Raw genomic sequence first — 53,843 nt, forward strand, 5'->3', positions numbered from 1 at the left:
GCACGGCTTTATAGAGGCCATCGGTCACTCCCTCAAGCACCAGTTGTCCCTGGGCGCCGACATCATCTGGCCTCGGGACCCGCATTCCCACGACCAGGCTTCCATAGGCCAGTCCTGAGAGATACGGATCCAGATCTGCCGGCCAGCGAACGCGCTTCTCTTCGCTGAGACCTGCGATCGATTTGGCGATCTTCTGAATCTGGGTGCGCAGCTTTGAGAAGGCACCGGTGACAAGGGAGATGGGCGGCTCGTGGGTCATCACACCTGGCCCAGTGAATCGAGCGACCAGATCGGCCTGATCAGCCAGTGATGCGTAGGGGAATTCGTCGCGATAGAGCCTGGCGAGCAGCTCGAAATACGGTGTGCTGACCATCTCAGGGTCTTTGCCCAGCTGCACGGCCAGTTCTCGCGCTGCCAGGAGCTCTCGGTGGATGATGCGGGCTTTGCCCTCGACGATGCCGATCCAGCTGCTCATGACATCAACCTCAGCAGCCCTTTCTTGACGAGCTGGCAATCAAGTTCCTTTTCAAGCGCCTTTTTGGGATCCCAGGAGCGGAAATAGCTGACAAAGTCCTGGCCAAGCCTCTCCAGACTGGGTCGCATGTCAATGTTGTAGGTGCCAAAGAGCTCGGCGTTGCGCACGTACAGCATTTGCCCCTCCCATTGCTGCTCACTTGGCAGGCCCTGCAGCTCAATCACGAGGTTGATATTTGCTGGGTGCTCTTCTGAGGTGACATAGCTGCCATCGAGCACAAGTGGCGGAATCGTTGTGAAGCGATCCAGGAGCTCATCTCTGATGAACGCCTGCAGCGAATCAGTCAGCCTGCGGCGTTGCTCATTCCATGCCAGTGCTGCCTCCACTTCTGACATCGTGCATCCGTAAACTCCGTCAGGTAGCAATCCATACCGATTGAACCCAGGGATTGGCATGCTCACCAACCTCCGGTTCCCCGTGCGCGCCCCCCTCTGATGCCCCAGGTGCTGGTGGGGCCATCGTTGCCACGATGGGAGGCGGCGGTGTAGTTGAGCATCAGCTGGAAGGTGCCTCCGGTTTATACCCAGCCCGGTCGCCAGGCGGAACCCTGCGACTGGAATCCGGTAAATCCCGGCCGGCAGTGCCAGCCGGGAGAGGCGATGGCGCCTCAGAGCACGTGCACCCTGGCCTGGGGCCCAAGCACCCGCTGCTGATTGGAGGCCAGGATCAGGGCCTCGGCCCTGGGCACGTAGTGCGGCTGGGCGCTGATGTGGCCCTCGCGATCGAGGAACAGCACCCGCAGCAGCTGGCCGGCGGCATCGAGCAAGTGCACCGAGATGATGCGGATCGGGCAGGCGCGGACCAGGGGAGTGGCGGCCATGGCTGGGCTGGCGAACGACACCGCCGTTGAGCCCCGGCGCCGCCAGCGCCGCGCAAGGGTCGCGCAGCGCAGCGGAGCGACTCGCGTCAGCCCTTGCGCGGTGCGCAAGCCGGGGCAGGCCGGGTGGCGTGATCGCCAGCCCCATGGCCAGCCCCCCATGACCGCCCCCTGCCTGACGCACCTCCTCTGGTGGATCGATGCAGTTCAGCCGGCCCAGCCGAGTTGCAGCGTGCTCGTCGTCCATGGCAGATCAAGCCACGTCTGGTGCCCTGCTCGCCTGGCGGGCCATGTCGTCGGTCCAGCCCTGGCAGCGGCTGGTGAGGTGCTCGCCGTGGGCGATCAGGCCCTGGTGTAGCTGGCAGGTGAGCAGGGGGATGCAGTTGACACCAGCTTGGTGCTGAAACCAGTGGCAGGTCATGCAGACCTTGCGGCTCCTGGCCTGCACCAGAACCTCCTGGTCCAGGAAGGGCCACTCTTCGGCTGGCAGATCGATTCGATCGACAGGCCCTACTGAGCGGGGACGATGAAGCGCCATCAGCGACTCCACGGAAGTACAAGCGTACTAGCAAGGAGCGCCGCTGGAATGGGCTCGCGCTTGCTCGGCATGGCCTGGGCGCGGCGCAAAGCGATACGGGGAACCAGTTTTTCGACTGGCACAAGCCTTTATTGAGAACGAATGAGAACCGTTGCGGCGCAGGGGCTCTCAATTTCGGGTCTGGCGGCAGGTTATGGCGGTTCTCGGGATGCCCTATCGCGACAACTCTCGGAGCCAACCCTCCAAGTGGGGCGATTCTACGGCTGACCACCAAATGTGGCAAGTCGTAAAGCCGCTTGACGCTACCGGTGGTGTCCGCCCCCAAAACCCGGTGTTAGACCTTGAAGTCCGCGGGGCCGGCCTTTCGGAACGAGAAAGGCCGGGGGGAGTTCGAGCCCTCTGCTTCTACCCATGCGGTCCCTTGTTCATGACTTTGCAGTCAGCCCATGGCCAGTGATTCCGGGCCTTCCACGCCGCCCGACCAGTCCACTTCCTTCCGCCCCTCGCTCTGCCAGAAGCGATCGAGTGAAACCGCCGTGCACCGAACCACACCCTCAAGGGTGCGGCTGTGGTGCAGCACCAGCCCCCTCGCTTGAAGAGGAGTCCAAGCGATGGCGATGCAACCAACCCGAGCTTTTCTCCACGAGGTGGTGACCAGCGCGACCAGTTCCGACGGGACGTTCTACGTCGTGGGCTACGTCTTTGATGCGGATCACGACAGGCACCTGGTCTTTGCGACCAGCGCCAACTTTGAGGATCCCAGGCTTCTGCCATTGATGAAGGGCCAGGAGATCAGCCTCACTTCTGGGAGCCCATGTCTGGAGGTGCTGCCGCTGAGTCAGCAGAGTGAGGAAGTCCGGTATCAAGTGGCTGAACAGCTCTCCGAGCTCTCGCTCGAGCCCCAGACCTGTGCAGCTGGCTGACCCTGGGATAGTCGGGCGATCCGATGGGGCCCCAGGCCGGTGGAGCCCCCAACTGCCGATGACTACTGCTGGACGAGAAACGCCTCAATCCAGTCGTGGTGGCACTTCTGGTTGATCCGATCGGCGATCGTCACCGCCTCTTCGGGCACTTGGAACCGCTTGCGGAAGGCCCGGGTGAGGCTTTCCAGCTGGGGCCGGGGGAGAGCCCGCAGGGTGCTGTGGAGGTGCTGGATCGTCTCGGCATCGAGGGCCACCTGGCCGGGGTCGGCCGGGGCTGATGGCGGTTGCGTCGGGGCCGGGGATGCTGCGACGGAAGAGGGATTCCCCGCCGCCGGCCGACTCAGAGGAGATCGCTGCCCGCCTGGCCGCTGGGCTCCATCACCCTGGCCCGCTGCGCTGCTGATCTGCCGCTGCGATTTGTCATAGAGGGCAAGGCCAAACGGGTTCCCGAAAGTCATCAATGCCCGCTTCATGGCATCGGTCTCGGCTTCCTTGAGGGCGGATTCATGGGCCTGGCCCAGGTCCACGTCGATGCCGTGGCCGGCGCCGCTGCCCTCGCGAACCAGGGGTGTCAGGCCACCGGCGGTGACGGTGACGCGCACACGAGCGGTGTAGGTGACGCCCCAGCCAGGCTTCTGGTCCCGGCCAATGGATCGCTCGGCCTGGGCCACGCAGCGGACGGCGATGGTCTGACGCTGCCAGCCGTCGAAACCAAAGATGCGGTTCGCTTCCGCGATCACCTGCCAACCCTCGAGATAGCTCACGCGGCTGCGGCCCTGCTCCCGCTGGCGGACGTTGGCCCGATCCAGGGGGGCGGAAAGAGCGGCGAGCTGCTCGGGGGAGAAGCCGGAAGGCGGAGCCTGGGGGGCCTCGGGTGCCGAGGCTGGTGCTTGCTCTGGTGCTGCAGCGTTCCCAGTGCGATCAGCGGAGCGGATCAGCTCCAGGGCCGATGGCGGCCTCTGGCTGGGTCGAGCAGCAGCGGGCCGGCTGGTGGTGCTGGCCCCGTTGGCGGAAGGAGCGGCGACGGTCATGGCGATGGAAGCAATGGTGTGAGGGGGAAGGAGAAGGAGCCCCGGCTGCCTGGCCGGGACCCATATGCGGGGGGCCTATGGCCCCTCAGCAGATGCGCCAGGAGCGGCGGGAGAGGAGCTGGGCGCCGGTGATCTGGCGGCCGGCCTTGAGGGCGTCCTTGATGGCGGCTTTGTCCGGCTTGCTGGTGGTGGTGACAGTGAGCCACTCGGAATCGAGGGCCTGCTCGTCGTCGATCACGACGGCAGCGGACTTGCGGCTGCTGATCTCGTGATTGGGGAAGGAGAAGCGGGTTGAGCTGGGCTGCAGCTGGGTGAGGACGAACACCAGCGACTCCTCGAGCGCATCGGCCCGCGAGGCATCGGAGCGGGCCAGATCGGTGAGGCGCTTGGCCTGCTGCTGGCGGTAGGCGGCCTGGCCGCGCAGATGCTCGATCACCCAGCAGGTGGCATCGGCTTTGGCGGCGAGGGCCTGCTTGTTGCCCTCCTCGGCGAGCAGGGCAGCCTCCAGTTCGGCGAGGGCTGAGGCGCGTTGATCAGGGTCATCAGTTTCCAGCTGCTCAGCCAGCTGGCCGATGGCGGTGGTGAGCTCCTGGGCCTCGATCCCCAGCTGCCAGAGCGAGCCTGATCGCTGCAGGGAGCAGGAAGGCCCGGCGGCCTGCGGGAGAGCCGGGGTGAGAGGAGCGATGGGGGCGGTGAGAACGGCCATGGGGTGGTGAATGCGGATGAGGGACGAGAAGAACGAGGCGGCGACCGCCGCTCAGGCGGCGAGGGGCTCCGGCGAGAAGGGCGGCGGCACTTCCATCACCACCACCGGCACCGGCGAACGGGAGGAGCAGCGACGGGCCTGCTGCACCAGAGAGGCCGTGCCTGCCCCACCGGGGAAGGCGATCACCAGCACCGAAGCGCTGAATGCCGGGGAGGTGTGGGCCTGGGCCTCGACCAGGGCCTGCTCCAGCAGAAGGCGATTGCGGATTGGCCCGGCAGCGCGGCCATGACGGCGCCAATCAGCGGCGAGGGCCTGGACCCGCCAGCCGAGCTGCTGGGCGGCACGGCCGATGGCACGATCCGCACCACGGGCACCGCCATGCAGCAACAGATGGACAGGCCGGCCGCCAGAGCGCTGGAGGAGAGCAGAGGCGATGCGCTCCTGGGGCCAGACGAGATCACGGCCACCAGCGGCAACGATGACGACCGAGCGATGGGCCAACGCCGGCGGCGGCAGGAGGCCAAGGGAAGGCAATGCAGCGGCCTGGGCCACTGCAGCAGAGAACAAGCTCATGGGCTACAGAGCAAACGAACGGGGCAAGTTGTCCGAGGATTTCGTTGCCGCAGGCGATGGGCTCGTGGCCTTTGGCGCAGCTCTTATTCTACCAGTACAAACGCACTAAGCAGCAGGCAGAGCGCTTGTGGGGCAATGGATCTGCGCAAAGCAACGCCATGCGCTGATGGATCGGAAATCTGATAAGCAGACCCGTCAGATTCAGCCCTGAATGCGCGGCCGGCCGCGCAGCCGCGCGAGGCAACCTGCGGCTTCACCCCAGCCCCATCGAGGCGGGCAAGTGCCCGGCCACCGCAGCCGCGGGAGGACAGACCTGCCCGCCACCCCCACACCGGCCCCGGAGCGGAGGGCGGCGGCGGCTGGCCGATGCACGCCACGGCGCAGCCGTGGCACGCTGAAGGACGGCCGTCGCCGACTGGAGTCCTGCGGCGGTTGCTCAGCCCCAGGGAACGTCCAGGAACTCCACCAGCAGCACGCCCCGGTGGGTGCCGTGAATCCTGACCAGGCCCGCTTTGGCGGCCTGCTCCATCCCGGCCTGTTCCTTGCGCACCTGCTCGGCGCTGGCCAGCACCCGCACCCAGCCGCCGGTCATGAAGTCCTCGCCGCCCGTCTCAAAGGCCTGGAGTCGTCGGTGGTGGTTGCTGTTGCGCTCGTAGTACAAGCCCCCGCCGGTGGGGTCGGTCCCCTCTGCCCAGACCTGATCAACCATGAGCTTTCCGATCGCCAGCGGATCCTGGGCTGCGGCATCGATCGCGTCGCCGTCGAGCACCAACGGGTTGCCTGGGTCGTCGCGGTTGTCAGAAACGATGAGCCGTGTGGCCACGAACTTTCAGATGTTGAAGCCTCACTCTCAATCCACTTTTTCATCAGGGCAAAACTGCACCCCCCCCTGCTGGGCCAATGAAGAGGGCTGGAGCCTCGTGCACAGATCAGGGGTGGAGCTGACGGGTTGGCGTGCAAGAGATTGCAAGAGATCGACCAGGACTGCTGGGGATCCAACCCAGGGTCCGCTGCGCAGGCGGGCGCTCGACCGCTGCGCAAGAGGGACTCACGCCGGCACGAGATGCCAGGCCTGGAGCGCCTTTCTCTTGCACTTTCTCTTGCAGCCAAGAAAAAAGGGTTCCCGGCATCGCCGAGAACCCTTGCTGTGACTAGTCGGGGCGACAGGATTCGAACCTGCGACCTAGTGCTCCCAAAGCACCCGCGCTACCAAGCTGCGCCACGCCCCGGTAGACAAATCCTAATTCACCGACCAGCAACCCGGCTGGTGGCCAAAATTGAGGCCAGGCCTGATGTCTGGTCTCCGGCCTCAAATTGCTGTGAGGCTGCGCGAACGTTCCTGATCGGTCGGAACCTAGTCATTTGGGGCGCGGTTAGTTCGCATCCTGTGCCCTCTATCACACATGGCGAAGCCTGGGAGCTGGGCCTGAGGTTGACGGATCGAACCACGACCGGCCTCTGGCTGGGCCGTGGTCATTGCTGGTGCGCAGGTCTCGCCGGCCATTCGACTGGGGGACGCCAGCAGGTGGCCTCGATCACGACCTGGGTCGGCTATATTTTGGCCTTAATCCTTGTAGGGCACGGTCGAAGCAGGGCTGCGGCTGCTGGCCGAGCCGGCTGGGCCATCAGCCCGATCGAGGTTCCGCCCCTGGGCAGCGGGCCTGGAGCAGCCGCTGCGATCGGCACCGACCTCTAGCGCCTGCAGGGCTGGGTGGAACTGCGCAAGTGCCTGGCGGAATGAGCAGAGCGCGCAGTGTTGTACCCGTTCCGCCATAGCAACAGCCTGGATGCCACCAGCTGGGGGTGAAGAACGCCGCAAGTGTGGCGCTGAGCATGGGGCACTCCTTGGAGGTGCACCTGCGCAACTGCTGCCGCTTCACCTGTGAACAGGGCCCTCATTGGGCTGTCAACGACAACAACGGAATGTTGCGATGGCTGCAGACGCTGGTCAGGCCGCCTCACGGCTCAGGGAACTTACCCCAGGGCTGATTCAAAGTGTGTCACAAGCGCGCTGGCCTGAGCTGCCAGCGTTGGGTTCGCTGAGCGGGCTTGCTCCTTCTCTGTGCGCGAAACCGGCTCTGCTGCAACCGATCTCGATCTGATCAGCTTCCTCAAGGCGATCCCCGACGTGCGGATGCGGCGTGGGATTCGTATCCCCGCCTGGTATCTGTTGCTCATCTTCCCATCACTCACCTGACGGCTCGAGGCCGCCTTTTCCCCATCGCTCACTACCGCAGCTCTTAACCACAGCAGCATGGGGTGGTTTGGAGCCTGCCCCTGCAGGCCGGCTCCGGGAGGCCACACTCCCATCCTCGATGTAGTTGCGTCAGTGCTCATAAAGAACATTTGACTCGTGGCACAAGTAGGCGAAGCCTTCTCGAAGAGGAGGAGTAGGCGTTCGGCGGACTGCGCCAGTTCAAACTGCGCGGCACCGAGAACGTCAGTGCTGTATTCGGCCTGCATGTGATCGCCTACAACCTGATCCGCCTGGGCAACTTGCTCAGGCCCACCATGGCGGCGGCATGAACCACAAGATGCCCAAAGCGTGCGCAAACGGCAGCAGCCGGGCTGCCAAAACAGTCAAAAGGGGGCGAAATCGGGCTGTCTGAGCGCTTGAACTGGACCCATCTGACCATATCACTGAGAAATCAGCTCGGAGATGGGAAAACACGACTGCTTAGACGGTTTTTCCGCAAACTCTTAGACAAGAATGAAAGACAGTGCCTACAAAGCCTTAAGGAACCTCTGATCAAGACGGCTTAGCTCTTAGAATCTAGTCTCATTCTCCTCAATGAGACGACAATGAGCAGATTTTGCCCGGTTTTCGCTCACAGCAGTCCCTGCAGCGACGTTCGGGCAATTTCTACCATGCGTTTTGCTTGATGTCTGGATGATTATCGATCTTTTGACACACTAAGCCCTTGTATCACGCTGGATCAGGTAGTCGTTCCCGTACCATCCAGAGATTGGCCAGGGCAAAGAGCAACTTCAGCTTGAGATCGTTCTTGCGGATACCTCGGTAGAAGACCTTCCGGAATCCGAACTGACATTTGATGATCCGAAAGGGATGCTCCACTTTGGCGCGGAAGTGGGCTTTCGCCGTCTCAATCAGATCCAGAAGCCTGCCCTCTGGTGTCTCTGGAAGCACTCTGCGTTGGCCGGGCTTCATGGCAATCCTGAGCTCTGCTTGGCAGTCTTGGAACTCGTTTCGTTTCTCGATGCCGATGTGGCCAGCATCGCCGTAGATGAGGCTCTCATCCCCATGGAGCCGCTCAGCTGCTGTATTCAGCTCATGCACGTTAGCCGCGGTGCTCACCACGGAGTGGACCAAGCCAGATGCGGCATCAACGCCGATGTGGCAACGCATCCCAAAAAACCACTGCTTGCCCTTGGCGACCGAATGCATTTCAGGATCCCTCTCCTTGCGCTTGTTCTTGGTGGAACTGGGGGCATTGATGATCGTGGCATCAAGGATCGTGCCTTCCCGCAGCATTACTCCCCTGTCGCTCAGCATCTGGTTCACACCCTCAAGGATCTGCTCCGCGATCCGGTGCTCTTCCAGCAGATGGCGGAAGTTGAGGATCGTGGTCTCATCAGGGATCCGGCCATCCATCGTTTCGATTCCGGCGAAGCGGCGGAAGCAGGGCGTATCGATCAGCATCTCCTCCATCAGGGGGTCTGAAAGCGTGAACCATTGCTGTAGCAGGTGGATCCGCAGCATCACCTCCAAAGGAATCGACGGGCGACCTCCCTTGCTGGACGGCTTGTGATACACGGGCTTGATCAAGGCCAGAAACGCTTCCCAAGGAACCGTGATCTCCATCTCATCCAAGAAGCGCTGGCGACGCGTTCGCTTTTTGGCGTAGATCTGCTCGTAGTCCGAAAAGCCCAGCTGGAGGGGGTCGGCCATCCGTTCCAGTCTCAGTCTTGGATCTGGATTGATTTTAGCGGGTTTTTCAGGGGTTCCTTAACAAGGCGTAACGGCATGGTCCGACCGGCAAGAGCTCTGTCGTGGGACAACCCGGCGCTGATGACCCTTTCCGTGGCGGCGGATGCCATGCCGGGAGCCTCTCCACTGCGTCCTCGGGCCATCGCCGGAAGAGCCCCGGCTCCCAGAACCAGCTCCCGTTACGGGCTACCCCAGCGCCGCCGCCGGCTCACGGCCACGCTGCCGTCGAAGCCGGGAACCGGCACCTGGCACTTGCTGAGTTCCAGCGCCAGGGGGATCGGCCCGTAGCAGGCTTCCAGGGCATCGAGGATGCGCTCGCTGTAGTGCTCCAGGGTGAGGCAGCGGAGGGTGCGGGCCTGCTGCTGCAGCGCCGCGATGCCGCGGCCGTAGTCGAAGCCTTGGCTGAGGTCGTCGCTGCGAGCCACCGCACCCAGATCCGCCCCCAGGGAGAAGGCCAGCTCGAACCACTGGCCGTGCAGCCGTTCCTGCTCGTACACGCCCACGTGGGCCCAGAGGCGCAGGCCGCGCACATGGATCGCCTCGTTCACAGGGGCAGGGGGCGATGGCTGAACTTCCGCCGGCCTTCGGCGTAGTCAGCGGCGATGTGGCCCTCGCCGCGCAGGCGGTAGCGGTAGGTGACCAGCCCCTCGAGCCCCACCGGCCCCCGAGGCGGCAGGGTCTGGGTGCTGATGCCCACCTCGGCGCCGAAGCCGTAGCGGTTGCCGTCGGCGAAGCGAGTGGAGCAGTTGAGGAACACCCCGGCGCTGTCCACGGCCCGCAGGAAACGGTCGGCGGCGGCTGGATCGGCGGTGGCGATCGCGTCGGTGTGGCGGGAGCCGTGGCGGCGCACGTGCTCCAGGGCCGCTTCGAGATCCTCCACCACCTTGACGTTGAGGATCAGATCCGAATACTCCGTGTCCCAGGCGCCCGGCCCGGCCGCCTGCTCCACCCCCAGGGCGCAGGCGGCGGCATCGCCCCGCAGCTGCACCGCCGCCGCCGCGAAGGCCGGCAGCGCCGCCGTCAGAAACGCTGGTGCGATGGCCTGGTGCAGCAGCAGGGTCTCGATGGCGTTGCAGGCCGCCGGGTACTGGATCTTGCTGTCGAGGGCGATGCGCAGCGCCAGGGCCGGATCGGCGGCCCGATCCACATACAAATGGCAGATGCCGTCGGCGTGGCCGAGCACGGGGATGCGGGTGTTGTCCTGGATGAAACGCACCAGGGCGTTGGAGCCCCGGGGAATGATCAGATCCACCAGGCCATCGAGCCGCAGCAGCCCCAGGCTCTCTTCGCGGCTGGTGAGCAGCTCCAGGCTGCCAGGGGCCACGGCGCTGGCGGCCAGGCCCCGCTGCAGGGCCGCCACGATCGCCTGGCAGCTGCGGCTGGCTTCCCGGCCCCCCTTGAGCAGGGCGCCATTGCCGGAGCGGATCGCCAGCGAGGCGATCTGCATCACCGCATCGGGCCGGGCCTCGAAGATCACCCCCAGCACTCCCAGGGGCACACTCAGGCGCTCCAGCACCAGCCCCTGATCCAGCTCCGTGTGCAGCTGGCGCCGGCCCACCGGATCCTCCAGGGCCGCCACCTGTCGTACGCCGGCGATGGCGCCCGCCAGCTTGGCGCCATCCAGCTTGAGGCGGGCCACCAGGGCTGGCGCCAGCCCCTCGGCAGCCGCGGCCGCCAGGTCGGCGCGGTTGGCCTCCAGGATCTCGACGCTGGCCGCCTCCAGGGCGTCGGCCATCGCCTCGACGGCGGCGCGGCGTTCGGCATCGCCGCACTGGCCCAGGGCCATGGCGGCCCGGCGCACCGCCGCGGCCCGCTGCAACAGCTGGGGGTCGGGCTCCGGCACGACGCTGGCGGGCGGGGTGATGGTCTGACTCATGGTTTTTATTCTCCCAAGCGATCCAGCGCCAGCCGCACCGCCCCCAGCCGGCCGGCGCCATTGCCCAGGGCGCAGCGGCGGATCACCAGACCCTCCCGGCTCACCTCCAGCACCCGCTGCTCCACCTGCCGCCAGACCGCCGGCAAGAAATGGTGGCTGGCGCCGCTGAGGCCGCCGCCGATCAGCACCAGCTCCGGGGTGAGCACGTAGAGCAGCGAACTCAGCCCCACCCCGAGCAGGCGTCCATAGGCCTGCCACACAGCCAGGGCCTCGGTGTCGCCGGCATCGGCACGGCGGCAGAGTTCGAGCGGGTCGAGCGGGCTGAGGCGGGCCAGGCCGCCGAGGCTGCAGAACTGCTCCAGGGAGCCCCGGTTGCCGCTGCGGCAGTCGGGGCCATCGGGATCCACACCGATCAGGCCCGGTTCGGCCGCCGCGCCGCCGTGGCCGGTGAACAGCTGGCCGCCGAGCAGCACCGCCCCACCCACACCGGTGCCGAGGGTGAGCAGCAGCACGTTGTCGACACCCCGGGCCGCCCCCTGCCAGGCCTCACCGAGCAGGGCACAGTTGGCGTCGTTGCCCAGGATCACCCGCCGCCCCAGCGCGGCTTCAAGCCAGGCGGCCAGGGGCACATCCCGCCAGAGCGGCAGGTTGATTGAAATCCGCGCCACCCGGCCCGCCGCATCGCAGGGCCCCGGCAGACCGAGGCCCACCCGGCCGGCGAGTCGGTCAGGGTCGATGGCCGCGACGGCTTCGGTCAGGGCCACGCACACCGCCCCCGGCATCGCCGGCTGGGGGGTGGGCACCTCGGCCTCGGCAAGCAGGCTGCCCTGCTGATCGCAGCGGGCCAGCTTGATGGCCGTGCCCCCCAGATCGATGCCGATCAGCTGGGCCTCACCGGGAGGTCGGGCGGGAGACGACGCCATTGGCGCACCCTAATCAGCGGGGCGTCCATCGGCCTCAGAAGCGCAGGAACACCTGCAGCAACGACTGCCAGGCCCCTTCGGTGTCGACCGAGGTCTGCAGGTTGAAGGTGTCGGAGGCCTTGTAGGTGAGCGTCACCTGGGGGGGCACATCGGAGCGGTTCGGCGCCGCCAGCACCGACATGCTGAAGCGGTTGGTGATGTCGACGCCGACCTCGGCGCCCAGCACCAGCTGGGGCGGCACCCGCCGGCTGGTGCGTTCCCGGTCGCTGTCGATCGACTGGTTCACGTAGGTGGGGTAGAGGGCCAGGCTCACCCGCTGACCGAAGGCGTCGCTGAGCGAGGCCAGCAGCGGCGACAGCAGGGTCTGGCCCACCACCGTGGCCAGGGCCGCCCCGGCCCCGCCGCCGCTCAGACCGGCCAGGGAGTTGCCGCCGATCAGGGCCACGAGCCGCTCCTGCGGCAAGGGGGGGCTGCTGCGCAACGTGAGGGTCTCGGCGATGCGGTCGGCCGGACCGCTCACCGACACGACGACCAGGATGAGGTTGAGCTGGTTGAGGGCCGAGAGCCCAGCCTGGTTGGGGGCGTTCTGCACCGAGGGGCCCACCTCCCCCACCCCGGACGGGGAGAGCACGCTGAGGCTGTCGGAGATGCGGGTGCGCAGGGCGATGTCGAGGTAGGGCACCAGCCCCATGGAGGGGGTGAAGATCGCCACGTTGGGGGCATCGGGATCGAGGCTGAAGCTGGTGGTGAACAGGCTCAGCCGTCCCCCCAGCAACCGCACCACCCCGGAGGCCCGCAGGGAGGGATCCAGGCGGCCATTGATCCGCAGCCGGCCGGCCGTGGTGAAGTTGGCGATGTTGGGGATCACCACCCGCAGATCCGGACCCAGCCGCAGGGTCAGGTCCTCGAAGGCCAGGTAGGGGAAGCGGGGCACCGAGGCGCGCAGGGCCTCGGCGGTGGTCGACTCCACATCGGGACCGAGCAGCACCAGCGGCTGGTCGAAGTTCCACTTCGACTCCAGCAGCTCGGGCAGGGTGCGTGGCTGCACCGGCTGGTCGGACACCGGCGCGCTGGCCGCCAGCTCTCCGGGCTGGACGTTGATCGTGCCGCGGCTGATCGCCACGTCGCCGCCCATCACGGGAGCCATCAGGCTGCCGCTCAGGTGCAGCTGCCCATCCCCCACCGCCACCAGGCGCGGCACCGAGAAGGGCACCTGCTCCAGCTTCATCACCAGGGTCTTGTCCTGGGCGAGGGGACGGAACAGCCCCAGACGACCGTCGCCGCGGGCCACACCCTTCGACCCCACCCGGGCGCGGAACTCCTGCACCACCAGCTGCTCGAAGTCGAACAGGATCGTGGCTTCCACCTCGCGCACCTCCTGGCCGATGAAGCGGAAGCTGAGCTCCCGCAGGCGCAGGAAGCCGTTGGCGATCGGATCGTCGAGGCTGCCGCGCACCAGCAGCTGCAGGTCGGCGCCGCCCTCCTGCCACGCGAAGGCCCGCCCCCCCAGACGGGTGAGGAAGCGCAGACCATCGCCCCGGGTGGCGAGGCGCAGTTCGAGGCCCTGCTGGGACGCCACCAGCGGGATGGTGCCCGACAGGTCGACGCTGCGGGAGGCGCCCTCGGCCCGCAGGGCCAGATCCAGCCCGATCCCTTCGGCCTTCAGCTCCACCCGCCCCCGCTCCAGCGCCAGGGCCTCCTCACCGAGGCGGCCATCCACCAAGGCCAGGTCGAGGCTGAGCTCGGGGCGGGCGCCGCCCAGCCGGTAGCGGCCCTTGGCGTCGAGGCTGCCGCGCAGGTTGTCCGGCAGGGGGGTGAGCAGGGCCAGCAGGGAGAGGGGCAGGTCGGCGAGGCTGAAGCTGCCGCTGCCACCCGTGAGCGGGCCCTCCAGCCGAACCTCAAAGGGTTGGCCGGCGAGGGCCTGGGCCCGGTCGCCCTGGTTGTACCAGAGGTGGCCGGTCGCCTTGAGGTCGGCCCTGGTGCGGGCGAAGTCCGGGCCGCTGAGCAGCAGATCGGCATCGATCCGGGCCTGCAGGCGCTCGAGCCGTTCGGCCCGGCTGGCCCGGCTGGCCGCCTGCACCCTGGCGGCGACCCGCTGCTCCGCCTGGGCCAGGGCCAACAGCTGGTCGGTGACCGTGCCGGCCATGGTGTCGATCACCAGGCTGCCCAGGTCGCTGGCCCGGCCGCGCTGCGGTGCCGGCGCCCCACGCCAGATCGGCCAGGCGTCGTTGAGCTGGCGGAACAGCAGGGTGGAGAGCTGGCGGGCCTCGAAGCGGGCCCGGAACGGACCGTTCCAGCGCCCGGAGACCGTGGCGGCGATGCTGCCCTCGCCGAGGGGCTCGATCTGGCCGTTCACCCGGTACTGGCGGTCGTCGTAGGCCACATCGGCCTGGATGCGCCGTCCCCCCACCCCCAGGAACTGGGGCGAGAGCAGCTCCACCCGGCCGTCAAAACTGAGCGGCTGCAGCCCCAGCCGGCCACGGCCGCTGAGGCCCCCCTCCAGGGGGCGCAGGCGGCGGTTGGGTCCGGTGGCCACCGACAGGCCCCGCAACGGGAAGGCGCGCGCCACCCAGCGGTAGCCCGCCGGCCGGCCGTCGAGGCTCAGCAGGCCGCCGTCCCGTTCGATGGCGGCCCGCACCGGTTGCCAGCGCCGGTCGAGCAGGGCCGTGATCCGTCCCTGCGGCGTCGGCGCCACCGCCGTCAGATCCAGGGAACGGTCTTTGAGGCTGCCGCTCCAGGTTTCCCGCAGCTGCAGGGGACCCGCCCCGGGCTGCTCCAGGCGCAGCTGCAGGTCGGGACGCAGTTCCGCCAGGGGACCGGCGATGCTGCCCGCCCCATCCAGCTGCCCCTGCAAGGTGGTGCCGAGCAGCGGATTGAGGCGGGCCAGGGGGTAGTCCTGGACATCGACGCGGGCCAGCAACGGACCAGCCACCAGACCCTTGCCCGCCTGGAAGGACAGGGGCAACTGGGCGGTGGCCTTGAGGCGGTCGGCCTCGAAGCGTTCCAGCCGCAGCAAACTGTCGCGCCACACCAGCGCCGCCTGCCAGGGCCCCAGGAGCCGCTGGGACGCCTGGCCCGTCTCCAGCCGCAGGCGCGGTGCCACCAGTCGGCCATCGGCCCGCAGGCGGCCGGCGAGGGGCTGCCGCAGCCACTCCAGCAGCTGGGCGGCGGCAGGGACATCATCGGGATCCAGGTTCCAGCGGGCGTCCAGGGCCAGCGAACGGCCGACGCTGCCGCTGGCCCTGAGCGTGGAGCGACCCAGCCGGCCATCGAGCCGGGTGAGGCGCAGCAGTCCGTCGCCCCAGCGTCCCTTGAGATCGGCCTGCAGGGGTTGGCGCCCCAGCGGATGGCGCGGCGGCGGCTGGACGACGAGCTGGAGGTCCAGGCGGCGATCCGCCTCAGCCCTGGCGTTCAGGCGGCCGCCCCAGGTCCCGTAGCGCCAGGGGCTGGTGGGCAGCACCAGGGCCCTGTCGCGGCAGCTCAGGGGCAGCCGCTCCGCCGTCAGCGGCACCGAGCCGGTCTGCAGCTGCCAGCGCAGGTCCCGCAGCTCCAGGCCGCCGTCGCAGCGGGCCAGACCATCGTTGATTTTCAGGCCCAGGCGGCCGTCGGCCACACCGTCGAGGCTTCCCCCGGCCCGGTCGCCGGAGGGCAACAGCGACCGCAGCGGGGCCAGGGGAAAACGGCGGGCCGTCAGCCGGCCCAGCCACTGCTGCGTCTGCCACTGCCCCCCGCCGTCCACCAGCAGCGAGCCGCCGCCGGCCGGGGGGGCCAGCCGCAGGCCCAGGTCGATCTCGCGCCGGTGCAGGCGCACGGCCACCTGGCCCGAGAGGCTCAGATCGAGGGGCCGGGCCGTGGCTCCGGCGCCCCAGACCCGCACGGCGCCAGGCTGCAGCAGACCGATGCGCAGGTCGATCCGTGGTGGCTCGCGGCCGGGGGGAGCCACCCCCAGCACCCAGAACTGCCCCCTGGCGTTGCGGCGCAGGTCAGCGCGGGCCCCATTGAGGCCCAGATCCAGCACGGGCCCGCGCAGCCGCAGGCTGGCCCACGGGTCGAGGCGCAGTCGCACCGCCTCCGCTGTCGCGGTGGAGCTGTCCTGACGGCCGGGCAGGAAACGGCTGGGGCCGATCCAGAAGCCATCGGCTCTCAGGCCCCGGTAGGGACCCAGGGCCAGGGGACGGCCCATGGCCGTGCCGATCTGGCGCTCCAGGGTGGGTCTGAAGCGGCCATAGAGGCCAGCGACGATCCGGTCGAACCAGAAGACTCCGACACCGAGACTCGCCCCCGCCAAACCAACCGCAAGCAGCCCCTTCCACGCGCGCCGGCGGACCAAAGGAGACGGGTTGTCAGGCTTCCAACGCATCCACCGGGGTCGGTCGCCGTCCATGGCGGCCGCAATATAAGGGGCTTGTCACGCCTTCCCCAGCCCCATGGCCGCTGATCCGATCCTGCTCGTGGCCGGCACCTGGCTGGGTGCCGCCAGTGGCGTGCTGGCGGTGCTCACCATCGCCGGATTCGTTTCGCGCTGGGGGATCCGCTTCCGTCTGGTGGGGATCACCAGCTTCACGGCCCTGCTCTCGCTCTCCTGCCTGGCCTTTGCCATCAGCTACAACCCGCGGGTGAGCGTGCCGGGGGCGATCCAGGTGCCCGTCGTGTTCGACAACGGCACCGATCTGGTCATCGCCGCCGCACCCGCCGATCTGGAGAGCGCCGCGGCGGCCCCCACGGTGGAGCAGGTGGCGCGCAACCTGCGGGGCAGCGGCCGTGGTGGCAGCGCCGGCCAGGTCCGGGTGCGGCTGCGTCGCGTCGAAGCCGTCGAGCCAGGACTGGCACGGCCCGTGGTGCTGGCGGAAACCACCCGCGAGCAGGCGACCAGCAGCCTTGACGACGCGGTCTGACCCCCAGTGGCCCACCCCTTCCAGCCAGCGGCCCACATGCGGCGGGAGCAGCAGCGCCTGCGCCGGGATGGCATCGAGAGCTGGGACGCCCTGGCGGCGCTGGAGGACGGGCAACTGCGGCAGCTGGCGGCCTCCGGGGAGGCCAGCGAGGCCAAGCTGATCCGCCTGCGGGGCCAGGCCCGGCTGGTGAGCGCGGTGGGGCTGGCCCCGGAGGAGGCGGCCCTGTTGCTGCATGGAGGCATCGCCAGCCCCGCCGGCCTGGCCGATGCCGATCCCCAGCAGTTGCTGCTGCAGCTGGGCCGGCTGCAGCGCCGACTCACCGGGGCCGCCGTGGCGCCGGTGGATCTGCCCCTGGTGCTGCGCTGGATCCGCCAGGCCAAGCAGGCGTCCGGTCGCTCCCCGAACTGACCCACAGGCCCGCGCCACCCAGGCGGGGGTGACTGGAATGGAGAAAACGGATGGAGGCAGTGATGCCCCCGGAAACCCGCCTTTCCCCCCCTACGGCCACGAACCACTCCTTTCGCAGGCGCCTCACAGCCCTGCTCTGCGCCACCTGCCTCACCGCCGTGGCGGCGCCCATGGTGCGCGCCCAATCCGCCCTGCTGGAATCGGTGAAGCAGAACCCGGCCCTGGCCCAGAGCCTCTGCCAGCAGTTCCGCCAGCTGAACGCCCAGGGCGTCTCGGCCACCTCCAAGGCATCGATTTCCAGCCTGGCCAGCAGCCGCAGCCTGAGCCCCATGGATGCCGAAGTGCTGGCCACCTATGTGATCGGCCTGCACTGCTCCACCGTGTTCTGAGCCCCGTGGTCTGGGCCCGGGACGCCACCCTGCTGCTGGCGGATCGGACGCGGCTGGTGAGCCGTGTGTGGCACCCCGACGGGCAGGGCCCCTGGCCCGTCCTGGTGATGCGCCAGCCCTATGGCCGGGCGATCGCCTCCACGGTGACCTACGCCCATCCCAGCTGGTATGCCGGCCACGGGTTCCTGGTGGTGGTGCAGGACGTGCGCGGGCGGGGTGTGTCCGATGGCCGCTTTGATGGCTTCGCCCAGGAAGCCGCCGATGGCGCCGCCACGGTCCGCTGGGCCCGGACGCTGGAAGGAAGCAACGGCCGGGTGGGCAGCTACGGCTTCTCCTACCAGGGTCTGAGTCAGCTTCTCAACAGCGGGGGCGACGACGAGAGTGGCGGTGGCGACGCCCTGCCGGACTGTCTGGCCCCGGCCATGTGCGGCCTCGACGAACGTCTGCACTGGGCCAGCGAGGGGGGCGCCCACTGGTGGGCCCTGGGGCTGGGCTGGGCCCTGCAGCTGGCGGCGGAGGGTTGCCGGCGCCGCGGTGACGGGGCCGGCTGGCGGCAGATCCGCCGCAGCCTGGAGCTGGGCCAGTTCACTGACGAGGGGCTGGCCCTGCTGGAGCGCCACGACCCCAGCGGCATGGGCCTGCGCTGGCTGCGGCAGGATCCCTCCGGCCCAGAGGGCTGGACGGTCCACACCGTGGCGCCGGCGCTGCTGCGGCGCCCGATGCTGCTGATCGGCGGCTGGCACGACCCGCACCTGAACGGCGTTCTCGATCTCTGGGCCCGGGCCCACGTCGCCGGCGGCCGCCCCGGGCTCGTGATCGGCGCCTGGAGCCACCTCGACTGGAACGGCGGCCTCGACAGCGCGCTGCTGACCTTCTTCCAACGCCATCTGCAGGAGGCAACAGTTGCTGCCCCCAGCCCACCGGCACCCGAGGGCCCCATCCGCCTGCAGTGCAGCGCCACCGGCACCTGGCACAGCGCGGGCCACCCCAGCGAGCTGGAGGGGGGGGCCCTCAGCTGGTCGCTGCATTCGGACGGTCTGGCGGCGATCCGCTGCGATGAAGGCGAACTGCGGCCCAAAATGGACCCGGCGCCAGCGTCCCCGGCGGGTCACGGGCAGGTGGTGCTGGTGCACGACCCCTGGCGGCCGGTGCCTGGCCGGGGCGGCCATCTCGGCCTGGTGCCCGGACCGGTGCAGCGCGCCGACCTGGATCGTCGCGCCGATGTGGCCTGCTTCAGCAGCGCCGCTTTGGAGCACGATCTCTGGCTGCTCGGCACCTTTCGCCTGCAGCTTGGGGTGAGCGCCGACCAGCCCAGCTTCGATCTCTGCGCCGCCCTCTCCGAGGTGAGCCCGGACGGCCAATTTGTGCGCCAACTGAGCACCGGCGTGGCCCGCTTCGGCCCCGCGGAGGCCGCCGCCACGGGCCCCCGCAGCCTGGCCCTGCAGCCCCTGGCGACCCTGGTGGCCGCCGGTCAGCGGCTGCGGCTGTCCCTGGCGGCGGCGGCCTGGCCGCTGATCGCCGTCAATCCCGGTGACGGCAGCCTGCCGGCGGGTGGCAGCAGCGCTGAGCACCGGGTGATCAGCCTGACGCTGGAGCTCGACGGCAGCCGGCTGGGCCTGGAGCCCCTGATTCGGGCAAACTGAGCCGACTTGAACCCCGTCGCCCATGCCGCGCCCCCAACCGCGCCGAGCCCTGATCGGCCTGACGCTGCTCGTGAGCAGCCTGGCGGTGCTGGCGCCACGGGGGGCCTGGGCCCAGGCCGTGCCGATTCCCACCAGCACCGGCCAGCCGAGCGCCGCGCTGAGCGAAGCCAAGGCCCGCGCGGCCGCCGAAAGGATCCTGGCCACGATCCGCAACGGCGATGCCCAGGCGCGCTTCAACCAGTTCTCGCCGGCCCTGCAGCGCGTCAGCAGCCCCAGCATGGTGGCCGCCACGATGCAGACCCAGCCCAAGCTGCTGCGCTGGACCATCCGCAGCATCCAGCCCGGCTACGACTCGAGCACGGTGGAGGCCACCCTGGTCACCAGCGCCGGCCAGCGCGATCTGCTGATGGTGATCGACGCCGACGGCAAGATCGATGGGTATCACTTCGATGTCACCGACCAACCCGCCGAAAAGGTGGTTCGCGACTTCATCAGCGCCCTCTCGGCTGGTCACTTCATCTCCGCCAGCAGCTTCCTGTCCCCGGTGATGCAGGAGCAGATTTCCCAGGCCCAGTTGCAGCAGAAATGGTTCAACCTGCAGCGCATCACCGGTAACTTCGTGCGGGTGAAGCGCATCCATCGAGCCGAGAGCACCCCGGACATGCGCCTGGTGATCGTCAACACCGAGTTCAACCGCCTCACCGACAACCTGTTCGTCACGCTGGACGCCGAGAACCGGATCATCGGCGTGGATTTCCCCACCGATCCCGCCCCTCCCTCGCCGCCGCGCTGAGGGACGCACGCCCACCGACGTAAGCTCCCGGCGCATGTCCGCCCCATCTTCCATGGCCCTTTCCAGCCTCGAATGGATGGTCGATGATGCCCATCGGCTGGCGGAATGTCGCCACGACCATCCCTTCTCCGTGCTCGGACCGCAGCCTCTGGATGGCGGTGGCTGGGTAGTGCGGGCCTGGATGCCCGACGCCCAGTCGGTGGAGCTGCTGGTCGGGGGCGAGCGGCTGGCGATGGCCAACCCCCACCACCCCTGGATCTTCGAAACCCGCTTGGAGGCCGATCCCGGCTGCGGTTATCGCCTGCAGGTGCAACGGGGCGGCATCGAGCACGCGCAACACGACCCCTGGGCCTTCCGCCACGAGTGGATGGGGGATCTCGACCGTCACCTGTTCGCCGAGGGCAACCACCATCACGTCTGGCAGCGCATGGGGGCCCATGTCGTCGAACGGGACGGCATCGCCGGAGTTCAGTTCTGTCTGTGGGCGCCGAATGCCCGCAGCGTGGCCCTGCTGGGCCATTTCAACGGCTGGGATGGCCGCCATCACCCCATGCAGCAGCGACTCGGGGGCGCCTGGGAACTGTTCATCCCTGGGCTGGATGTCGGCGAAACCTACAAATACGAGGTGAGGGCCCAGAACGGCCACTGCTATCAGAAGGCCGACCCCTACGGCTTCCGCCATGAGATCCGGCCGAACACCGGCTCGATCGTGGCCAAGCTGGACACCTACCAGTGGAACGACAGCGCCTGGATCGCGGAGCGGGATGGCCGCGATCCGCTGCCCCAGCCGATCGCGGTGTACGAGATGCACCTGGGCAGCTGGATGCATGCCGCCGCCGACCAGCCCTTCATCGAAGCCGACGGCAGCGCCCGGCCGCCCGTGCCCGCCGCCGACATGAAACCGGGGGCCAGGCTGATGACCTACCCGGAGCTGGCCGACAAGGTGATCCCCTATGTGAAGGAGCGGGGCTTCACCCACATCGAGCTGATGCCGATCTCGGAGCATCCCTTCGATGGCTCCTGGGGCTATCAGGTCACGGGCTGGTACGCCCCCACCAGCCGCTTCGGCAGCCCGGACGAGTTCCGCGCCTTCGTCGACCGCTGCCACGCCGAGGGCCTCGGTGTGATCCTCGACTGGGTGCCCGGCCACTTCCCCAAGGACAGCCACGGCCTGGCCTTCTTCGATGGCGCCCACCTCTACGAGCATGCCGACCCCCGCATCGGCGAGCACAAGGAGTGGGGCACGCTGATCTTCAATTACAGCCGCAACGAGGTGCGCAACTTCCTCGTCGCCAACCTCATCTACTGGTTTGAACAGTTTCACATCGATGGCATCCGGGTGGATGCGGTGGCCTCGATGCTTTACCGCGACTACCTGCGTCCGGATGGGGAATGGCTGCCCAATGAACAGGGCGGGCGTGAAAATCTCGAAGCGGTGCGCTTCCTGCAGCAGGCCAACCATGTGCTGTTCCAGCACTTCCCCGGCGCCCTTTCGATCGCCGAGGAATCCACCACCTGGCCGATGGTGACCCAGCCCACCGACATGGGCGGCCTGGGGTTCAACCTCAAGTGGAACATGGGCTGGATGCACGACATGCTCGATTACTTCGAGCTGGATCCCTGGTTCCGCCAGTTCCACCAGAACCACGTCACCTTCTCAATCTGGTATGCCTTCACCGAGAACTTCATGCTGGCTCTGAGCCACGATGAAGTGGTGCACGGTAAGAGCAGCCTGCTGCACAAGATGCCAGGGGACGACTGGCAGAAGTTCGCCAATGTGCGCGCCCTGCTCGCCTACATGTGGACCCACCCGGGCAAGAAGACGATCTTCATGGGCATGGAGTTCGGCCAGCGGGCCGAATGGAACGTCTGGGGTGATCTGCAGTGGGAACTGCTGCATTACGACGCCCACAAGGGACTGCTCAACCTGGTGGACGACCTCAACGTCTTCTACAAGTCGGAGGCGGCGCTGTGGGGCGATGACTTCGACCAGTACGGCTTCCAGTGGATCGACTGCAACGACAACCGCCATTCGGTGATCAGCTTCATGCGCCGCGACAGCGGCAGCGGGCGCTGGGTGTTGGTGGTGGCCAACTTCACCCCCCAGAGCCATTCCCACTACCGGGTGGGTGTGCCTCTGGAGGGCTTCTATGCGGAGGTGTTCAACACCGACAGCAGCCGCTACGGCGGCAGCAACCTCGGCAACCTGGGCGGCCGCTTCACCGATGCCTGGGCCATCCACGACTACGAGAACTCCCTGGAGCTCTGCCTGCCTCCTTTGAGCGTGGTGGTGTTCCGGCTGGACGAATCCCGCAGCCTTGCCAGGCCCCAGCCCGGCGAGTCCTGAGACCTGGATCCCGCCACCGCCGAGGCTTCTACGGCCATCTGCTGATCACCACCTTGCTGGTGATCGCCGGTTTTCTATTCTCGGACCCCCTGGCGAGGCTGCCCTGGCTGGGGTATCTGTATCTCACCGCCGTACTGACCTTCCGCCAGCCACCGATCGAGAGCCTGGGCGATTCCCAGAGTGTTTGGCGGCTGCATCGCCCTGTGGGTCTGACCTGTATGGCGGCGCAGGCCCTCTGGCTGCTGCGTCCTGATCTGCTGCACCTGGTCGGTCCCGCCCTGCTGGTGCTCTACACCCTGTTCCTCGGCCTCTGCCTGCGGCGGCTGATCCACTGCCTTGCCGCCGAGGAGCGGGTGGACGGCGCTGTACTGGCCGGGGCCACCGCCGGCTATCTGCTCCTGGGTCTGGGCGGGGGCCTGCTGCTGGTGCTGCTGGAGAGCCTCCAGCCCGGCAGCTTTCGCGACAACATCAACGGCCTGACCCTGGTGTTGCCACAGGGAACCAAGGACATCGGCGGGGTCGATTGGGAGCAGACCGTTCAGCGACTCCATTACTTCTCCTTCGTCAGCCTTACCACCCTCGGGTATGGGGACCTCACACCGGTGAGACCCGCTGCCCGCCTGGCCGCCGTGGCCCTGGCGGTACTGGGCCTCCTGTACACCTCCGTGGTGCTTGGGGTCCTGATCAGCAGGTTCGGGCCCATCGACCCTCCCTCGAGGCGACAGCGATGACACCGTCGCGCCCAGCGGTTCAGCGTCCGTCAGCCATCGATGGCACGGCGGCGGCGGCGGCGGCGGCCACTCCGGCCGTCGGATCGACCAGCCCGGTCTCCAGCTCCAGCACGGAGCGGTCCAGGGCCTGGCGGGTGAGGCTGGTGAGCAGGGTGGCGCGGCTGGCCTGGAGGTCCCGCTGCACCAGCAGCACTTCGGTGAGCGGATCCACCAGGGCGCGGTAGCGCAGCTGGGCATCCCGCAGGGCCCGTTCGCCGGCCCGCACCGCCTCCTGGGCTGCCGCGATCGCCGCCGCGGAGCTGCGCAGGTCGCTCCAGGCCCGGCTCACGTCCTGGCGGATCCGCTGGCGGGCCAGGTCCGCATCGGCGGCCAGCAGGTCGGCCTGGCGCTCGGCGAGCCTTGCCGTCGCCACCGCCCTGCCGCCATCCCAGAGCGGCTGGCGCAGCAGCAGGGCCGCACCCCAGTTGCTGAAGCTGCCGCTGGCCGAACCGTTCTGGTTCAAGTCCGGCAAGGGCAGCTCCGACGCCCCCCGCAGCGTTCCGCCCTGCCGCAGCACCGGCACCGCCAGGCGGTTGCCGCTGTAGCCGACCCCAGCGACCAGGGCCAGGGAGGGCATCAGGGTGGCCCGCGCCGCCCGGGCCTCCTGGGCATGGGCCTGCTGCTGGCGGCGCAGGGCCTCCAGCAGCGGCCGTTGCCGCAGGGACGCCTCCACGGTGGCCGCCAGATCCAGGGGCCAGGGCGGTTGTTCGCGGATCGGATCGGCGGCGCGCAGGTTGCTGCCGCTGGCCAGACCCATCAGGGCGGCCAGACCCTCCCGGTCCGTCAGCAGCCGGGCCTGGGTCTGCTCCAGTCCCATCTGGTCGGCGGCGCGCAGGGCCCGGGCCCGCTCCAGATCGAGCCGGGCCGCCAGCCCCTTGTTCAGAAAACTGGCCACGGTGCGCTCCAGGGCCGTGGAGCCCTCCAGGGCCTGGGCCCACACCGGCACCAGGGCCTGGCTGAGCTGCAGTTGGCGGTAGCCGTTCACCAGCTCGAAGCGGGCCTGCCGCTCGCTTTCCTGCAGGGTGGCTTCGCCGCTGCGCTGCTGTTCGCGGCTGGCCCGCAGCAGGGCCAGGCGGCCGAGGGGCAGCAGGTCGGCATCGACCAGCAGCCCCACGTTGGCGAAGCTGTTGCGCAGCTCGGCGTAACCGTTCGGCTGCAACGAAAAGCTGAGGTCGCCGAGGGTGGGGAGGTTGGTGACCAGCCCCGCCGAAGTGTTCACACCGGTGTAGCTAGCGAGGCCCACCAGGCTCAGGCGCGGCAGCAGCAGGGCCTGGTTCAGCTGCACCAGTGCTCCGTCACGCTGCAGCTGACGGCGGGCCCGTTCCAGCCGCAGGGAGCTGGGCAGCGCCTGCTGCAGCACTTGCTCCAGGCTGAGGACCTGGGCCTTCGCCGGGGAAGCCAGCACCGCCATGGCCACCAGCGCGGCCAGGGGCCGGACCCTGCCGATCGCGCCTGCACTTCGGGACAGGCGAAAGGCCTTCAAAGCGGGAGCGCACGGTGGCGCCAAAAGTAGCTCAAGCGCGGCGCGCTCTTCCTCTACGCTTTGAGTCATTCAGGCCCGTTGCGGCCCTCTCCGGCCCGCCATGGCCCCTGCCACGCTCGGCCGGATCTACGCCATCCTGCCCACCCTGCTGGTGGCCGCCGCCACCGGCGTCTGGGCACTCACCCCAGCCATTCCGGTGATCGTGCGCGGCATGGGGGTGATGGCACCGCCCGATGCCCGCCGCGGCTTCTATGCCCGCGGCCCCGGCGAGGTCCAGGACCTCAAAGTGGCCGTGGGCGATCAGGTGCGGGCGGGCCAGCTGCTGCTTACCCTGAGTCAGGTGGGCCAGAGCGCTCCCGGGGCGGGGGCCGGGCCGGAGGGCAGCCCCCAGGCCACCACAGCCCGGCTGGTGGCCGTGGCCCAGCGCCAGGCGGTGCTGAAGGTGCAGAGCCTCGCCCTCGACGACCACCAGCGGGCCCTGCAGACCCGCCGCGAGCAGATCGAGGCCACCAACCGTCCGGTGCGAAGCCAGCTGAGTGCCCTGGAGAGCCTGCGCAAGGACGATGTGATCGCCCGCTACAGCCCGCTGTGGGTCGGCGCCCAGGACCTGTGGCTGCGCAACCGGGCTGAGATCTCGTCGGTGGAGGCCCTGCAGGCCGACCTGCGCGTCCGTCGGGCCGCGCTGCAGGCCGAGGCCGCCCTGCTGGCGGCCGAGAGGGCCTCACTGCTCAGCGCCGAGCTGGCCCAGGACGTGTTCAGCCCCGTGGCGGGCCAGGTGCTCGACCTGGCGGTGCTGGCCGGCCAGCCGGTGCTGCCTGGCCAGCGGCTGGGAAGTGTCGCCCTGGCCAATCTGCGCCCGGGCCGGGAGGCGGTGGTGCTGTTCACCGCCGCCGACGCCACGCGCCTGCGGGTGGGCGAGGAGGTGCAACTCAATCCCCAGCTGCTCAGCCGCGACAGCTTCGGCAGCGCCGAGCAGCGCTACGGCCTGGTGGCCGGCCGGCTGCTGAGCCTCTCCCGCGAAAGTGTCAGCGCCGAAGAGGTGGCGGCCCGGGTCGGCAGCCGGGAGGAAGCCCTGAACCTGATGGCCAGCGCCCGGGAGCGCTCCTATGGCGACGGCGGCGACCTCACGGCCCAGCTGCCGGGGCGCACGGGTGCCCCGCTGGTGCTGGCGGTGGTGGAACTGGAGGGCGCAGCCACCCCATCAGGACTGCGCTGGAGCCGCGGCCACGGTCCGGCCGGCCCCCTGCCCACCCGCACCCCCGCCGAGGTGGAGGCCGAGGTGGAGCGGCGCAGCCTGGTCAGCTACGTGGCGCCCTTCTGGCGCTGGCTGGCGGGGCTGCGCCCATGATCGATCGCCGCACCCTGCTGGCCCCCTGGCGCCAGCCCCTGCCCTGGCTCAGCCTGGCGCTGCTGCTTCTGTGCCTGCGCAGCGACCCGCCCAGGCTCTGGTTCTGGCTTGCGCTGCTGCTGATCAGCCTGGTGATGGGGTTGATCCAGGGCCTGGCCCGCCCCCGGTCTTGACCCCTTTGGCCAAGGAGACGGCGGCACCATGGCACCGGTCGCTGCGGCTGGTGCTCTGCATCGCCCTGGCCTCGGGCCTCACCTGGTCGATCTGCCGGAGCTTCGGCCTGGGGGGGGCGACGCCCTACGGCGTCGTGATCGCCGCCCTGATGGTGCGTCCCCGCTTCGACCGCTGGCCGGCGCCGGTGTTCCTGCTGCTTCCCCTGGTGGTGGCCGTCGGCCTGGGGCTGGGCACCGGCCTGCGGCCGCTGCTGCAGGCCCCCCAGGTGTGGCAGTTCGCGGTGGTCACCGCCTGCGCCCAGCTCCTGGGTCAGGCCCTGCCCGACCGGCTGCTGATGGTGCGCAACCTGCTGGCGGTGCTGGCGGTGCTGCCGCTGCTGAGTGTCGACGCCACCTGGTTGGTCGCCTGGAAGCAGCTGCTGGCGGTGACCATCGGCATGGCGGCGGCGACGGGGCTGCAGGCGGGGCTGCGGCTGCCCGGGGAGGGGCTGGACAGCGCACCGGAGCCGGAGCAAGACCTGCCCCCACGGGGGCTCGGCCAGCGCTTCGCCGATCCCTTCTTCTGGCGCAAGCTGGTGGTGTCGATGCTGGCCCTGAGCATCGGCCTCGGCGTCGGTGCCGTGACACCCAAGTACCTCTATTTCGGGGTGGTGCTGCTGCTCAACGACAGCCTGGGCGCCACCCTGGGACGGGTGCGCGATCGCATGGTGGGGGTCAGCCTGGGGGTGCTGATGCCCTGGCTGGTGTTCAACACCCTGGGGGTCGATCCGGTGACGGTGGCGATCGTGATGGGTGGCACCACGGCGCTGTTGCTGCTGCTTGGCCTGCTGCCCCACCTGCGCACCGCCCTGATCTCGAGCGGGGTCACCTTCGTGGGCTACGGCGTCCTCACCGACTGGTATGTGCCAAGCCGCTGGCTCGACTATCTGATGGGCTCCGCTCTGGCCCTGATCGTCTGCCTGCTTGTACGGCCTGTGTCGGCGTTACGCCGCTTCCGGGCCCTGGCCCGCAGCCAGCAGGAGCCCCCAGGGCCGACGGGCCTCAGCCCTGACCTGGCGGCCCTGCTGCCCAGCGCCCTGGAAGAAGCCCGGCTGCTGGGCCAGGAGCAGGACTTCCTCCGCCTGCTGCAGCAGCTCCAGCCCGACGATGGCCGGGCGGGGGCCCATGCCACGACAGGTGACAGGAGCGGCCAGGGCCCGGGGGTGCTGGTTTAGGTTTCGCGGTTGACCTTCTGGCCGGCTCGATGACTGAATCCGCCCCCCTGCTGCTGCGCGCCGCCCGAGGGGAGCAGGTGGAGCGGCCACCGGTCTGGATGATGCGCCAGGCGGGCCGCTACATGAAGGTCTACCGCGACCTGCGCGACCGCCACCCCGGCTTTCGCGAACGCTCGGAGAACCCCGATCTCTCCTACGAGATCTCGATGCAGCCGTTCGACGCCTTCCGTCCCGACGGCGTGATCCTGTTCTCCGACATCCTCACGCCCCTGCCGGGCCTCGGCATCGACTTCGACATCATCGAGAGCAAGGGGCCGATCATCGAGCCCGCCATCCGCAGCCAGGCCCAGGTGGACGCCCTGCGCCCCCTAAATCCGGCCGAAGCGCTGCCCTTCGTGGGCGAGGTGCTGAGCCGGCTGCGGGCCGACGTGGGTAACCAGGCGGCGGTGCTGGGCTTCGTGGGCGCCCCCTGGACCCTGGCCGCCTATGCGGTGGAGGGCAAGAGCTCCAAGACGTATTCGGTGATCAAGGCGATGGCCTTCCAGGAGCCCGCCCTGCTGCACCAGCTGCTGGGTCACCTGGCCGATTCGATCGCCACCTACGTTCGTTACCAGATCGACAGCGGCGCCCAGGTGGTGCAGCTGTTCGATTCCTGGGCCGGTCAGCTGAGCCCGATCGACTACGACGTCTTCGCCGCCCCGTACCAGAAGCGGGTGATCGACCAGGTGAAGGCCACCCACCCCGACACGCCCCTGATCCTCTACATCTCCGGCAGCGCCGGCGTGCTGGAGCGCATGGCCACCACCGGCGTCGACTTCATCTCGCTCGACTGGACCGTGGACATGGCCGATGGCTGCGCCCGCCTGCCCCAGCACCTGGGCGTGCAGGGCAACGTCGATCCCGGCCTGCTGTTCGGTACCCCCGAGGCGATCCGGGCGCGGATCCTCGACACGGTGCGCAAGGCCCGCGGCCGCCGTCACATCCTCAACCTGGGCCACGGCATCCTGCCCGGCACCCCGGAGGACAACGCCCGCGTCTTCTTCGAGACCGGCAAGGCCGTGACGGAGCTGCTGGGGGCCGCTGTTTGAGCCCCGCCACCTCCGGGCCGCAGCGGATCCTGATCACCGGGGCCAGCGGTTGCGTCGGCCAGTACATCGCCGAAAACCTGCTGGCCAACAGCGACGCCCAGCTGCTGCTGCTGCTGCGGGATCCCGCCAAGCTCAGCGCCGTGCCCGCCGACCACCCGCGCATCACCCTGCTGGTGGGTGATCTGCGCGAGCTGGGCCCCCACGCCGCGGCGATCGCCAGCGCCGACCGGATCATCCACACGGCCACCGCCTGGGGCGACCCGGAGCGGGCCCAGGCGGTGAACGTGGTGGCCGTGAAGGAACTGCTGCGGCTCACCGATCCGGAGCGGTTGCAGCAGGTGATCTACTTCTCCACCGCCAGCATCCTCGACCGGCAGTTGGAGCTGCTGCCCGAAGCGATGGCCTACGGCACCGAGTACATCCAGACCAAGGCCACCTGCCTGCAGGACCTGGAGCGCCATCCCCTGGCTCCCAGGATCGTGGCGGTGTTCCCGACGCTGGTGTTCGGCGGCTCGGTGGGCACGGCCGATCCCCACCCCACCAGCTACCTCACGGCCGGGCTGAAGGAGGCCTTCGGCTGGCTGTGGCTGGCCCGCTGGCTGCGCACGGATGCCAGCTTCCACTTCATCCATGCCGCCGACATCGCCACGGTCTGCGCCCACCTGGCCACCACCCCCCATGGCCCCAACCCGGAGCCGGGCCAGGGGCCGGTGCGGCGGCTGGTGCTGGGCCAGGCGCCGATCACGATCAATGGCGCCGTGGCCACCCTGTGCCGCTGGCGGCGGGTGTGGGTGCCGCCGCTGGGCATCGATCTGCGCGGCTGGCTGATTGAGGGGCTGATCAAGCTGCTGCGCATCGAGGTGAATGCCTGGGACCGCTTCTCGATCCAGCAGCGTCACTTCGTGCACCAGCCGGTGAGCCCACCCGAGCGCTTCGGTCTGGTGAGCCTGGCTCCCAGCCTCAACGCGGTGCTGGAGACGGCGAGCGTGCCGCACCGGGGCCGGCTCGGGCCAGGGCGCCAGCCCTGATCCGCCAAATTGTTGCGAATGTGCCGGAGGCTCCCACCGGGACGCGGCCGTTGCCTAATTTATGGCGGTTGCACGTGCTATTCGGCACCCTCCTTCGCACCTTCCCATGCGTCGTCTTCTTTCCCTGTTCGCTCTCTGCCTGGCGCTGGTGCTGGGTGCCGCTCCGAGCTTCGCCGCCGATGCAGCCCACGGCGGTCAGATCTTCTCCGCCAACTGCGCCGCCTGCCACATGGGTGGCGGCAACGTGGTGAACGCCGAGCGCACCCTCAAGGCTGATGCCCTGGCCTCCTACCTGGCCAACTACGACGCCGACCACGAGGCCGCCATCGCCTACCAGGTGACCAACGGCAAGAACGCCATGCCCGCCTTCGGCGGCAAGCTCAGCGAAGGCGACATCGCCGACGTGGCCGCCTACGTCGAGGACATGGCTTCCAAGGGCTGGGCCTGATCCCCGCCCCACGCACACTGGTTCCTATTGCTTCAAAGCCCCGGTCCAGCCGGGGCTTTTTTTGTGGCCACCGCCCTTGCCGCCCAGGCCTCAGAGCTCAGCCCGGCAGGCGGCCAGCACCGCCAGGTACAGGTCCTCGGGAACGTCTCTGATGTCGTACTCAGAGGGCAACATGCCGTGAACATGGCGATGCACGACCCGCCAGCAGTCGCGCTCCGGCTCAAAGACGCCACCGAGGGCCTGGGATTCGGCGGCCAGGGCGGCCACCAGGGCGTGGTCGTCGGCCTGGGGCTCGGCAGCAGAGGGCATCGGTGACGGGCGGGCTGGAGAGGCGAGGATGGGGCTCAAGCCGCGAACCCATCATGGCGATCCGCCCTTCTGCCGCGCTGCTGGCCGGCGTGATGCCGCTGGCCTTGCCACTGGCCGTGAACCTGGCGTCACCGCCTGCCCTGGCCCAGGCGGTGACGCCAAATCAACCCCTGGCGATCGAGGCCAGCCCGGGACTGTCGCCGCCGGCCTGCCGGTTGTTGGTGCCCAGGAGCGAGGCGGTGCTCCAGCCCCTGCGGATTCATCCGGCCCAGGTGGCCCAGAAAAACAGCATGGGTTGCCTGTCGGCGGCGGATGCCCTCTATGGCCCCGACGGTTGCCCTAGCCAGCTCTGCGGCCAGCAGCGGGGCTACCAGGTGCCCCTGCCGCCGCAGATCGGCAGGTAGATCGGGCGGTAGGCCTCCCCCCGGCGGTTCGGTCCTCCCACTCGGCCAATTCCGAAGCCATTCATACGGTTGCTTCATTGCCAGCCCCAGGGAGGGTCCAGCCATGCATCCCACCGCCGAACTGTTCACCGAAAAGGCCTGGGGCGCCGTGGTGGCCTCCCAGCAGCTGGCCCAGCAGAAGCGCCAGCAGCAGATGGACAGCGAGCACCTGTTCGCCGCCCTGCTCGCCCAGCAGGACCTGGCCAGCCGGATCCTTGAGAAGGCCGGTGTGGATCTGGGCGTGCTGAACCAGAAGCTGGAGGCGTTCATCGCTGCCCAGCCCAGCCTGGCCGCCGCCCCCGACAACGTCTACCTGGGCAAGGGGCTGAACGCGGTGCTGGATCGGGCCGATGGGCTCAAGAAGGAGTTTGACGACAGCTACATCGCCGTGGAGCACCTGGTGCTGGCGTTGGCCGGCGATGACCGCTGCGGCCGCCAGCTGCTCTCCCAGGCGGGCGCCGATGGGGCCAGGATCAAGGAGGCCGTTCTGGCCGTGCGAGGCAGCCAGCGTGTGACCGACCAGAACCCGGAGGGCACCTACGAGTCGCTCGAGAAATACGGCCGCGACCTCACCGCCGCCGCCCGCGACGGCAAGCTCGACCCGGTGATCGGCCGCGACGAGGAAATCCGCCGCACCGTGCAGATCCTGTCGCGGCGCACCAAGAACAACCCGGTGCTGATCGGTGAACCCGGCGTCGGCAAAACGGCGATCGTGGAGGGGCTGGCGCAGCGGATCGTCAACGGCGACGTGCCCACGGCCCTGCAGAACCGCCAGCTGATCGCCCTCGACATGGGCGCCCTGATCGCCGGCGCCAAGTACCGCGGCGAATTTGAGGAGCGCCTCAAGGCCGTGCTCAAGGAGGTCACCTCCAGCGAAGGGCAGATCGTGCTGTTCATCGACGAGATCCACACGGTGGTGGGGGCCGGCGCCAGCGGCGGCGCCATGGACGCCAGCAACCTGCTCAAGCCGATGTTGGCCCGCGGTGAGCTGCGCTGCATCGGCGCCACAACCCTCGATGAGCACCGCCAGCACATCGAGAAGGATCCGGCCCTGGAGCGGCGTTTCCAGCAGGTGTTCGTGGATCAGCCCACCGTGGAAGACACCATCTCGATCCTGCGCGGCCTCAAGGAGCGCTACGAGGTGCACCACGGCGTGCGCATCGCCGACAACGCCCTGGTGGCGGCGGCGGTGCTCAGCAGCCGCTACATCGCCGATCGCTTCCTGCCCGACAAGGCGATCGACCTGATGGACGAGTCGGCGGCGCGCCTGAAGATGGAGATCACCTCCAAGCCGGAGGAGATCGACGAGCTCGACCGCCGCATCCTGCAGCTGGAGATGGAGAAGCTCTCGCTGGGGCGGGAATCGGATCCGGCCAGCCGCGACCGGCTGGAGCGGCTGGAGAAGGAACTGGCCGACCTGGGCGAGCAGCAGAGCAGCCTCAATGCCCAGTGGCAGAAGGAGAAGGGCTCGATCGATGAACTCTCCGCCCTCAAGGAAGAGATCGAGCAGGTGCAGCTGCAGGTGGAGCAGGCCAAACGCCAGTACGACCTCAACAAGGCCGCCGAACTGGAGTACGGCACCCTGGCGGGGCTGAACAAGAAACTGGCCGCCCGCACCGCCGAGCTCAGCGCCCATGCCGGCGAGAAGAACCTGCTGCGCGAGGAGGTCACCGAGGACGACATCGCCGAGGTGATTGCCAAGTGGACCGGCATTCCGGTAAGCAAGCTGGTGCAGAGCGAGATGGAGAAACTGCTGCACCTCGAGGACGAGCTGCACACGCGGGTGATCGGCCAGGACCAGGCCGTGACGGCGGTGGCCGATGCCATCCAGCGCTCGCGGGCCGGCCTGTCGGACCCCAACCGCCCGATCGCCAGCTTTCTGTTCCTCGGCCCCACCGGCGTGGGCAAGACCGAGCTCTCCAAGGCCCTGGCCTCGCAGTTGTTCGACAGCGAGGAGTCGATGGTCCGCATCGACATGAGCGAGTACATGGAGAAGCACGCCGTCAGCCGGCTGATCGGAGCGCCTCCGGGGTATGTGGGCTACGAGGAAGGCGGCCAGTTGACCGAAGCGGTGCGGCGACGCCCCTACGCGGTGATCCTCTTCGACGAGGTGGAGAAGGCCCACCCCGATGTGTTCAACGTGATGCTGCAGATCCTCGATGACGGCCGCGTCACCGATGGCCAGGGCCGCACGGTGGATTTCACCAACACGGTGCTCATTCTCACCAGCAACATCGGCAGCGCCTCGATCCTCGATCTGGCCGGCGATCCATCCCGCTATGGCGAGATGGAGAAGCGGGTCAATGAAGCGCTGCGGGGCCACTTCCGGCCGGAATTCCTCAACCGTCTGGATGAATCGATCATCTTCCGCAGCCTGCGGGAAGACGAACTGCGCCAGATCGTGGCCCTGCAGGTGCAGCGGCTGACGCGGCGCCTCGAGGAGCGCAAGCTGGCCCTGCGGGTGAACAGCGAAGCCCTCGACTGGCTGGCCGCCGTCGGTTACGACCCGGTGTACGGCGCCCGGCCGCTGAAGCGGGCGATCCAGCGGGAACTGGAGACGCCGATCGCCAAGGCGATCCTGGCGGGCACCTTCCCCGCCGGCAGCACCATCGCGGTGGATGTGGCGCACACAGGCGAGAACCCGCGGCTGCGCTTCCGCCAGGCCGAACCGGCCGAGATCCAGGCGGTGGCGCCGGCGCTGGTGGGATGAGGGCGCGTTGATGGGCGCTGGGCCACCAGAGTGAGGGGGAGATGGCTGAAACGGCTGGTGGCCCGGCTACGCCTCTACTGGCTGGCTGCCCGGCTGTTTGATAGCTACCTGCTGCTGGCCCGGCCCCATAGCCACGGCGCTCTGGTGGCGATCTGGCACCAGGGGCGCCTGCTGCTGGTGCAGACGAGCTACCGCCGCGGCCTCGGGCTGCCGGGAGGGGGCCTGGAGCGGCGGGAAACGGCGCGGCAGGCGGCGGTGCGGGAGCTGGCCGAGGAGCTGGGGCTGCGGGTGTCGCCAGAGGAGCTTGTGGATCCCTGGCAGATCACCGAAACCTCAGCGCGGGGCAAGAACAGCGTGACAATCTTCACGCTGCGGGCCGCGCACGAGCCGACGATCCAGCTCGACGGCCTCGAGTTGATGGCGGGCTACTGGCTGACGACACAGGAGGCGCTGGGCCGGCCGCTGGTCAACCACGTGCGGGAGTATCTGATGGAGAGGGGCTGAAACAGTCCCGTTCGGACGTGCTCAGCAAGCCCAGACCTCGGCCAGCGCGATCCGAAGGCCGGTGAACAGCGGTGCGGCATCGAGCAGCTGGGGTCACCATCACCATCACCCACTGCCAGCCGCGTTTGCCATTGGCTGCTGCCGTGCCGCCGCCAGCGCTTCTGCCATCGGTTGCTGATGGCGCAACGGCTCGGGATCCTCTCCCTGCAGCAGGGTGCCGCAGCGACGGCAGGCATCCGGATGGTGCTCCACCACCTCATCCACCCGCTCGATCAGCAGCAGCTCCGGCCCCGATCCCGGCTGCCCCTGCTGAGCGCCGCGCTTGGGGCCACGGCCTCTGCGTCGTTCGGGTGGCTTAATGCCAGGCCCGTCACTGGAGGGCGCTTTGGAAGAGTTGCGCGAGCTGCGGCCGTTCCGCTCACGCAAGTTGACTGGCTCGGTGGCCAAGGCGGTCAGCTGTGATTGGAGGGCCTAATATCCAGCGGAGCCTTGTGGCCAGCGTGAGCCGCGATATCAGTTGGCCCTTGAACTGACGACCCCTTGGTCCTGAACCGCCAAGCCACGGCACGCCTGCTCCTGATGGCCGGAGTGGTGGCGCTGTTTTTTGTGGCCTGGCGGCACTTCAGAATCATCCCGATGCTGGTCCTGGGTCAGCCCCAGTCAGTTGGACTGCTGCAGCGTGACCAGGAAGCTCCCTTCTTTCGTAATCTGGCAGACAGCACAGATCTGCCATTGATCATCACCTACAGAACGGCTGATTCCTTTGGATTGAAGGATACCCACCAGCTTGAAGCCCTGCGCGATGGACGCATGGATATCGTGTCCCTCCGCTTCATGCAGAACAACGCCAAGGAACCCGCCTTGGAGGGCCTGGATCTGCCAGGCATGATTCCAGACTTCCAGCAGGCCCGACAGGTTGTTGAGGCCTATGGCCCCACGCTGGACCGCTATCTGCAGGACAGCTTCGGAGCCAAGCTGCTTGGACTCTGGAGCTTCGGTCCCCAGGTCATGGTCTGCCGAAGCCCTTTGGGTGGCCTGAAGGATCTGAAGGGACGCAAGGTGAGGATCGCCAGCCCCGGGCTGGCGCAGTTGATTGCCGCGATTGGCGGAATCCCAGCAATTCTTCCCTTTGAAGACACCAAGGAAGCCCTGGCCCTTGGTATGGTCGACTGTGCCGTGACCAGTGCCGCCTCCGCTAACTTCGCTGGCTGGACAGAGCACACCCACGACTATTTCCCCCTCGCCTTTCAATTTGGCTTCAACGGCTATGCCATCTCCCTGGCGAAGTGGAAGGCGCTACGGCCTGAGGAGCAGGACCGCCTGGCGCAGGCCTTCAGGGCTTTCAGTGTGAAGCTGTGGCGCTATTCCGAGGACCTGCAACGGGAGTCCGAACGTTGCATTCGGGCGGATCCTGTCGTCAGCTGCGACCCTCTGCCCTGCGCCATGTCCCGGTCAGCAGCCAGGACGTTCAGCTTCTGCAGCGGCTCTCCCGGGAGGTCGTCCTGCCCAGCTGGTCCGCCCGCTGTGAAGCGCTTCGCCCGGGCTGTCGTCAAACATGGAACCAGATTGTGGCTCCTGTGACGGGATTTGCCCGTCCGACCCAGCGCATCCGGTGATGCCCAGTCGCCTTGCCGATGGGAGCCCTGGTGAGCGACCGTCCATCACCCTGCCGCTTCAGAGTGCGGGCCTCCTTTGTGCGTTGATCTTCCTGATCAACTCCATCTTTGAAGTGCTGGTCATCAATCATCTGTATGGATCCCAGTATTTCCTCATTGCCCTGCTGCTGGCAGTCCTGTCTCTCTGGGCCTTCCTTGAGGTAGCGCTGATCGGTCGACGGGCCGTCATGCCACCTCTGCGGATTCTCAAGCTGCTGCTGGCTAGTCAGATCGTCTTGATCCTGATCCGTCATGGCGGAGACTTTTCTTCCCGTTCAGCGGCTTTGTCCAGTGCTGCGAATCCGGCTCTGTCTCCGCAATTCGGCCTGGCTATCGTGTCCTTGCCGATCTATCTGCTGCTGTTCCTGGCGATCAGTCGCTGCCTGATCGATGCTTTCTCCTATGCCGAGCGTCGCCGGGCAAAGCAATTGCTGCGCCAGATGACCATTCTCAAGCAGACCAAGGCAGAGCTTCAGCCCAGTGAATTGCGGTATCGCTTGATTGCCGACAATGTGGACGATGTGATCTGGACCCTGGATTCCCAGGGACGATTCACCTTCATCAGCCCATCCGTGAAGACTCTTCTTGGCTATGGGGCCGAGCAGTGGATCGGCAAGCCTCTCAAAAGTCTGCTGGATCCAGCTTCCGCCTTCTCCTTGGAGAGTGCCCTCAAGCAGTGGCTCAAGCAGCGGCAACCGGTCGACGCCGTGCTGCCGTCCCATCGGGCGGCACTCGAACATGTTCATCAGGATGGCTCCCTGCTCTGGACTGAGATCACCATGGCGACACTGCGCCAGGAGGATGGGCAGCTGATGGGTTTTGTTGTCGTCACAAGGGATATCCACATTCGTAAGCTCTACGAGCGCAATCTCAGCGAGGCACGCGATGCCGCCGAAGAAACCAACAGTGCTCTGATCTCAGCAAACGCGTTGCTACACGGTCGTGCTACGACTGACGGGCTCACAGGTCTCTTGAATCGCCGTCATTTCGAGGACATTCTGCGGGCGCAGATGAAGACGAGCGCTGAGTATAATGAGAGCCTATCTCTCATGGTGATTGATGTTGACAGCTTCAAGGATATCAATGACATATCTGGTCACACTCTGGGCGACAGAATTTTGGTTGATGTGTCCAACTTAATTGCGGCCAGTCTGCGTAAGTCCGATCGACTGGCTCGCTGGGGCGGGGATGAATTCATCATGATGATGCCCCGGGTCCAGGCTGATGAGGCTCTTCAGGTGGCGAACCGTCTGTGCGAGAGCGTCGCCTGTCACACGTTTCCTGGAGGACGGGTGGTCACGCTGAGCATCGGCGTGGCGGAACGTCGTCCCCACGAGAGCCTGGACCAGTGGTTTGATCGCGCCGATGCCGCGCTCTATGCCGTGAAAAAAGCAGGGCGCAATGCCGCCAGGCACAGCGCCTGATCCCAGCCTTGCCCAAGGGGCCGGGACGAATCGGCGCCCCTGGCTGGGGCTGCATGCTGACGCCATCGCTGCTCCGGCCCCATGGCCCCTTCGGTTCTGGATCCAGGTGCTGGTGAGGCTGACATTCTCCCAGGTGGTGCGGGCGCAGCTGTCACCGGCGATGCGCTCGGTGCGATGAACCATGGGGAACAGTTGGTGCTGTGCCTGGGCACCTTCTGGAGAGACTGCGGTGCCATCGCCCACCACATGGTCGCGGAACTGATACAGCCAGAACGACTGACTCCACCAGAAGGGTGTGTCCCCCAGATCCAGAGCCTCACGCGGCCACCAGTTCCTCCAGCCACGCCTGGAAACGGCCACGGTCCGCCTCGATCCCCGGGCCTGGGCCAAGGCGATCGCCTCATGCCGGCGCTGCTGCCAGATCCAGCGCTGGGAGGAGCTCAGCTCGATGGATTGAGCCTAATCACACCCTGCCGTTGGGGCGTGGGGCCTCAGGCGGCCAGCGCCGCCACCAGGTCAGGGTTGGCCTGCCAGCTGTAGGTCCCCTCCTGCACCGCCTCAATGCCCAGCTCGGCCCGCAGCTCCTCCAGGTTCTGCTCCATCCGCTCCTCCCAGATCACCGGAAACAGCGGCCGGGCCTCGGCGCCGATGTGCAGCCCCTTGCTGATCATGCCGAAGGCGTAACCGGCGGTGCGCGCCTGCTCGGCAGGGGTTTCATGCTCATCGAACGGCTTGTCGTTGCGGAACCAGTTGAGCAGCAGCGCCATCAGATCGGTGAAGGCCAGGCCCGGATGGGCGAACTGGGCCACGCTGATGCTGATGACACCGAGTTCGCCGAAATTGTCGAGGCTGAAGCCGCTCACGATGTGATGGATGTCGTGGGTGGCATAGACCCGATAGTTGATGAAATCGGCGTCGCTGTCCAGATTGGCGAAGAACTCGGGTTTGGGGAAGAAATTGATGTCGTAACCCATCGTCTCCAGCACCGTGGCGTAGGTGTGCCCCAGGGTTCCCTTCGGCAGGGCCTTGAGGGCCGTGGCGTCGTAGGGGCCGCTGAGCCGCCGCTGCTCAATCAGGGCCACCGCGGCCGGGTCCCGCAGCAGCAACGCCCGGCAGACCTGCATCGGCCGGGACTGGCGCAGCCGATGGGAGAGCTGGAAGACGTTGTTGGCCGACGCACCGGCTCCGGCGGCCAGATCGGCGAGTTCCAGAAACGCGTGGATGTTCTCCTCAGTGGCGATCCGATCGAGGTAGCGAAATCCCATGGCTGCGGCGCGGGGCGGAGGGTGCACCCAGGGAAACTAGACGTGACGCCAGCCTCAGCTCACCAACGCATCGATGCGGCGCGCCAGTTTCACGTCCAGGTCCGACAGGCCGCCGGTGTCGTGGGTGGTGAGGTTGATCGTCACCCGGTTCCAGACATTGCACCACTCCGGGTGGTGCTCCAACGCCTCGGCCGCCAGGGCCACCCGGGTCATGAAGCCGAAGGCGGCGGAAAAATCGGCGAAGCGCAGTTCGCGGTGCAATTTGCCCTCGCGCATGGTCCACTGCGGCAGTTCGGTGGGCAACGCAGCGATCTGGGCCGGAGTCAGGGGCTGGGCAGCCATGGCGGTAGGGGGCAAGGGATCAGGCTCATTCGCCGAGCAGATGCAGGCTGAAGCGGCGCCGGTGCGGCCGGGCCCGGTGCTCCCACACATACACCGCCTGCCACATTCCCAGCAGCAGCCGGCCCGATTGGAACGGCAACACCAGGCTGGTGCAGGTGAGCGCGGTGCGGATGTGGGCGGGCATGTCGTCGGGGCCTTCGTCGTCATGCACCCAGGCGCGCCGCTCGCCCTGGCCGCTGAGCGGCCGCACCCCCTCGGGGGGCACCAGAGCCCGCAGAAAAGCAGCGAGATCGAGCAGCACCCTGGGATCGGCGTTCTCGTTGATCGTCAGCGAACACGAGGTGTGCTGGCTGGCGATGGTGGCGCTGCCCAACTGCAGCCCGCTGGCGGCGATCAGCCCATTGACGGCGCCGGTGATGTCATCGAAACCCTCGCCCTTGGTGGTGAGCTCCAGATGGCGGAGAGTCTGGCGCAACATCAGGGCCTCCTGGCGATGGTCAGCCGGCGGCGGCCACCCGCAGGGCCGATCGCTGCTCCTCGATCGTGGTCAGGTGGCAGGCCTGGGGATCCCAGAGGATGTAGCTGAAGCAGCCGGGAATATCGGCCAGCGACAGCCGCCTCACGCCGCTCAGTAGATGGGCATTGCGCCCATGGCAGGCCCGCAGCCGGTAGTTGGGGATCTTCGAGGAGAGGTGGTGGATGGCGTGACAGCCGATGTCGGCCGAGAACCAGTTGAAGATCGGCGGCAGCTCCAGATCGCTGGTACCTTCCAGCACGCCGGTCATCTCGCTCCAGCCGGCGGTGGCATGGGCGTAGGAGCCCGGGAAGTTGTGCTGCACAAAGAAGATGCAGATGAAGATCGCCGCCGCACAGGCCATCACCGGGGTGTAGATCGACCAGAACACACCGGCACCGAGCCAGTGGGCCATCAGCCACCAGGAGCCGATCACGGCGATGTTGTTGGCCACGAGGTGGCGGAATTCCCCGTTGGTGTACCAGTGCTTGGAGCGGTAACTGGCCAGGATCTCGCCGAGGCCCATCGGCTCCGGGCTGCGCAGGCAGGCCATCAGGTGGGGGAAGAAGCCCGCCAGCCCCAGCACCAGGGCCACCCGGGGCTTGATCACCAGGTAGAAAAAGCCACCAGGGAACAGCATCGCCGGGTGGCGCAGCACGCCATAAAACCGTTGCTGGCCGGGGCTGAGCGCCGCAAAGGCGCTGGTGGTCACCAGGGCCGACGGTCCCTGGTACTTCTCCCAGTCGCCGTTGTGGCGGTGGTGGTAGGCATGGCCCCGCGACCAGGGGTATTGGGGAATGGCACTGAGCACCCCGAGCAGGAAGCCGAACACCTGGTTGGCCCGCCGGCTGCGGAACAAGGAGTCGTGGCCGCAGTCGTGCATCAGCGAGAAGATGCGCGCCAGCAGCAGCACCATCACCACCATCGTGGGGATCAGCAGCAGCGGAGCGTGCTTGAGGCTCCAGTCGGCGAGCCACCAGAGGGCCGCGTAGGGGATCACGGTGTTGGCGATCTGCCAGCCGCCGCGCAGATTCGAGCTGTCCATGAACGGCTTCAGCTCGAAATCGCCGCGCTTGGGCTGACGAACCTCGGCGCGATCGGACAGGGTGGCTGGCGAGATTCCCTGCGGCAATGCAAACCTTTGATGGTCGGTCGATCCTAGGCAGGGATCCAGCGCGGCGATAGCCGTGCTGGCGAAGGAAATCTGAATAGGATCGGCAGCGGAAATGCGGCGCCCAAGGTGAGCGACCTGATCGTCGTGGGCAGTGGTCTCGGCGGCCTCTGTGCCGGTGCCATCGCCGCCCGCCATGGCCTCGATGTGGTGGTGCTCGAAGCCCACACCACCCCGGGCGGCGCTGCCCATGGCTTTCGCCGCGGCCCCTTTCAGTTCGAATCCGGCCCGTCGCTGTGGAGTGGCCTGGGCCGCTGGCCCAGCACCAACCCCCTGGCCCAGGTGCTGCGGGCGGTGGGGGAAACCCTGCCCGTGGCCTCCTACCGCGACTGGGGCCTGCTGCTGCCCGAGGGATCGCTGCGGGTCGGGGTGGGGCAGGGGCCCTTCCTGGCCCTGCTGCGCGAGCTGCGCGGCCTGGCGGTGGCCGAGGAATGGGACCGGTTCCTGACGGCCCTCCAACCCAGCTGTGAGGCGGCCCGTTCCCTGCCCCTGCTGGCCCTGCGCCCCGGGGCGGGGCTGGCCACCACCCTCGGCGGCGGCAACGCCCTGCGCCTGCTCGGCCAGGCGGGGCGGCTGGCCAGCCTCGGGGGCGCCTTCGGGCCGATCGCCCGCCGCCACCTCAGCGATCCCTTCCTGCTGCATTGGGTCGAGCTGCTCTGCTTCCTGATCTCGGGCCTGCCGATGGACCAGACCAGCGCCGCCGCCATGGCGACCCTGTTCGGCGAATGGTTCGAGCCCGATGCCTGCCTCGACTACCCCATCGGCGGCAGCGGGGCCGTGGCCGCCGCGCTGGTGCGCGGGATGGAGCGCCACGGCGGCCGGCTGCGCACCGAAGCGCCGGTGGCAGAAATCCTGGTGGAGCGGGGGCGGGCCGTCGGAGTCCGGCTTGAGAATGGCGAACGCCTCGAGGCGCAGCGCGGTGTGATCGCCAACACCAGCCCCTGGGACCTGCTGTCCCTGCTTGCAGAGGACGCGGTGCCCTCCCGCTGGCGGCGGCGCCAGGCGGCCACCCCGGCCTGCGCCAGCTTCCTGCACTGGCACCTGGCCCTGCGCGGCGACGACCTCGATCACCTGCCGATCCACCACGTCTGGGTGGGCGACTGGCAACGGGGCATCGGCGCCGAGCGCAACATGGTGGTGCTGTCGATGCCCTCCCGGCTCGACCCGGCCTGCGTCCCACCGGGCCACCAGGTGTTGCACGGCTACACGCCGGCCAATGAGCCCTGGGAGCTGTGGCAGGGGCTGGAGCGGGGCAGCGCCGCCTACGAAGCCCTGAAAAGGGAACGCTGCGCCGTTTTCGGACAGGTGCTCTCCCAGGTGCTGCCCGACTGGCAGGAGCGGGTGGTGATCGAACTGCAGGGCACCCCCCTCACCCAGCGCCGCTACCTGCGCACGCACCAGGGCAGCTACGGCCCGGCCTGGCCGGCCAGCGGCGGCCCCTTCCCCGGCGGCACCACCCCGATCGAGGGGCTGGTGCTGTGCGGTGCCGGCGTGTTCCCGGGCATCGGCGTGCCGCCGGTGGCGGTGAGCGGCGCCATGGCGGCCCACCGCTTCGTGGCGGCGCGCCAGCAGCGGCAACTCTTGGAGGAGATCGGCCTGACGAACCTCTAGGGCTGCAGCGCTCAGAAGTGCCGCAGGGCCTTGTTGCCCAGCTGCACCTCGCGCAGCAGCAGCAGCACCGCCGTCATCAGCGAGCCCATCGCCAGCACGAACAGCAGGGCCACCAGGGGGGTCAGGTCGATCGTGGCCACGGTGCTCAGGAACAGCACCATCACCACCGTCGCCACCAACAGGAAGCTGGTGGTGGCACAGGCGAAGGCCGCCGAGGCCAGGGTCATGCGGCGGCGGTGCAGCAGCAGCTCCCACTCCAGCTCCCGCGACCGGGCCTTGCTGGCGGCCGGATCCCGTGCCTTGATCACCCGGGCCCGGTCGATGATGCGCGACAAGCGGGTGGTGATCACCCCCAGCAGGCCGCTGATACCCGCCAGCAGGAACACCGGCGTCACCGCCAGCCGGATCGTTTCGGCCAACCCCACGGAGTTCGGGTTGGCCACCAGCAGGATCAGCGGCAAGGATCCACAGCACGCGGCCAGCAACTTAGGCCGGTGGCCCCTGCCAGCCTGCCCAGGCATTCGCCAGTCCCCCGCCCGCCATGACCACGATCACCTGCCGCTACGAAGGCGCCCTGCGCTGCGCGGCGCAGCACGCCGCCTCCGGCTCGCGGCTGACCACCGATGCCCCCGTCGACAACCAGGGCAAGGGGGAGGCCTTCTCCCCCACCGACCTGGTGGGCACGGCCCTGGCCACCTGCCTTCTCACGGTGATGGGCATCGTCGCCGAACGCCAGGGAATTGCCCTGGAGGGCGCCACGGTGCGGCTGGAGAAGGGCATGAGCAGCAGCGGTGAGCGCCGCATCGCCCTGCTGGAGGCCTGGATCGACCTGCCGGCCGGCCTCGGGAGCGAGCAGCGCCAGCTGCTGATCCGTGCCGGCGAGAGCTGCCCGGTGAAGGTCAGCCTGGAAGGCTGCGTGCCGATGCGGCTGCACTGGACTCCGGCGGCGGCGGACTGAGGGTGACACCCACCTCCAGCTGCTCGAGCGGCGAGGTGGGGTCCACCGGCACCAGCAGCACCATGGTGCTGGCGGCGGGCCGGGTGCCGGGCTGCTCCTGGAGGATCTCCAGCGCCACCATCGTCTTGCGCCACTGCAGGATCTTGCCCTCCAGCAGGGCCACGAAGTCGTCGCAGGTCCAGCGGGCCCCTTCGCCGCGGCAGGGGTAGCGCTCCAGCACATCGAGGATCTCCATTTCCCGCAGCGGCGCCGCTGCGGCCGGATCCCACACCAGCAGATAGTTGCCGTCGAGGGCGTTGGCCTCCAGCAGGCTCGCCTCACTGGCCAGCAGGGTGTCGAGGGCCATCTCGTCGTCGTCCCGCTCGATGGCGGTGAGCAGGGCCTCCAGCACCAGCTGGGTGTCGTCGTCGAGCTGGTCGCAATGGACCGTGAGCAGGCCCGTCACCGCCAGTTCGATCTCCCCGAGCGGCAGCACCATCGTCAGGGCCCGCAGGATGGCGCTGAGCACGTCGCCGGCTTCGCCATTGCTGGGCTCGTCGTCCAGCACCAGATCGGGGTCGGCCATGAACCGTTCGATGGCCGCGAGCACCAGGTCCTGCTCCGGAGAAGGGGGATGCATCGATCCAGCTGCAGACGTCACGTACGACCACCATGGCGCCGCCAGCGCTGGGCTGGTATCGGCGTTGTGCGATTCAGAGCGGGGGGTGGGGGTGGGTCGTGAACCCAAGGCGGCCAGAGGAAGGCTGATCTGCTCCGCCGTCCGCTCACCGATCTGCAAGGGAGGGGATTGAGGTGGGAGTTGAAGACGACGGCCTACTTCCTGGATGTGGTGTGCCAGAAACACCCTGGTATCGAGGAGGCCTGGATCCTGCGCGTGCTGGCCCAGCCACTGGAAGAGCGCCGTCAGGCGAATGGACGCCCTGCCCTGTGGGGCCTGGTGCCGGAAGCACAGAATCGTGCGCCCAGGGTCATGACTCTTGAAGACCGGGAGACTGTTCACAACGCCTTCATTGATCGGGGTTTCCTCAGAGCACAAAACCGTCTGCAACAACCACCCTCCGCTGCGCCCCCCGCGCCATGAAGATCCGCTAGTTCCCGGATACCGACACTCTCTACATCGAACTGGCCGATCGGGTGAGCAGCAGCTCTGAGGCTGTGCGCGACAACCTGATCTTGGATTTCGATGCCCAGGGAAACCCGATTGGGGTGACGTTGGAGCACGATTCCCAGATCAGCGACAGCAGCACAATCGAGACCCTGCCGCCGATCACCCCTGTTCTGCAGCCTGCTGATTTCGCCGCAACAGAGCCAACTTTGATGCAGATACAGCAGAGTCCTGCCACGGGTTGATCGCCCGCCTCCGGTGGAGACCGCTGTGGCTCCGCCCACGGATGGCCAGCTGCTGCTGCGGGCGGTGCTGCGAGCGTCCGACGAGCTGGAGCTGAGCCGCACGGCCCTGGCGCGGGTGCTGGGCCGCGACCGCTCCCTCTTTGGCCGAGGCAAGGGCATCGACCCCGCCAGCAAGAATTGAAGAACGGTGCATCACTTCCCCCGCGAGCTGTTCCTGTTCGAAGGGGAGCTGCCGCAGGGCTGGGATCCATCCGTCACCAGAGCAAGCGGCAGGGGAAGGTGCTCAAGGCGGGGTCGATGCTCACCAGTTGCAAACCCTCCAGCTCCGCCTGGGCCGCCAGCAGCCGATCGAACGGATCGCGATGGGCCTGGGGGTAAGCGCCAGCGCGAACACCGTGATGCAACTGCACGGCAAGGGGCTGGAAGCCCTGCTGCTGCACAAGGGAAGGTAGATCCAGAAGCAGTCCTTCGGCGCCAGGAAGTTGGCCCAGCCTGGCTTTGGTGGCGATCTCCCAGCCGGAGGCAGCGCTCACGAAGATGGCCGCCGCCGGATCGCCAATGGCCTTCTGGGCGATCCCGGAGAGCTTCTCCGGTTCCACCAACCACCAGAGCAGGGCATGGGTATCCAGCAGGAGGGACGCAGCCATCAACGGGGCAGCGCTGCATCGAGGGCGTCGAGCTCCTCGGGGGGCAGGGGGGCCAGGAGCACGTCCGTGGCAGGAAGCTGCAGTCGCCCACGCAGCACCCCGGGCTGGCGGCGAGGCTGATCCGGATCCAGCGGCACCAGCCGCGCCCAGGGCTTGCCGTCCTTCGCCACCAGGATGGTTTCACCGGCATGGGCGGCGTCGATCAGCCGCGAGAACTGGGTCTTGGCCTCATGAACGTTGACGGTGCGCATAGCGGACGCTGCCCATCGAGGGTTCGAACATGTATCGAGATTAGTCCGGATGTGGACCCAGGGCAGCATCCCCCTGGCGCCATGCTGGCTCCACCGGCTCGACCGATCCCATGCCCGCAGCGGCTCCAGCCCTCGACCAGCTCCAGCAGCACCTGCACACCACCCGCCTGCTGGGGTCGATCAGCAGCACCCTCTATTACGACCAGAACACGGTGATGCCCGCCGCCGGTGCCGCCTGGCGCGGTGAGCAGCTGGCCCTGCTGGCCGCCCAGCTGCACGAGCGCCAGAGCAGTGCGGCCTACGCCGACCTGGTGGCCGCCGCCGAAGCCGAGCTCGGCTCTGACGCGCCCCCGCAGCAGCGCCGCAACCTGCAGTTGCTGCGTCTGGAACTCGACCGCCAGTGCTGCCTCGATCCGGCGCTGGTCACCGCCCTGGCCCGGGCCCAGTCGCGGGGCAATGCGGTCTGGCAGCAGGCCAGGGCCGCCAACGACTTCTCCGCCTTCGCGCCGGCCCTGCGGCAGCTGATCGAGCTGCGCCGCGAGCAGGCCAGCCAGCTGGCGGCGGCCGAAGCCGTGGCCCGCAGCCCCTGGGAAATCCTGGCCCAGCCGTTCGAGCCCGACATCAGCAAGGCGCGGCTCCAGGAGCTGTTCGCGCCGCTGGCGGCCCAGCTGCCCGGCCTGCTGGAGCAGGTGGCAGCCGCCCCTGCCCCCAGCCAGGCCCAGGCCTTCGACCTGCCGGAAGCCCTGCAGGAGATCCTTTGCAGCGAGCTGCTCGACGGCTGGGGTTACGACGGCCGCCGCTGCCAGCGCTCCCGCTCCGCCCACCCTTTCTCCTGCACCGTGGGCCCCGAGGACTTCCGCATCACCACCCGCGTCGTACGCGGCCAGCCGCTGTCGGCCTTCCTGGCCACCGCCCATGAATGGGGCCACTCCCTCTATGAGCAGGGTCTGCCCCGCACGGACGACCATTTCTTCCCCTGGCCCCTGGGGGAAGCCACCTCGATGGGGGTGCACGAGTCCCAGTCGCTGTTCTGGGAGTGCCGGGTGGCCCGCAGCCGTGCCTTCGCCGAGCGCTGGCATCCGCGCTTCTGCCAGGGCCTGGGGTCCGATCCCTGGGGCGGCGCCCGCGGGTTCTGGCGATCCTTCAACCCGCTGCGGCCGGGCCTGATCCGGGTGGAAGCCGACGAACTCAGCTACAGCCTGCACATCGTGCTGCGCTTTGAGCTGGAGCTGGCGCTGCTGGAGCAGGACCTGCCGGTGGAGGAACTCCCCGAGCAGTGGAACCGGCGCTTCAAGGACCTGCTGGGCCTGGTGCCGCCCGGCGATGCCGAAGGCTGCCTGCAGGACATCCATTGGGCCGAGGGCCTGTTCGGCTATTTCCCCTCCTATGCCCTGGGCCATCTGATCAGCGCCCAGATCTCCGAGAGCCTGGAGCAGCAGATCGGCCCGATCGAAACTCTTGTCGCGGCAGGCCAGGAGTCGGCGCTGCAGGAGTGGCTCGCCCGGAGCCTCTGGCCCCTGGGCCGCTCGGTCAACGCCGAGCAGCTGGTCGAGCAGGTCACGGGCCGGCCGCTGAGCTCGGACGCTTTTCTGGCCTACCTGCGCAGCAAGGTGGACCAGCTGGGCGGGGAAACCTGAAGCGGCTCTGCCGGGGCCTGCTGCCTAAGATGCCGCCGCAGAAAAGACCCCACCATGGCGAACATCGACCACGCCCCCAGCCGCACCATGCTGAACCTGCTGCATGTGCTGCCGGCCTTCGCCGATGAGTCCGAGCTGCGGCTCAACGCCATCGTGGAGCTCAACTCCAACACGATCAACAAATACGAGCTGATCAACGAAACCGGCCACCTGAAGCTGGATCGGGTCGGCTACTCCTCCCTGGCCTATCCCTTTGCCTACGGCTGCATTCCCCGCACCTGGGACGAGGACGGTGATCCCCTCGACATCGAGATCGTCGGCGTCACCGAACCCCTGGTGCCCGGCAGCCTGGTGGAGGCCCGCATCATCGGCATCATGTGCTTCGACGATGGCGGCGAAGTGGACGACAAGGTGATTGCCGTGCTGGCCGACGACAAGCGCATGGATCACATCACCAGCTACACCCAGCTGGGGGAGCACTGGCTGAAGGAGACCCAGTACTACTGGGAGCACTACAAGGATCTCAAAAAGCCCGGCACCTGCAAGGTCAACGGCTTCCACGACACCGGCGAAGCGGTACGGATCATCAAGGAATGCGAAGATCGTTACATGACGGTCATTGACCCCTCTCTGGTCGACTGACAACCCCCGCCTCCGCCACCCGGCGTCCTCCCTGAGCCCACTGCATCCATGTCGCGTTCCCTCGTCCTTGCCCTGCTTCTGACGACCGGCGGGAGCGCCGCAATGGCCTCAGGAGCGCCGGCCACAGCCCCGGTCATCGCGCCGGCTGTTCAGGTGCCGGCCACGACACCGGCCACAGCCGCCGTCACCAGCACCAAGGAAATCGTGCTGGAACTGGGCAAGCGCACGATCAGCCTGCGCGACAACGGCAAGGTGCTGGGCAGCTGGCCGGTGGCCATCGGTGATGCCGCCAACCCCACCCCCAAGGGACGCTTCCTGGTGCAGACCAAGGTGGTCAATCCCCAGTACCAGAGCACCGCCAGCGGCAAGGTCAACGCGACCAAGGGTCCCAATGGCCCCCTGGGTGATCGCTGGATCGGCTTCAAGCGCAGCGGCCCCAACCAGTACGGCATCCATGGCACCCCGAGCGCCTGGGCCTGGACCGTCACCTCCCGCTCCGCCGTCACCAACGGCTGTGTCCGGATGCTCACCCCCCATGTGCGTGCCCTGTTTGACCAGGTGGAGGTGGGAACGCCGGTGGTGGTGAAACCCTGAACGCTGCAGGGTGATCCCGGGGAAACGGTCAGCGACCGAAAAGATTCTGGAGATTGACCTGGGAGGGTTTGATGTCTGGGTGCAAACACCTAATCTCAAAAAACCGATCCCGAGCGGCACCCTTCCAGGCCGTCCCCTTTCCATGTTCAACTCCGGCAACCCCCTCACCACCGACCAGCTGAACAGCACGTCGCTGAAATGGGGCAACGATGGCGAACTCTCCGAACTGGATCTGCAGCGCATTCTCGGGCTGCTTTCTCAGGTCGACCCCTTCGCCGAGGCCCTGATGGAGGGCCGCTCCGAAGCCGCCTGAAAACGGCGCGCCTGGGCCCTGGCCATGCCGTCACGGCTGGCCATGCCCCGCAACCGCTCCACGGCAAGCCCCCCGGCAGGCAAGCCGTGGGGCAGGTGATCCCCAGATCCTCCCTCCAGCTCGAAGACCGGCAGCTGCCGCAGACCATTGGGTCCCAGTTGATCTTCGAGCCGATCGAGCTTCACCCCCATCGGCAGCCATACCAGGTCCGTGCGCACGCAGTCCGCCAGGCACAGCGGCCCCTGACGGTGCACGTCGGAGGAGAGCCCTCTCTGCAGGTCGCCGATCGTCACCAGCCCCAGAACCAGTCCGTCCTGCTCCACAAGCAGTCCATGGCCATGGCTGTCGAGGAGCCTGGCCAGGGCGGCTGAAGCCGTCATCGCCGCCGGCAGCACCAGGGGTTCCTCCGGATCGAAGGCCTCCTCCACGCCGATCGCAGCCAGCTGGCCGCGGCGCCGCTCCTCAAGCGGATCAGGGCCCATCAGGCCGGGATCGTGGATGCCCTGCCAGCGCTCCACCAGGGCGGCGCTGAGGCCGGCCGCCGCCATCAGCGGCAGCACGATGCGGATGTCGCGGGTGAGCTCAAACAACAGCAGCAACGCCGTGAGCGGCGCCCTGGCACTGCCCGCCAGCACCGCCGCCATGCCGACCATGGCGTAGGCCGGAGGTTCGGCCACCGGCAGGTTGAGGCCGCCGCTGCCCAGGGCCTGGCCATAGCAGCTGCCCAGCACCGCGCCCAGGAACAGGGAAGGCGCGAAGCCTCCGCCCACAAAGCCGGTGGCGTTGCTCACGGTGGTGGCCACCAGCTTGACGCCGATCAGGGCCACCAGGGTGAGCAGGGGGATGCCGCCGTCCCGGCCCAGCAGCGCTTCGATCGTGTCGTAGCCGACGCCCAGCACCTGGGGAAACACCAGGGCCATGGCCCCAAGCGCCGCTCCCCCCAGAGCTGTGGGCATCCCTGGCGGCAGCCGCCGCACCACGGACTGCACCCGCTCGCCCCGGCCCGCCGCCAGCAGCCGGATCAGCAGCCACGACATCAGGCTGGCCAGCAGGCCCAGCCCCAGATACAGGGGCAGCTCCAGGGGCGAGCGCACCTCATAAGCAGGCAGGCGCAGGATCGGCGTATCACCAAGGCACAGCTGGGTGACCAGCGCTGAGGCCACCGCCGCCACCAGCACCGCCCGCAGGCTGGGCCGTCCAGGGATGGCGCTGTAACTGCCCTCGAAGGCGAAGAACACGCCGGCGATCGGCGCCTTGAAACCGGCCGCCAGGCCCGCCGCCACCCCGGCCCCCACCAGCGCCTTCTGGGCCTGGGGGGAGAGGCGGGCCTTGAGGGCCACCCATAGGCCGATGTTGCCGCCGCCCTCCACGCTCGGACCCTCCGGCCCGAGGGAGGCGCCACTGCCCAGGCTCAGGGAGGCCGCCACCAGCCGCAGCCAGGGCAGGCGCGGCTCGCCGCCCTGGCGGCCATCGGCGATCGCCATCAGGCTCGACAGTCCCGGGCCGATGCTGCCGGCCCCATGACGCAACAGGCCCACCGCCAGACCGCCCAGGGTCGGGACCACCACCACCGGCCAGAGAGCCAGCCAGTCGGGCGCGGTGGCCTGGCTGATGGGCGTGGGTTCGGGCGGTGGCAGCGGTGGCTTCGCCAGCAGGCCGATGCCATCGAGACCGAGCTGGAGCAGGGCCCGCAGGGGGGTGCCACTGTCGGGCGCCAGCGGTGGCAGGTCGATCGGCGGCAGGTCGGCGGGGGAAGCAGGGCTGGAACGCCCGATCACCAGCAGGCCCTCCACGAACGGGCCGAACAGAAAATTGTTGATGAAGCCCAGAAGTTCGTGGAACGCCACCACCGCCAGGCCGGTCAGGGTGCCGATCAGGGCCGCCCAGGCCAGCAGGTTCCATTGGAAAGGGAGGCCGCGATCGGCCTCCGGCCCTGGAGCCCGGTGACCGTTGGCCTCAGCTTCCGGGGCGGACGGTGGCAAAGATTTCCTCCAGGATCTCTCCGGCCCCCTGGGCCCGCAGGGTTCCCGCCAGCGCCAGGCCGATCGCCTCGGGGTCGCTGGCCGGACCACGACAGCTGTCGCGCAGCAGCCGCTGGCCGTCGATGCTGGCCACCATGCCGGTCAGCACCAGCTGGTCGTTCTCGAAGTGGGTGTTGACGCCGATGGGCACCTGACAACCCCCTTCCAGGCTGCGCAGGAAGGAGCGCTCGGCCAGGCAGCGACGGGCCGTCGGCAGGTGCTCCAGCACGCCGATGGTGTCGAGCACGGCCTGGTCACCGGCGCGGCACTCGATGCCCAGGGCCCCCTGGCCCACGGCATGCAGCGAAATCGACGGATCGATCAGCTCGTGGATGCGCTCACCCAGGCCCAGCCGGCTGAGACCGGCGGCCGCCAGGATCAGGCAGTCGTAGACGCCGGCGTCGAGCTTCTCCAGGCGGGTGATCACGTTGCCCCGCACGTCCTTGAACGTCAGGTGGGGGTGGTGGTGACGCAGCTGGGCCAGGCGGCGCAGGGAGCTGGTTCCCACCACGCTGCCCTCGGGCAGGGTGGCGAGGCTGAGCTCTTTGTGCCGTTCATGCACCACCAGGGCATCGGCGGGATCCTCCCGCTCGGTGATACAGCCCAGGATCAGCCCCTCCGGCAGGTTGGTGGGCAGGTCCTTGAGGCTGTGCACGGCGATGTCGGCCCGGTCGACCAGCATCTGGGCCTCCAGTTCCTTGGTGAACAGGCCCTTGTCGCCGATCTTGGCCAGGGCCACATCGAGAATCTTGTCCCCCTGGGTGGCCATCGCCTCGATCGCGATCGTCAGCTCGGGGTGGGCCCGGGTGAGTTCGTCCCGCACCCAGTGGGTCTGGACCATGGCCAGCTGGCTGCGGCGGGAGGCGATGCGCAGGGTGGAGCTGGCCATTGGACGCTTCGGGCGGCAGCGACGGCTGCCAGGCAACAGCCGATCAGCCTAGGGACCGGCCTGACCCTGCTTCCGGCCGGCGGACGGAACGTGATCAGCTGATGGGATCAGGCGAACAGATCCAGCGGCAGGGGACCCCAGGTGTCCTCGGCGGCCGGATCGGAGCCCTCCTGCCCGGTGATCAGAATCCCCTCGCCGAGGCCCTCCTCCCGGCGCACGTGGAACACCCCCGTGCGCTGGTTGCCCTTCAGGAACACCCCACCGGGCTCCCCCTCACCGGCGTCGCCTGGCTGCAGGGTCGGCCAGGCGAGGGTCGCCTCGAGCTCACGCAGGGCCGCCACCGCCGACGACGACGACGGCGCCATGATGCCGACCGTGAACCAGCCACAGGCCCCGAGCAGGGGGATCAGCTCCTCACGCAGCAGGCGGGCCTGATCCCCGTCGAGATGAGGGGCTGATCGGAGTCCCCTCAGAGCGGCCAGGCCGGAGGTGGGCAGGTCGGTCGTCAAGGGATCGCAGCGATGGAACCGTGCCACTCTGAAGGTCTGCGGCGACCGGCTCCCGCCAGAAGGCCAGACACACCGTCAGCCAGGCCAGCCCGAGGGCGGCCCCCGCCAGCAGATCCGTGGGCCAGTGGGCGCGCACGTAAAGGGTGCTGAGCCAGACCAGGCCCACCAGCAGACAGGCGGCGACCGTGAGCAGACGCCGCACGCGGGGATGGTGGGACCCCAGGATCACCACCATGGCGAAGTAGAAGGCCACGGCCCCGGCGGCATGGCCGCTGGGGAAGCTGTGGCCATCAAGCGGCAGCAGGCTGCCGGGGGGGCGCGGTCGGCTGAACAGGGGCTTGAACACCAGATCCACCAGGGCCAGGATGCCGCCGGTGGCCATCACCAGCAGGCGCAGATCCTTCCACCACTTGCGCAGCAGCAGATGGATCAGCGCCATCGCCACCAGGACGGCGGTGAAGCCGACACCGGTGGCCCTGTACACCTGGGTTAGAGCATCCCCCAACCAGACGGGCAGGTGATTACCGAGCCAGACCAGGACGGCGTCATCCAGCAACGCCAGGGGTCGGCCCGGGGCCACGGCCTCAAACAGCCCCACCAACAGGGCGAGGCAGGCCGGCACCAGGACCTTGTCGCGCGGCAGCAGACGGAAATGAATCACGGCACCAAGTAGCGACGGGGCACACGCCAGAGGGCCAGCTCGCCTGCGCGGGACAGGCGCTCGACAGCCTCCGCGGGCAGGCCCAGCCCCTCGAGATCGCGACGATCACCCAGCAGCCGCAGCGACCGACTGGCCGGTGTGAGCCTGAGGGAGGCGGGGTCTTGCAGCGCCAGTTGGGCGATGTGGACGCGATCGGAGACGAAGACGGCCTCGGGCTCGCCGTAGAAGAGCAGGCTGTAGCGCATGGTGCCGACGATCAGCAGCGGCTCATGAGGCTGGGCGGCGGCCTTGGCCCCACGGGCCATCTGACGCAGGGGCAGCTGGCGCTCACGGTCGAGCAGGGGGCCGAGGGGCGCGATCACCAGGCCCAGCACCGCCAGGAAGCCGGCCAGGCTGGGCAGCCACAACCAGCCGGTCGCCGCCGGACGCAGCAGCAGCACCAGCAGGGCCAGGGCCGTGAGCCCCAGACACAGGGACAGCAGCAACGGCAGGCCGGACCGTGACAGGGCCGCAGCGAACTCCGGATAGGCGGGATCGCTCGCCACCCACCCAGGGGCCAGGGCCGCCGCCACCGCCATCGCCGCCAGCAGCAGCACCTCGAGGGCAGCGGCGATCCGCACCCCTGCCCCTGCCCTGCCGGCGCCCAACCCCGGCAGCGGGAGCCACAGCAGCGCCACAAGCAGGCTTGCCGCCGGCAGGGCCGGCAGGATGTAGCCGGGCAACTTGGTGGCGGCGGCGGAGAAGAAGGCCACCACCAGCACCAGCCACAGCAGCAGGAACAGGCCCAGTTCCGCCGGGGCGGCTGCTTCGGCAGCGTCGCGCTTCGCCATCCGCCAGCGGCCCGGCTGCCAGAAACCCTGGGCCGCGATCGCCAGGGGCAGGAACAGCGACCAGGGCAGCACCAGCAGCACCAGCCAGGGCAGGTAGAACCAGGGGGGACCGGGGTGGTTGTACAGCACCGTGGTGAAGCGCTGCAGGTTGCTGAACCCCAGGAACCCACCCAGGAAGTCAGCGCCGTTGACGACGGCCGCCGCCATGTACCAGGGGGCACTCACCCCCAGGAAGAGGGCCACCATGGCCAGCAACGGACGCCAGCGCAGCCAGGCCCGCCAATGGCCCGTGAGCAGCAGGAAGACCACCACCACCAGACTGGGCAACAACAGACCCACCGGGCCCTTGGCCAGGACAGCGATCGCCGCGAACAGCGCCATGGCCGCCCGGCCGAGGTCAGCCCGCCAGGGGTCGCTGCGGTGGCGATGGGCCAAGAGGAAGCCGAACAACGCCAGGCTGATGGCGCTGGACAGGAACATGTCCGTGGTGGAGGTGCGTCCAAAGCCGATCCAGCCCGGGGTCGTGGCGATCACCCCAGCCGCCACCGCCGCCCGCAGCACCCGTGGCCGGCCGGCTTCGCCCGCCGGGGACCAGGCCAGCATCAGGCCGAAGCCCGCCACCACCACGGCACTGGCGGCGAGGGCCACCGGCAGCCGGGCAGCCCACTCGCTGACCCCGAACAACCGGAAGCTGA

58 protein-coding genes, 1 tRNA gene and 2 pseudogenes (2 of these 61 running past the window's edge) are annotated in these 53,843 nt (G+C 68.3%); 31 read left to right on the forward strand and 30 right to left on the reverse strand.

Features of this window, described 5'->3' with window-relative positions:
• From KBZ33_RS02975 to KBZ33_RS02990, 4 genes are all read right to left on the reverse strand, one after another.
• Positions 1 to 475: the 5' portion of a hypothetical protein gene (locus tag KBZ33_RS02975; protein ID WP_254950503.1), read on the reverse strand. The gene continues 536 nt to the left of window position 1, outside the view; the window shows 475 of its 1,011 coding nt (coding positions 1-475); it begins with the start codon at positions 473 to 475; its stop codon lies off the left edge, out of view.
• Positions 472 to 930, reverse strand: coding sequence for a DUF6932 family protein (locus KBZ33_RS02980; RefSeq protein WP_396107886.1), 459 nt, complete (start codon positions 928 to 930; stop codon positions 472 to 474). Before KBZ33_RS02980 ends, KBZ33_RS02975 begins: the two co-directional genes overlap by 4 nt.
• A gap of 212 nt (positions 931 to 1,142) precedes the next feature.
• Positions 1,143 to 1,355 (reverse strand): hypothetical protein, encoded by a 213-nt coding sequence (locus tag KBZ33_RS02985; RefSeq protein ID WP_254950500.1) that lies wholly within the window; start codon positions 1,353 to 1,355, stop codon positions 1,143 to 1,145.
• Between the two features lie 250 nt (positions 1,356 to 1,605).
• Positions 1,606 to 1,890 carry a galactose oxidase gene (locus tag KBZ33_RS02990; RefSeq protein ID WP_254950498.1) on the reverse strand — a complete coding sequence of 95 codons (285 nt, stop codon included), beginning with the start codon at positions 1,888 to 1,890 and terminating at the stop codon, positions 1,606 to 1,608.
• 650 nt (positions 1,891 to 2,540) lie between these two features.
• On the opposite strand from KBZ33_RS02990, the gene KBZ33_RS02995 reads away from it, so the two are divergent.
• The gene (locus KBZ33_RS02995) at positions 2,541 to 2,813 is read left to right on the forward strand and encodes a hypothetical protein (protein WP_254950496.1); all 273 of its coding nucleotides are present in this window, start codon (positions 2,541 to 2,543) and stop codon (positions 2,811 to 2,813) included.
• 62 nt (positions 2,814 to 2,875) lie between these two features.
• Here the strand turns inward: KBZ33_RS02995 and KBZ33_RS03000 are convergent, their stop codons facing one another.
• The 5 genes from KBZ33_RS03000 to KBZ33_RS03020 form a co-directional block, all read right to left on the reverse strand.
• Positions 2,876 to 3,844 (reverse strand): RAD52 family DNA repair protein, encoded by a 969-nt coding sequence (locus KBZ33_RS03000; RefSeq protein WP_254950495.1) that lies wholly within the window; start codon positions 3,842 to 3,844, stop codon positions 2,876 to 2,878.
• An 85-nt stretch (positions 3,845 to 3,929) separates the two neighbouring features.
• Positions 3,930 to 4,550 (reverse strand): siphovirus Gp157 family protein, encoded by a 621-nt coding sequence (locus tag KBZ33_RS03005; protein WP_254950493.1) that lies wholly within the window; start codon positions 4,548 to 4,550, stop codon positions 3,930 to 3,932.
• 51 nt (positions 4,551 to 4,601) lie between these two features.
• Positions 4,602 to 5,123 (reverse strand): SLOG family protein, encoded by a 522-nt coding sequence (locus tag KBZ33_RS03010; RefSeq protein WP_254950491.1) that lies wholly within the window; start codon positions 5,121 to 5,123, stop codon positions 4,602 to 4,604.
• Positions 5,124 to 5,559: 436 nt separating this feature from the next.
• Positions 5,560 to 5,946: a hypothetical protein gene (locus tag KBZ33_RS03015; protein WP_254950490.1), complete on the reverse strand. Its 387-nt coding sequence runs from the start codon at positions 5,944 to 5,946 to the stop codon at positions 5,560 to 5,562.
• Positions 5,947 to 6,278: 332 nt separating this feature from the next.
• Positions 6,279 to 6,352: transfer RNA gene (locus tag KBZ33_RS03020), tRNA-Pro, on the reverse strand.
• Between the two features lie 833 nt (positions 6,353 to 7,185).
• On the opposite strand from KBZ33_RS03020, the gene KBZ33_RS03025 reads away from it, so the two are divergent.
• Positions 7,186 to 7,320 (forward strand): hypothetical protein, encoded by a 135-nt coding sequence (locus KBZ33_RS03025; protein ID WP_254950488.1) that lies wholly within the window; start codon positions 7,186 to 7,188, stop codon positions 7,318 to 7,320.
• Positions 7,321 to 7,520: 200 nt separating this feature from the next.
• Positions 7,521 to 7,649 (forward strand): annotated as a pseudogene (locus KBZ33_RS03030) (IS5/IS1182 family transposase); the annotation flags it as partial.
• 400 nt (positions 7,650 to 8,049) lie between these two features.
• Here KBZ33_RS03030 and KBZ33_RS03035 read toward each other — a convergent pair.
• From KBZ33_RS03035 to KBZ33_RS03055, 5 genes are all read right to left on the reverse strand, one after another.
• A complete protein-coding gene (locus KBZ33_RS03035; RefSeq protein WP_254950487.1) occupies positions 8,050 to 9,033 on the reverse strand; it encodes an IS5 family transposase in 984 nt (327 codons plus the stop codon).
• 218 nt (positions 9,034 to 9,251) lie between these two features.
• Positions 9,252 to 9,620 carry a dihydroneopterin aldolase gene (locus KBZ33_RS03040; RefSeq protein WP_254950486.1) on the reverse strand — a complete coding sequence of 123 codons (369 nt, stop codon included), beginning with the start codon at positions 9,618 to 9,620 and terminating at the stop codon, positions 9,252 to 9,254.
• Positions 9,617 to 10,948: a glutamate-5-semialdehyde dehydrogenase gene (locus KBZ33_RS03045; RefSeq protein WP_254950484.1), complete on the reverse strand. Its 1,332-nt coding sequence runs from the start codon at positions 10,946 to 10,948 to the stop codon at positions 9,617 to 9,619. Before KBZ33_RS03045 ends, KBZ33_RS03040 begins: the two co-directional genes overlap by 4 nt.
• A 5-nt stretch (positions 10,949 to 10,953) precedes the next feature.
• Positions 10,954 to 11,871 carry an ROK family protein gene (locus KBZ33_RS03050; RefSeq protein WP_254950483.1) on the reverse strand — a complete coding sequence of 306 codons (918 nt, stop codon included), beginning with the start codon at positions 11,869 to 11,871 and terminating at the stop codon, positions 10,954 to 10,956.
• A gap of 34 nt (positions 11,872 to 11,905) precedes the next feature.
• Positions 11,906 to 16,159 carry a translocation/assembly module TamB domain-containing protein gene (locus KBZ33_RS03055; RefSeq protein ID WP_254950482.1) on the reverse strand — a complete coding sequence of 1,418 codons (4,254 nt, stop codon included), beginning with the start codon at positions 16,157 to 16,159 and terminating at the stop codon, positions 11,906 to 11,908.
• A 139-nt stretch (positions 16,160 to 16,298) separates the two neighbouring features.
• On the opposite strand from KBZ33_RS03055, the gene KBZ33_RS03060 reads away from it, so the two are divergent.
• The 7 genes from KBZ33_RS03060 to KBZ33_RS03090 all read left to right on the forward strand — a co-directional run bounded on the left by KBZ33_RS03060 (position 16,299) and on the right by KBZ33_RS03090 (position 23,077).
• Positions 16,299 to 16,766 carry a DUF2518 family protein gene (locus KBZ33_RS03060; protein ID WP_254950480.1) on the forward strand — a complete coding sequence of 156 codons (468 nt, stop codon included), beginning with the start codon at positions 16,299 to 16,301 and terminating at the stop codon, positions 16,764 to 16,766.
• A gap of 6 nt (positions 16,767 to 16,772) precedes the next feature.
• Complete coding sequence (locus KBZ33_RS03065) at positions 16,773 to 17,174, forward strand: DUF4332 domain-containing protein (RefSeq protein WP_254950478.1); 402 nt, start codon at positions 16,773 to 16,775, stop codon at positions 17,172 to 17,174.
• Between the two features lie 62 nt (positions 17,175 to 17,236).
• Positions 17,237 to 17,563, forward strand: coding sequence for a hypothetical protein (locus KBZ33_RS03070; RefSeq protein ID WP_315859123.1), 327 nt, complete (start codon positions 17,237 to 17,239; stop codon positions 17,561 to 17,563).
• 5 nt (positions 17,564 to 17,568) lie between these two features.
• The gene (locus KBZ33_RS03075) at positions 17,569 to 19,206 is read left to right on the forward strand and encodes a CocE/NonD family hydrolase (RefSeq protein WP_254950476.1); all 1,638 of its coding nucleotides are present in this window, start codon (positions 17,569 to 17,571) and stop codon (positions 19,204 to 19,206) included.
• Between the two features lie 22 nt (positions 19,207 to 19,228).
• Positions 19,229 to 19,999 carry a DUF3887 domain-containing protein gene (locus tag KBZ33_RS03080; RefSeq protein ID WP_254950473.1) on the forward strand — a complete coding sequence of 257 codons (771 nt, stop codon included), beginning with the start codon at positions 19,229 to 19,231 and terminating at the stop codon, positions 19,997 to 19,999.
• Positions 20,000 to 20,051: 52 nt separating this feature from the next.
• Positions 20,052 to 22,346 carry a 1,4-alpha-glucan branching protein GlgB gene (glgB, locus tag KBZ33_RS03085; protein ID WP_254950472.1) on the forward strand — a complete coding sequence of 765 codons (2,295 nt, stop codon included), beginning with the start codon at positions 20,052 to 20,054 and terminating at the stop codon, positions 22,344 to 22,346.
• Positions 22,347 to 22,405: 59 nt separating this feature from the next.
• Positions 22,406 to 23,077 (forward strand): ion channel, encoded by a 672-nt coding sequence (locus KBZ33_RS03090; protein ID WP_254950627.1) that lies wholly within the window; start codon positions 22,406 to 22,408, stop codon positions 23,075 to 23,077.
• Positions 23,078 to 23,096: 19 nt separating this feature from the next.
• Here KBZ33_RS03090 and KBZ33_RS03095 read toward each other — a convergent pair whose 3' ends face one another.
• Entirely contained in the window at positions 23,097 to 24,599 is a 1,503-nt protein-coding gene (locus KBZ33_RS03095) for a TolC family protein (RefSeq protein ID WP_254950470.1), read from the reverse strand.
• 100 nt (positions 24,600 to 24,699) lie between these two features.
• On the opposite strand from KBZ33_RS03095, the gene KBZ33_RS03100 reads away from it, so the two are divergent.
• The 6 genes from KBZ33_RS03100 to KBZ33_RS03125 all read left to right on the forward strand — a co-directional run bounded on the left by KBZ33_RS03100 (position 24,700) and on the right by KBZ33_RS03125 (position 29,898).
• Complete coding sequence (locus tag KBZ33_RS03100) at positions 24,700 to 25,947, forward strand: hypothetical protein (protein ID WP_254950469.1); 1,248 nt, start codon at positions 24,700 to 24,702, stop codon at positions 25,945 to 25,947.
• Entirely contained in the window at positions 25,944 to 26,120 is a 177-nt protein-coding gene (locus KBZ33_RS03105) for a hypothetical protein (protein ID WP_254950467.1), read from the forward strand. Before KBZ33_RS03100 ends, KBZ33_RS03105 begins: the two co-directional genes overlap by 4 nt.
• Positions 26,117 to 27,334: an FUSC family protein gene (locus tag KBZ33_RS03110; RefSeq protein ID WP_254950466.1), complete on the forward strand. Its 1,218-nt coding sequence runs from the start codon at positions 26,117 to 26,119 to the stop codon at positions 27,332 to 27,334. The genes KBZ33_RS03105 and KBZ33_RS03110 overlap by 4 nt, the downstream gene beginning before the upstream one ends.
• A 29-nt stretch (positions 27,335 to 27,363) precedes the next feature.
• The gene (gene hemE / locus KBZ33_RS03115) at positions 27,364 to 28,422 is read left to right on the forward strand and encodes a uroporphyrinogen decarboxylase (protein ID WP_254950464.1); all 1,059 of its coding nucleotides are present in this window, start codon (positions 27,364 to 27,366) and stop codon (positions 28,420 to 28,422) included.
• Positions 28,419 to 29,450, forward strand: a complete 1,032-nt coding sequence (locus tag KBZ33_RS03120) for an NAD(P)-dependent oxidoreductase (protein ID WP_254950462.1) — start codon at positions 28,419 to 28,421, stop codon at positions 29,448 to 29,450. Before hemE ends, KBZ33_RS03120 begins: the two co-directional genes overlap by 4 nt.
• A gap of 106 nt (positions 29,451 to 29,556) precedes the next feature.
• Positions 29,557 to 29,898 carry a c-type cytochrome gene (locus tag KBZ33_RS03125; protein WP_254943873.1) on the forward strand — a complete coding sequence of 114 codons (342 nt, stop codon included), beginning with the start codon at positions 29,557 to 29,559 and terminating at the stop codon, positions 29,896 to 29,898.
• Between the two features lie 90 nt (positions 29,899 to 29,988).
• On the opposite strand, the gene KBZ33_RS03130 is transcribed toward KBZ33_RS03125, so the two are convergent.
• Positions 29,989 to 30,207 (reverse strand): hypothetical protein, encoded by a 219-nt coding sequence (locus tag KBZ33_RS03130; protein ID WP_254950460.1) that lies wholly within the window; start codon positions 30,205 to 30,207, stop codon positions 29,989 to 29,991.
• 53 nt (positions 30,208 to 30,260) lie between these two features.
• On the opposite strand from KBZ33_RS03130, the gene KBZ33_RS03135 reads away from it, so the two are divergent.
• The 3 genes from KBZ33_RS03135 to KBZ33_RS03145 all read left to right on the forward strand — a co-directional run bounded on the left by KBZ33_RS03135 (position 30,261) and on the right by KBZ33_RS03145 (position 33,864).
• The gene (locus tag KBZ33_RS03135) at positions 30,261 to 30,611 is read left to right on the forward strand and encodes a hypothetical protein (RefSeq protein ID WP_254950458.1); all 351 of its coding nucleotides are present in this window, start codon (positions 30,261 to 30,263) and stop codon (positions 30,609 to 30,611) included.
• 103 nt (positions 30,612 to 30,714) lie between these two features.
• Positions 30,715 to 33,360, forward strand: coding sequence for an ATP-dependent chaperone ClpB (clpB, locus tag KBZ33_RS03140; RefSeq protein ID WP_254950456.1), 2,646 nt, complete (start codon positions 30,715 to 30,717; stop codon positions 33,358 to 33,360).
• Between the two features lie 57 nt (positions 33,361 to 33,417).
• Positions 33,418 to 33,864 carry an NUDIX hydrolase gene (locus KBZ33_RS03145; RefSeq protein WP_254950454.1) on the forward strand — a complete coding sequence of 149 codons (447 nt, stop codon included), beginning with the start codon at positions 33,418 to 33,420 and terminating at the stop codon, positions 33,862 to 33,864.
• A 105-nt stretch (positions 33,865 to 33,969) separates the two neighbouring features.
• Here the strand turns inward: KBZ33_RS03145 and KBZ33_RS03150 are convergent, their stop codons facing one another.
• Positions 33,970 to 34,320: a DUF6444 domain-containing protein gene (locus KBZ33_RS03150; RefSeq protein ID WP_396107888.1), complete on the reverse strand. Its 351-nt coding sequence runs from the start codon at positions 34,318 to 34,320 to the stop codon at positions 33,970 to 33,972.
• Positions 34,321 to 34,443: 123 nt separating this feature from the next.
• On the opposite strand from KBZ33_RS03150, the gene dctP reads away from it, so the two are divergent.
• The 3 genes from dctP to KBZ33_RS03165 all read left to right on the forward strand — a co-directional run bounded on the left by dctP (position 34,444) and on the right by KBZ33_RS03165 (position 37,400).
• Positions 34,444 to 35,445 (forward strand): TRAP transporter substrate-binding protein DctP, encoded by a 1,002-nt coding sequence (dctP, locus tag KBZ33_RS03155; protein ID WP_254950450.1) that lies wholly within the window; start codon positions 34,444 to 34,446, stop codon positions 35,443 to 35,445.
• Between the two features lie 34 nt (positions 35,446 to 35,479).
• On the forward strand, positions 35,480 to 36,943 hold the full coding sequence (locus KBZ33_RS03160) for a diguanylate cyclase (protein WP_254950448.1): 1,464 nt from the start codon (positions 35,480 to 35,482) through the stop codon (positions 36,941 to 36,943).
• A gap of 295 nt (positions 36,944 to 37,238) precedes the next feature.
• Positions 37,239 to 37,400, forward strand: coding sequence for a hypothetical protein (locus tag KBZ33_RS03165; RefSeq protein WP_254950446.1), 162 nt, complete (start codon positions 37,239 to 37,241; stop codon positions 37,398 to 37,400).
• Positions 37,401 to 37,434: 34 nt separating this feature from the next.
• Here KBZ33_RS03165 and KBZ33_RS03170 read toward each other — a convergent pair whose 3' ends face one another.
• The 4 genes from KBZ33_RS03170 to KBZ33_RS03185 are packed head-to-tail and all read right to left on the reverse strand — an operon-like array spanning position 37,435 to position 40,109.
• Positions 37,435 to 38,208, reverse strand: coding sequence for a Coq4 family protein (locus KBZ33_RS03170; RefSeq protein WP_254950444.1), 774 nt, complete (start codon positions 38,206 to 38,208; stop codon positions 37,435 to 37,437).
• A gap of 54 nt (positions 38,209 to 38,262) precedes the next feature.
• The gene (locus tag KBZ33_RS03175) at positions 38,263 to 38,550 is read right to left on the reverse strand and encodes a 4a-hydroxytetrahydrobiopterin dehydratase (RefSeq protein ID WP_254950442.1); all 288 of its coding nucleotides are present in this window, start codon (positions 38,548 to 38,550) and stop codon (positions 38,263 to 38,265) included.
• A 25-nt stretch (positions 38,551 to 38,575) separates the two neighbouring features.
• A complete protein-coding gene (locus tag KBZ33_RS03180) occupies positions 38,576 to 39,028 on the reverse strand; it encodes a secondary thiamine-phosphate synthase enzyme YjbQ (RefSeq protein WP_254950440.1) in 453 nt (150 codons plus the stop codon).
• 19 nt (positions 39,029 to 39,047) lie between these two features.
• The gene (locus tag KBZ33_RS03185) at positions 39,048 to 40,109 is read right to left on the reverse strand and encodes a fatty acid desaturase (protein WP_254950438.1); all 1,062 of its coding nucleotides are present in this window, start codon (positions 40,107 to 40,109) and stop codon (positions 39,048 to 39,050) included.
• Between the two features lie 195 nt (positions 40,110 to 40,304).
• Here KBZ33_RS03185 and KBZ33_RS03190 point away from each other — a divergent pair, with 195 nt between their 5' ends.
• Positions 40,305 to 41,846, forward strand: coding sequence for an NAD(P)/FAD-dependent oxidoreductase (locus KBZ33_RS03190; protein WP_254950436.1), 1,542 nt, complete (start codon positions 40,305 to 40,307; stop codon positions 41,844 to 41,846).
• A gap of 11 nt (positions 41,847 to 41,857) precedes the next feature.
• On the opposite strand, the gene KBZ33_RS03195 is transcribed toward KBZ33_RS03190, so the two are convergent.
• Complete coding sequence (locus KBZ33_RS03195; protein ID WP_254950434.1) at positions 41,858 to 42,307, reverse strand: DUF2721 domain-containing protein; 450 nt, start codon at positions 42,305 to 42,307, stop codon at positions 41,858 to 41,860.
• Between the two features lie 80 nt (positions 42,308 to 42,387).
• Between KBZ33_RS03195 and KBZ33_RS03200 the strand changes: the two genes are divergently transcribed.
• Entirely contained in the window at positions 42,388 to 42,804 is a 417-nt protein-coding gene (locus KBZ33_RS03200) for an OsmC family protein (protein ID WP_254950432.1), read from the forward strand.
• Here KBZ33_RS03200 and KBZ33_RS03205 read toward each other — a convergent pair.
• Positions 42,746 to 43,423, reverse strand: coding sequence for a hypothetical protein (locus KBZ33_RS03205; RefSeq protein ID WP_254950430.1), 678 nt, complete (start codon positions 43,421 to 43,423; stop codon positions 42,746 to 42,748). The two genes, KBZ33_RS03200 and KBZ33_RS03205, sit on opposite strands and share 59 nt — an antisense overlap.
• A 180-nt stretch (positions 43,424 to 43,603) precedes the next feature.
• On the opposite strand from KBZ33_RS03205, the gene KBZ33_RS03210 reads away from it, so the two are divergent.
• The 3 genes and pseudogenes from KBZ33_RS03210 to KBZ33_RS03220 all read left to right on the forward strand — a co-directional run bounded on the left by KBZ33_RS03210 (position 43,604) and on the right by KBZ33_RS03220 (position 44,335).
• Entirely contained in the window at positions 43,604 to 43,885 is a 282-nt protein-coding gene (locus KBZ33_RS03210; RefSeq protein ID WP_255011518.1) for a hypothetical protein, read from the forward strand.
• 23 nt (positions 43,886 to 43,908) lie between these two features.
• Positions 43,909 to 44,154: pseudogene (locus tag KBZ33_RS03215) on the forward strand (DUF2283 domain-containing protein); the annotation flags it as partial.
• A 13-nt stretch (positions 44,155 to 44,167) separates the two neighbouring features.
• A complete protein-coding gene (locus KBZ33_RS03220) occupies positions 44,168 to 44,335 on the forward strand; it encodes an antitoxin Xre-like helix-turn-helix domain-containing protein (protein WP_254950429.1) in 168 nt (55 codons plus the stop codon).
• Between the two features lie 73 nt (positions 44,336 to 44,408).
• Here KBZ33_RS03220 and KBZ33_RS03225 read toward each other — a convergent pair whose 3' ends face one another.
• Entirely contained in the window at positions 44,409 to 44,801 is a 393-nt protein-coding gene (locus KBZ33_RS03225; RefSeq protein WP_254950427.1) for a type II toxin-antitoxin system VapC family toxin, read from the reverse strand.
• Complete coding sequence (locus KBZ33_RS03230; RefSeq protein ID WP_254950426.1) at positions 44,801 to 45,052, reverse strand: type II toxin-antitoxin system Phd/YefM family antitoxin; 252 nt, start codon at positions 45,050 to 45,052, stop codon at positions 44,801 to 44,803. The genes KBZ33_RS03225 and KBZ33_RS03230 overlap by 1 nt, the downstream gene beginning before the upstream one ends.
• 110 nt (positions 45,053 to 45,162) lie before the next feature.
• On the opposite strand from KBZ33_RS03230, the gene KBZ33_RS03235 reads away from it, so the two are divergent.
• The 4 genes from KBZ33_RS03235 (at position 45,163) to KBZ33_RS03250 (ending at position 48,238) form a co-directional block, all read left to right on the forward strand.
• Positions 45,163 to 46,689 carry a carboxypeptidase M32 gene (locus KBZ33_RS03235; protein ID WP_254950423.1) on the forward strand — a complete coding sequence of 509 codons (1,527 nt, stop codon included), beginning with the start codon at positions 45,163 to 45,165 and terminating at the stop codon, positions 46,687 to 46,689.
• A 54-nt stretch (positions 46,690 to 46,743) separates the two neighbouring features.
• Positions 46,744 to 47,331, forward strand: a complete 588-nt coding sequence (locus KBZ33_RS03240) for an inorganic diphosphatase (protein ID WP_254950421.1) — start codon at positions 46,744 to 46,746, stop codon at positions 47,329 to 47,331.
• Between the two features lie 48 nt (positions 47,332 to 47,379).
• Positions 47,380 to 47,925, forward strand: coding sequence for a L,D-transpeptidase (locus tag KBZ33_RS03245; RefSeq protein ID WP_254950419.1), 546 nt, complete (start codon positions 47,380 to 47,382; stop codon positions 47,923 to 47,925).
• 142 nt (positions 47,926 to 48,067) lie between these two features.
• Complete coding sequence (locus tag KBZ33_RS03250; protein WP_254950417.1) at positions 48,068 to 48,238, forward strand: hypothetical protein; 171 nt, start codon at positions 48,068 to 48,070, stop codon at positions 48,236 to 48,238.
• Here the strand turns inward: KBZ33_RS03250 and KBZ33_RS03255 are convergent.
• The 5 genes from KBZ33_RS03255 to KBZ33_RS03275 form a co-directional block, all read right to left on the reverse strand.
• Positions 48,184 to 50,220 (reverse strand): chloride channel protein, encoded by a 2,037-nt coding sequence (locus tag KBZ33_RS03255; RefSeq protein WP_254950415.1) that lies wholly within the window; start codon positions 50,218 to 50,220, stop codon positions 48,184 to 48,186. The genes KBZ33_RS03250 and KBZ33_RS03255 overlap by 55 nt on opposite strands.
• Positions 50,195 to 51,148: a hydroxymethylbilane synthase gene (hemC, locus tag KBZ33_RS03260; RefSeq protein WP_254950413.1), complete on the reverse strand. Its 954-nt coding sequence runs from the start codon at positions 51,146 to 51,148 to the stop codon at positions 50,195 to 50,197. The genes KBZ33_RS03255 and hemC overlap by 26 nt, the downstream gene beginning before the upstream one ends.
• A 107-nt stretch (positions 51,149 to 51,255) precedes the next feature.
• Positions 51,256 to 51,657: a DUF1824 family protein gene (locus KBZ33_RS03265; protein ID WP_254950411.1), complete on the reverse strand. Its 402-nt coding sequence runs from the start codon at positions 51,655 to 51,657 to the stop codon at positions 51,256 to 51,258.
• Complete coding sequence (locus tag KBZ33_RS21580) at positions 51,563 to 52,318, reverse strand: phosphatase PAP2 family protein (RefSeq protein ID WP_254950410.1); 756 nt, start codon at positions 52,316 to 52,318, stop codon at positions 51,563 to 51,565. Before KBZ33_RS21580 ends, KBZ33_RS03265 begins: the two co-directional genes overlap by 95 nt.
• On the reverse strand, positions 52,315 to 53,843 hold the 3' portion of the coding sequence (locus tag KBZ33_RS03275; RefSeq protein WP_254950408.1) for a glycosyltransferase family 39 protein. It continues 271 nt past the right edge of the window; 1,529 of the gene's 1,800 nt are visible here — the last part of the coding sequence; its start codon lies beyond the right edge, outside the window; its stop codon occupies positions 52,315 to 52,317. The genes KBZ33_RS21580 and KBZ33_RS03275 overlap by 4 nt, the downstream gene beginning before the upstream one ends.

Origin of the sequence: Cyanobium sp. Cruz-8D1, assembly GCF_024345975.1 — a bacterium.
Lineage (GTDB): Bacteria > Cyanobacteriota > Cyanobacteriia > PCC-6307 > Cyanobiaceae > Cyanobium.

What these genes read in the sequence shown, in the direction of transcription:
- glgB (WP_254950472.1), top strand. Translation starts at nt 20,052, where the DNA reads ATGGCCCTTTCCAGCCTCGAATGGATGGTCGATGATGCCCATCGGCTG.
- KBZ33_RS02985 (WP_254950500.1), bottom strand. Translation starts at nt 1,355, where the DNA reads ATGGCCGCCACTCCCCTGGTCCGCGCCTGCCCGATCCGCATCATCTCG.
- KBZ33_RS03005 (WP_254950493.1), bottom strand. Translation starts at nt 4,550, where the DNA reads ATGGCCGTTCTCACCGCCCCCATCGCTCCTCTCACCCCGGCTCTCCCG.
- KBZ33_RS02990 (WP_254950498.1), bottom strand. Translation starts at nt 1,890, where the DNA reads ATGGCGCTTCATCGTCCCCGCTCAGTAGGGCCTGTCGATCGAATCGAT.
- KBZ33_RS03060 (WP_254950480.1), top strand. Translation starts at nt 16,299, where the DNA reads ATGGCCGCTGATCCGATCCTGCTCGTGGCCGGCACCTGGCTGGGTGCC.
- KBZ33_RS02980 (WP_396107886.1), bottom strand. Translation starts at nt 930, where the DNA reads ATGCCAATCCCTGGGTTCAATCGGTATGGATTGCTACCTGACGGAGTT.
- KBZ33_RS03125 (WP_254943873.1), top strand. Translation starts at nt 29,557, where the DNA reads ATGCGTCGTCTTCTTTCCCTGTTCGCTCTCTGCCTGGCGCTGGTGCTG.
- KBZ33_RS03080 (WP_254950473.1), top strand. Translation starts at nt 19,229, where the DNA reads ATGCCGCGCCCCCAACCGCGCCGAGCCCTGATCGGCCTGACGCTGCTC.
- KBZ33_RS03050 (WP_254950483.1), bottom strand. Translation starts at nt 11,871, where the DNA reads ATGGCGTCGTCTCCCGCCCGACCTCCCGGTGAGGCCCAGCTGATCGGC.
- KBZ33_RS03235 (WP_254950423.1), top strand. Translation starts at nt 45,163, where the DNA reads ATGCCCGCAGCGGCTCCAGCCCTCGACCAGCTCCAGCAGCACCTGCAC.
- KBZ33_RS03180 (WP_254950440.1), bottom strand. Translation starts at nt 39,028, where the DNA reads ATGTTGCGCCAGACTCTCCGCCATCTGGAGCTCACCACCAAGGGCGAG.
- dctP (WP_254950450.1), top strand. Translation starts at nt 34,444, where the DNA reads ATGGCCGGAGTGGTGGCGCTGTTTTTTGTGGCCTGGCGGCACTTCAGA.
- KBZ33_RS03105 (WP_254950467.1), top strand. Translation starts at nt 25,944, where the DNA reads ATGATCGATCGCCGCACCCTGCTGGCCCCCTGGCGCCAGCCCCTGCCC.
- KBZ33_RS03225 (WP_254950427.1), bottom strand. Translation starts at nt 44,801, where the DNA reads ATGGCTGCGTCCCTCCTGCTGGATACCCATGCCCTGCTCTGGTGGTTG.
- KBZ33_RS03045 (WP_254950484.1), bottom strand. Translation starts at nt 10,948, where the DNA reads ATGAGTCAGACCATCACCCCGCCCGCCAGCGTCGTGCCGGAGCCCGAC.
- KBZ33_RS03250 (WP_254950417.1), top strand. Translation starts at nt 48,068, where the DNA reads ATGTTCAACTCCGGCAACCCCCTCACCACCGACCAGCTGAACAGCACG.
- KBZ33_RS03100 (WP_254950469.1), top strand. Translation starts at nt 24,700, where the DNA reads ATGGCCCCTGCCACGCTCGGCCGGATCTACGCCATCCTGCCCACCCTG.
- KBZ33_RS03135 (WP_254950458.1), top strand. Translation starts at nt 30,261, where the DNA reads ATGGCGATCCGCCCTTCTGCCGCGCTGCTGGCCGGCGTGATGCCGCTG.
- KBZ33_RS03245 (WP_254950419.1), top strand. Translation starts at nt 47,380, where the DNA reads ATGTCGCGTTCCCTCGTCCTTGCCCTGCTTCTGACGACCGGCGGGAGC.
- KBZ33_RS03175 (WP_254950442.1), bottom strand. Translation starts at nt 38,550, where the DNA reads ATGGCTGCCCAGCCCCTGACTCCGGCCCAGATCGCTGCGTTGCCCACC.
- KBZ33_RS03240 (WP_254950421.1), top strand. Translation starts at nt 46,744, where the DNA reads ATGGCGAACATCGACCACGCCCCCAGCCGCACCATGCTGAACCTGCTG.
- hemC (WP_254950413.1), bottom strand. Translation starts at nt 51,148, where the DNA reads ATGGCCAGCTCCACCCTGCGCATCGCCTCCCGCCGCAGCCAGCTGGCC.
- KBZ33_RS03010 (WP_254950491.1), bottom strand. Translation starts at nt 5,123, where the DNA reads ATGAGCTTGTTCTCTGCTGCAGTGGCCCAGGCCGCTGCATTGCCTTCC.
- KBZ33_RS03200 (WP_254950432.1), top strand. Translation starts at nt 42,388, where the DNA reads ATGACCACGATCACCTGCCGCTACGAAGGCGCCCTGCGCTGCGCGGCG.
- hemE (WP_254950464.1), top strand. Translation starts at nt 27,364, where the DNA reads ATGACTGAATCCGCCCCCCTGCTGCTGCGCGCCGCCCGAGGGGAGCAG.
- KBZ33_RS03070 (WP_315859123.1), top strand. Translation starts at nt 17,237, where the DNA reads ATGCCCCCGGAAACCCGCCTTTCCCCCCCTACGGCCACGAACCACTCC.
- KBZ33_RS03205 (WP_254950430.1), bottom strand. Translation starts at nt 43,423, where the DNA reads ATGCATCCCCCTTCTCCGGAGCAGGACCTGGTGCTCGCGGCCATCGAA.
- KBZ33_RS03035 (WP_254950487.1), bottom strand. Translation starts at nt 9,033, where the DNA reads ATGGCCGACCCCCTCCAGCTGGGCTTTTCGGACTACGAGCAGATCTAC.
- KBZ33_RS03160 (WP_254950448.1), top strand. Translation starts at nt 35,480, where the DNA reads ATGCCCAGTCGCCTTGCCGATGGGAGCCCTGGTGAGCGACCGTCCATC.
- clpB (WP_254950456.1), top strand. Translation starts at nt 30,715, where the DNA reads ATGCATCCCACCGCCGAACTGTTCACCGAAAAGGCCTGGGGCGCCGTG.
- KBZ33_RS03170 (WP_254950444.1), bottom strand. Translation starts at nt 38,208, where the DNA reads ATGGGATTTCGCTACCTCGATCGGATCGCCACTGAGGAGAACATCCAC.
- KBZ33_RS03230 (WP_254950426.1), bottom strand. Translation starts at nt 45,052, where the DNA reads ATGCGCACCGTCAACGTTCATGAGGCCAAGACCCAGTTCTCGCGGCTG.
- KBZ33_RS03000 (WP_254950495.1), bottom strand. Translation starts at nt 3,844, where the DNA reads ATGACCGTCGCCGCTCCTTCCGCCAACGGGGCCAGCACCACCAGCCGG.
- KBZ33_RS03185 (WP_254950438.1), bottom strand. Translation starts at nt 40,109, where the DNA reads ATGGACAGCTCGAATCTGCGCGGCGGCTGGCAGATCGCCAACACCGTG.
- KBZ33_RS03130 (WP_254950460.1), bottom strand. Translation starts at nt 30,207, where the DNA reads ATGCCCTCTGCTGCCGAGCCCCAGGCCGACGACCACGCCCTGGTGGCC.